The sequence below is a fragment of the Ornithinibacillus caprae genome (genome assembly GCF_009728145.1).
GTDB classification, from domain to species: Bacteria; Bacillota; Bacilli; order Bacillales; family Amphibacillaceae; genus Ornithinibacillus; species Ornithinibacillus caprae.
This window is the reverse complement of record NZ_WOCA01000011.1, coordinates 1-57,671: the sequence shown is the minus strand read 5'-3', so window position 1 is coordinate 57,671 and position 57,671 is coordinate 1. Positions and strand designations below refer to the sequence as shown.

General features: G+C 35.6%; 64 protein-coding genes, 1 pseudogene and 1 riboswitch (1 of these 66 running past the window's edge). Of the genes and pseudogenes, 23 read left to right on the top strand and 42 right to left on the bottom strand.

The genetic code is table 11. The features are described from left to right. Together GMD78_RS13700 and GMD78_RS13695 are read right to left on the bottom strand one after the other, a co-directional pair. Nucleotides 1-1,509, bottom strand: the 5' portion of a protein-coding gene (locus tag GMD78_RS13700; protein ID WP_343042319.1) for a BCCT family transporter. The gene continues 48 nt to the left of window position 1, outside the view; the window shows 1,509 of its 1,557 coding nt (coding positions 1-1,509); the start codon lies at nt 1,507-1,509; the stop codon falls past the left edge of the window. A 505-nt stretch (nt 1,510-2,014) separates the two neighbouring features. Next, nucleotides 2,015-2,836: a squalene/phytoene synthase family protein gene (locus GMD78_RS13695; RefSeq protein ID WP_155669372.1), complete on the bottom strand. Its 822-nt coding sequence runs from the start codon at nt 2,834-2,836 to the stop codon at nt 2,015-2,017. A gap of 263 nt (nt 2,837-3,099) precedes the next feature. Here GMD78_RS13695 and GMD78_RS13690 point away from each other — a divergent pair, with 263 nt between their 5' ends. Next, a complete protein-coding gene (locus GMD78_RS13690) occupies nt 3,100-4,266 on the top strand; it encodes an AI-2E family transporter (RefSeq protein ID WP_155669371.1) in 1,167 nt (388 codons plus the stop codon). 83 nt (nt 4,267-4,349) lie between these two features. Continuing rightward, nucleotides 4,350-4,727 (top strand): carboxymuconolactone decarboxylase family protein, encoded by a 378-nt coding sequence (locus tag GMD78_RS13685; protein ID WP_155669370.1) that lies wholly within the window; start codon nt 4,350-4,352, stop codon nt 4,725-4,727. Between the two features lie 142 nt (nt 4,728-4,869). On the opposite strand, the gene GMD78_RS21390 is transcribed toward GMD78_RS13685, so the two are convergent. From GMD78_RS21390 to GMD78_RS13645, 10 genes are all read right to left on the bottom strand, one after another. Next, nucleotides 4,870-5,031 carry a hypothetical protein gene (locus tag GMD78_RS21390; RefSeq protein ID WP_196493826.1) on the bottom strand — a complete coding sequence of 54 codons (162 nt, stop codon included), beginning with the start codon at nt 5,029-5,031 and terminating at the stop codon, nt 4,870-4,872. Nucleotides 5,032-5,401: 370 nt separating this feature from the next. Further along, a complete protein-coding gene (locus GMD78_RS13680) occupies nt 5,402-6,097 on the bottom strand; it encodes a hypothetical protein (protein ID WP_155669369.1) in 696 nt (231 codons plus the stop codon). After that, nucleotides 6,094-6,840, bottom strand: coding sequence for a hypothetical protein (locus GMD78_RS13675; protein ID WP_155669368.1), 747 nt, complete (start codon nt 6,838-6,840; stop codon nt 6,094-6,096). The genes GMD78_RS13680 and GMD78_RS13675 overlap by 4 nt, the downstream gene beginning before the upstream one ends. Then, the gene (locus GMD78_RS13670) at nt 6,809-7,711 is read right to left on the bottom strand and encodes an ATP-binding cassette domain-containing protein (RefSeq protein ID WP_155669367.1); all 903 of its coding nucleotides are present in this window, start codon (nt 7,709-7,711) and stop codon (nt 6,809-6,811) included. Before GMD78_RS13670 ends, GMD78_RS13675 begins: the two co-directional genes overlap by 32 nt. Then, nucleotides 7,708-8,091 carry a GntR family transcriptional regulator gene (locus GMD78_RS13665; RefSeq protein ID WP_155669366.1) on the bottom strand — a complete coding sequence of 128 codons (384 nt, stop codon included), beginning with the start codon at nt 8,089-8,091 and terminating at the stop codon, nt 7,708-7,710. The genes GMD78_RS13670 and GMD78_RS13665 overlap by 4 nt, the downstream gene beginning before the upstream one ends. A 231-nt stretch (nt 8,092-8,322) precedes the next feature. Continuing rightward, nucleotides 8,323-8,463: a hypothetical protein gene (locus tag GMD78_RS13660; RefSeq protein WP_196493830.1), complete on the bottom strand. Its 141-nt coding sequence runs from the start codon at nt 8,461-8,463 to the stop codon at nt 8,323-8,325. Nucleotides 8,464-8,581: 118 nt separating this feature from the next. After that, complete coding sequence (locus tag GMD78_RS21385) at nt 8,582-8,746, bottom strand: hypothetical protein (protein WP_196493825.1); 165 nt, start codon at nt 8,744-8,746, stop codon at nt 8,582-8,584. 69 nt (nt 8,747-8,815) lie between these two features. Next, the gene (locus tag GMD78_RS13655; protein WP_155669435.1) at nt 8,816-10,012 is read right to left on the bottom strand and encodes a class I SAM-dependent rRNA methyltransferase; all 1,197 of its coding nucleotides are present in this window, start codon (nt 10,010-10,012) and stop codon (nt 8,816-8,818) included. Nucleotides 10,013-10,045: 33 nt separating this feature from the next. Further along, nucleotides 10,046-10,849: a GNAT family N-acetyltransferase gene (locus tag GMD78_RS13650; RefSeq protein WP_155669364.1), complete on the bottom strand. Its 804-nt coding sequence runs from the start codon at nt 10,847-10,849 to the stop codon at nt 10,046-10,048. 11 nt (nt 10,850-10,860) lie between these two features. Next, a complete protein-coding gene (locus GMD78_RS13645) occupies nt 10,861-11,364 on the bottom strand; it encodes a GNAT family N-acetyltransferase (protein ID WP_155669363.1) in 504 nt (167 codons plus the stop codon). 362 nt (nt 11,365-11,726) lie between these two features. Between GMD78_RS13645 and GMD78_RS13640 the strand changes: the two genes are divergently transcribed. The 4 genes from GMD78_RS13640 (at nt 11,727) to GMD78_RS13625 (ending at nt 15,598) form a co-directional block, all read left to right on the top strand. Then, nucleotides 11,727-12,248 carry a hypothetical protein gene (locus GMD78_RS13640; RefSeq protein ID WP_155669362.1) on the top strand — a complete coding sequence of 174 codons (522 nt, stop codon included), beginning with the start codon at nt 11,727-11,729 and terminating at the stop codon, nt 12,246-12,248. 286 nt (nt 12,249-12,534) lie between these two features. Then, nucleotides 12,535-12,972 (top strand): YaiI/YqxD family protein, encoded by a 438-nt coding sequence (locus tag GMD78_RS13635; RefSeq protein ID WP_155669361.1) that lies wholly within the window; start codon nt 12,535-12,537, stop codon nt 12,970-12,972. Nucleotides 12,973-13,248: 276 nt separating this feature from the next. Beyond that, nucleotides 13,249-14,112: a MurR/RpiR family transcriptional regulator gene (locus GMD78_RS13630; RefSeq protein ID WP_155669360.1), complete on the top strand. Its 864-nt coding sequence runs from the start codon at nt 13,249-13,251 to the stop codon at nt 14,110-14,112. Nucleotides 14,113-14,227: 115 nt separating this feature from the next. After that, entirely contained in the window at nt 14,228-15,598 is a 1,371-nt protein-coding gene (locus GMD78_RS13625) for an aspartate aminotransferase family protein (RefSeq protein WP_155669359.1), read from the top strand. Between the two features lie 39 nt (nt 15,599-15,637). Here GMD78_RS13625 and GMD78_RS13620 read toward each other — a convergent pair whose 3' ends face one another. The 6 genes from GMD78_RS13620 to GMD78_RS13595 form a co-directional block, all read right to left on the bottom strand. After that, nucleotides 15,638-16,216 carry a hypothetical protein gene (locus GMD78_RS13620; RefSeq protein ID WP_155669358.1) on the bottom strand — a complete coding sequence of 193 codons (579 nt, stop codon included), beginning with the start codon at nt 16,214-16,216 and terminating at the stop codon, nt 15,638-15,640. After that, nucleotides 16,213-17,148, bottom strand: coding sequence for a hypothetical protein (locus GMD78_RS13615; RefSeq protein ID WP_155669357.1), 936 nt, complete (start codon nt 17,146-17,148; stop codon nt 16,213-16,215). Before GMD78_RS13615 ends, GMD78_RS13620 begins: the two co-directional genes overlap by 4 nt. Before the next feature lie 139 nt (nt 17,149-17,287). Continuing rightward, entirely contained in the window at nt 17,288-18,700 is a 1,413-nt protein-coding gene (locus GMD78_RS13610) for a glycoside hydrolase family 18 protein (protein WP_155669356.1), read from the bottom strand. A 185-nt stretch (nt 18,701-18,885) separates the two neighbouring features. Beyond that, on the bottom strand, nt 18,886-20,178 hold the full coding sequence (cypC, locus tag GMD78_RS13605) for a CYP152 family fatty-acid peroxygenase CypC (RefSeq protein ID WP_246187664.1): 1,293 nt from the start codon (nt 20,176-20,178) through the stop codon (nt 18,886-18,888). A gap of 107 nt (nt 20,179-20,285) precedes the next feature. Continuing rightward, nucleotides 20,286-21,185 (bottom strand): macrolide 2'-phosphotransferase, encoded by a 900-nt coding sequence (locus GMD78_RS13600; RefSeq protein ID WP_155669355.1) that lies wholly within the window; start codon nt 21,183-21,185, stop codon nt 20,286-20,288. 318 nt (nt 21,186-21,503) lie between these two features. Then, complete coding sequence (locus tag GMD78_RS13595; RefSeq protein ID WP_155669354.1) at nt 21,504-22,199, bottom strand: hypothetical protein; 696 nt, start codon at nt 22,197-22,199, stop codon at nt 21,504-21,506. A gap of 188 nt (nt 22,200-22,387) precedes the next feature. Here GMD78_RS13595 and GMD78_RS13590 point away from each other — a divergent pair, with 188 nt between their 5' ends. Together GMD78_RS13590 and GMD78_RS13585 are read left to right on the top strand one after the other, a co-directional pair. Next, nucleotides 22,388-23,515, top strand: coding sequence for a conserved virulence factor C family protein (locus tag GMD78_RS13590; protein ID WP_196493824.1), 1,128 nt, complete (start codon nt 22,388-22,390; stop codon nt 23,513-23,515). 188 nt (nt 23,516-23,703) lie between these two features. Continuing rightward, nucleotides 23,704-24,312, top strand: a complete 609-nt coding sequence (locus GMD78_RS13585; protein ID WP_155669353.1) for a hypothetical protein — start codon at nt 23,704-23,706, stop codon at nt 24,310-24,312. A gap of 36 nt (nt 24,313-24,348) precedes the next feature. Here GMD78_RS13585 and uppS read toward each other — a convergent pair whose 3' ends face one another. The 10 genes from uppS to GMD78_RS13535 all read right to left on the bottom strand — a co-directional run bounded on the left by uppS (nt 24,349) and on the right by GMD78_RS13535 (nt 31,659). After that, nucleotides 24,349-25,044, bottom strand: a complete 696-nt coding sequence (gene uppS, locus GMD78_RS13580; RefSeq protein ID WP_155669352.1) for an undecaprenyl pyrophosphate synthase — start codon at nt 25,042-25,044, stop codon at nt 24,349-24,351. Nucleotides 25,045-25,083: 39 nt separating this feature from the next. Continuing rightward, nucleotides 25,084-26,556 (bottom strand): DUF4153 domain-containing protein, encoded by a 1,473-nt coding sequence (locus GMD78_RS13575; protein ID WP_343042317.1) that lies wholly within the window; start codon nt 26,554-26,556, stop codon nt 25,084-25,086. A 104-nt stretch (nt 26,557-26,660) separates the two neighbouring features. Next, nucleotides 26,661-27,293 carry an HAAS signaling domain-containing protein gene (locus GMD78_RS13570; RefSeq protein ID WP_155669351.1) on the bottom strand — a complete coding sequence of 211 codons (633 nt, stop codon included), beginning with the start codon at nt 27,291-27,293 and terminating at the stop codon, nt 26,661-26,663. After that, nucleotides 27,290-27,622, bottom strand: coding sequence for a PadR family transcriptional regulator (locus tag GMD78_RS13565; RefSeq protein WP_155669350.1), 333 nt, complete (start codon nt 27,620-27,622; stop codon nt 27,290-27,292). The genes GMD78_RS13570 and GMD78_RS13565 overlap by 4 nt, the downstream gene beginning before the upstream one ends. Before the next feature lie 77 nt (nt 27,623-27,699). Further along, nucleotides 27,700-28,146: an NUDIX domain-containing protein gene (locus GMD78_RS13560; protein WP_155669349.1), complete on the bottom strand. Its 447-nt coding sequence runs from the start codon at nt 28,144-28,146 to the stop codon at nt 27,700-27,702. A gap of 15 nt (nt 28,147-28,161) precedes the next feature. Next, a complete protein-coding gene (locus GMD78_RS13555) occupies nt 28,162-28,725 on the bottom strand; it encodes a GNAT family N-acetyltransferase (protein ID WP_155669348.1) in 564 nt (187 codons plus the stop codon). 71 nt (nt 28,726-28,796) lie between these two features. Further along, nucleotides 28,797-29,585, bottom strand: a complete 789-nt coding sequence (locus GMD78_RS13550; protein ID WP_155669347.1) for a DUF2785 domain-containing protein — start codon at nt 29,583-29,585, stop codon at nt 28,797-28,799. A gap of 231 nt (nt 29,586-29,816) precedes the next feature. Beyond that, nucleotides 29,817-30,212: a VOC family protein gene (locus tag GMD78_RS13545; protein ID WP_155669346.1), complete on the bottom strand. Its 396-nt coding sequence runs from the start codon at nt 30,210-30,212 to the stop codon at nt 29,817-29,819. Between the two features lie 121 nt (nt 30,213-30,333). Then, on the bottom strand, nt 30,334-30,699 hold the full coding sequence (locus tag GMD78_RS13540) for a VOC family protein (protein WP_155669345.1): 366 nt from the start codon (nt 30,697-30,699) through the stop codon (nt 30,334-30,336). Between the two features lie 12 nt (nt 30,700-30,711). Beyond that, nucleotides 30,712-31,659 (bottom strand): RNA polymerase sigma factor, encoded by a 948-nt coding sequence (locus GMD78_RS13535; protein ID WP_155669344.1) that lies wholly within the window; start codon nt 31,657-31,659, stop codon nt 30,712-30,714. A gap of 217 nt (nt 31,660-31,876) precedes the next feature. Between GMD78_RS13535 and GMD78_RS13530 the strand changes: the two genes are divergently transcribed. After that, nucleotides 31,877-32,293, top strand: a complete 417-nt coding sequence (locus GMD78_RS13530) for a universal stress protein (RefSeq protein WP_155669343.1) — start codon at nt 31,877-31,879, stop codon at nt 32,291-32,293. Between the two features lie 181 nt (nt 32,294-32,474). After that, complete coding sequence (locus GMD78_RS13525) at nt 32,475-33,407, top strand: ATP-grasp domain-containing protein (RefSeq protein WP_155669342.1); 933 nt, start codon at nt 32,475-32,477, stop codon at nt 33,405-33,407. Nucleotides 33,408-33,551: 144 nt separating this feature from the next. On the opposite strand, the gene GMD78_RS13520 is transcribed toward GMD78_RS13525, so the two are convergent. Then, nucleotides 33,552-34,829 carry a S41 family peptidase gene (locus tag GMD78_RS13520; RefSeq protein WP_155669341.1) on the bottom strand — a complete coding sequence of 426 codons (1,278 nt, stop codon included), beginning with the start codon at nt 34,827-34,829 and terminating at the stop codon, nt 33,552-33,554. Between the two features lie 190 nt (nt 34,830-35,019). Between GMD78_RS13520 and GMD78_RS13515 the strand changes: the two genes are divergently transcribed. Further along, on the top strand, nt 35,020-35,538 hold the full coding sequence (locus tag GMD78_RS13515; RefSeq protein WP_155669340.1) for a hypothetical protein: 519 nt from the start codon (nt 35,020-35,022) through the stop codon (nt 35,536-35,538). A 50-nt stretch (nt 35,539-35,588) separates the two neighbouring features. On the opposite strand, the gene GMD78_RS13510 is transcribed toward GMD78_RS13515, so the two are convergent. The 3 genes from GMD78_RS13510 to GMD78_RS13500 are packed head-to-tail and all read right to left on the bottom strand — an operon-like array spanning nt 35,589 to nt 38,879. Next, a complete protein-coding gene (locus GMD78_RS13510; protein WP_155669339.1) occupies nt 35,589-36,707 on the bottom strand; it encodes an ABC transporter permease in 1,119 nt (372 codons plus the stop codon). Next, entirely contained in the window at nt 36,704-37,588 is an 885-nt protein-coding gene (locus tag GMD78_RS13505; protein ID WP_155669338.1) for an ABC transporter ATP-binding protein, read from the bottom strand. Before GMD78_RS13505 ends, GMD78_RS13510 begins: the two co-directional genes overlap by 4 nt. Before the next feature lie 34 nt (nt 37,589-37,622). After that, nucleotides 37,623-38,879: an ABC transporter permease gene (locus tag GMD78_RS13500; protein ID WP_196493822.1), complete on the bottom strand. Its 1,257-nt coding sequence runs from the start codon at nt 38,877-38,879 to the stop codon at nt 37,623-37,625. Nucleotides 38,880-39,058: 179 nt separating this feature from the next. Here GMD78_RS13500 and GMD78_RS13495 point away from each other — a divergent pair, with 179 nt between their 5' ends. From GMD78_RS13495 to GMD78_RS13475, 5 genes are all read left to right on the top strand, one after another. Continuing rightward, on the top strand, nt 39,059-39,790 hold the full coding sequence (locus GMD78_RS13495; protein WP_155669336.1) for an ABC transporter ATP-binding protein: 732 nt from the start codon (nt 39,059-39,061) through the stop codon (nt 39,788-39,790). After that, nucleotides 39,787-40,551: an ABC transporter permease gene (locus GMD78_RS13490; protein ID WP_155669335.1), complete on the top strand. Its 765-nt coding sequence runs from the start codon at nt 39,787-39,789 to the stop codon at nt 40,549-40,551. The genes GMD78_RS13495 and GMD78_RS13490 overlap by 4 nt, the downstream gene beginning before the upstream one ends. 167 nt (nt 40,552-40,718) lie before the next feature. Next, nucleotides 40,719-41,654, top strand: a complete 936-nt coding sequence (locus GMD78_RS13485) for an aldo/keto reductase (protein WP_155669334.1) — start codon at nt 40,719-40,721, stop codon at nt 41,652-41,654. A 250-nt stretch (nt 41,655-41,904) separates the two neighbouring features. Further along, nucleotides 41,905-42,342 carry a MarR family winged helix-turn-helix transcriptional regulator gene (locus GMD78_RS13480; protein WP_155669333.1) on the top strand — a complete coding sequence of 146 codons (438 nt, stop codon included), beginning with the start codon at nt 41,905-41,907 and terminating at the stop codon, nt 42,340-42,342. 1 nt (nt 42,343) lies between these two features. Next, a complete protein-coding gene (locus tag GMD78_RS13475) occupies nt 42,344-42,946 on the top strand; it encodes an alpha/beta hydrolase (RefSeq protein WP_155669332.1) in 603 nt (200 codons plus the stop codon). A 43-nt stretch (nt 42,947-42,989) separates the two neighbouring features. Here the strand turns inward: GMD78_RS13475 and GMD78_RS13470 are convergent, their stop codons facing one another. Both GMD78_RS13470 and GMD78_RS13465 read right to left on the bottom strand, forming a co-directional pair. Further along, on the bottom strand, nt 42,990-43,943 hold the full coding sequence (locus GMD78_RS13470) for a calcium/sodium antiporter (protein ID WP_155669331.1): 954 nt from the start codon (nt 43,941-43,943) through the stop codon (nt 42,990-42,992). 203 nt (nt 43,944-44,146) lie between these two features. Further along, nucleotides 44,147-44,986 (bottom strand): VOC family protein, encoded by an 840-nt coding sequence (locus GMD78_RS13465; protein ID WP_155669330.1) that lies wholly within the window; start codon nt 44,984-44,986, stop codon nt 44,147-44,149. 256 nt (nt 44,987-45,242) lie between these two features. Next, nucleotides 45,243-45,287, top strand: a riboswitch (PreQ1 riboswitch). A gap of 6 nt (nt 45,288-45,293) precedes the next feature. Between GMD78_RS13465 and GMD78_RS13460 the strand changes: the two genes are divergently transcribed. Together GMD78_RS13460 and GMD78_RS13455 are read left to right on the top strand one after the other, a co-directional pair. Continuing rightward, nucleotides 45,294-45,779, top strand: a complete 486-nt coding sequence (locus GMD78_RS13460) for a QueT transporter family protein (protein WP_155669329.1) — start codon at nt 45,294-45,296, stop codon at nt 45,777-45,779. Between the two features lie 89 nt (nt 45,780-45,868). Beyond that, nucleotides 45,869-46,633: a DUF3891 family protein gene (locus GMD78_RS13455; protein WP_155669328.1), complete on the top strand. Its 765-nt coding sequence runs from the start codon at nt 45,869-45,871 to the stop codon at nt 46,631-46,633. A gap of 91 nt (nt 46,634-46,724) precedes the next feature. Here GMD78_RS13455 and GMD78_RS13450 read toward each other — a convergent pair whose 3' ends face one another. The 7 genes from GMD78_RS13450 to GMD78_RS13420 all read right to left on the bottom strand — a co-directional run bounded on the left by GMD78_RS13450 (nt 46,725) and on the right by GMD78_RS13420 (nt 51,007). Continuing rightward, a complete protein-coding gene (locus GMD78_RS13450) occupies nt 46,725-47,318 on the bottom strand; it encodes a lysophospholipid acyltransferase family protein (RefSeq protein ID WP_155669327.1) in 594 nt (197 codons plus the stop codon). Between the two features lie 116 nt (nt 47,319-47,434). Further along, the gene (locus tag GMD78_RS13445; RefSeq protein WP_155669326.1) at nt 47,435-48,529 is read right to left on the bottom strand and encodes a mechanosensitive ion channel family protein; all 1,095 of its coding nucleotides are present in this window, start codon (nt 48,527-48,529) and stop codon (nt 47,435-47,437) included. 59 nt (nt 48,530-48,588) lie between these two features. After that, complete coding sequence (gene aac(6'), locus GMD78_RS13440; protein ID WP_155669325.1) at nt 48,589-49,032, bottom strand: aminoglycoside 6'-N-acetyltransferase; 444 nt, start codon at nt 49,030-49,032, stop codon at nt 48,589-48,591. Between the two features lie 56 nt (nt 49,033-49,088). Next, the gene (locus GMD78_RS13435; protein ID WP_155669324.1) at nt 49,089-49,271 is read right to left on the bottom strand and encodes a hypothetical protein; all 183 of its coding nucleotides are present in this window, start codon (nt 49,269-49,271) and stop codon (nt 49,089-49,091) included. A 67-nt stretch (nt 49,272-49,338) separates the two neighbouring features. Continuing rightward, the gene (locus tag GMD78_RS13430; protein ID WP_155669323.1) at nt 49,339-49,512 is read right to left on the bottom strand and encodes a hypothetical protein; all 174 of its coding nucleotides are present in this window, start codon (nt 49,510-49,512) and stop codon (nt 49,339-49,341) included. 146 nt (nt 49,513-49,658) lie between these two features. Beyond that, complete coding sequence (locus tag GMD78_RS13425; protein ID WP_155669322.1) at nt 49,659-50,147, bottom strand: NUDIX hydrolase; 489 nt, start codon at nt 50,145-50,147, stop codon at nt 49,659-49,661. Beyond that, entirely contained in the window at nt 50,147-51,007 is an 861-nt protein-coding gene (locus GMD78_RS13420) for a DUF2268 domain-containing putative Zn-dependent protease (RefSeq protein ID WP_155669321.1), read from the bottom strand. Before GMD78_RS13420 ends, GMD78_RS13425 begins: the two co-directional genes overlap by 1 nt. Before the next feature lie 152 nt (nt 51,008-51,159). On the opposite strand from GMD78_RS13420, the gene GMD78_RS13415 reads away from it, so the two are divergent. Beyond that, a complete protein-coding gene (locus GMD78_RS13415) occupies nt 51,160-52,782 on the top strand; it encodes a catalase (protein ID WP_343042316.1) in 1,623 nt (540 codons plus the stop codon). Nucleotides 52,783-52,941: 159 nt separating this feature from the next. After that, a complete protein-coding gene (locus tag GMD78_RS13410; protein WP_155669320.1) occupies nt 52,942-53,604 on the top strand; it encodes a GntR family transcriptional regulator in 663 nt (220 codons plus the stop codon). Nucleotides 53,605-53,643: 39 nt separating this feature from the next. On the opposite strand, the gene brnQ is transcribed toward GMD78_RS13410, so the two are convergent. Beyond that, complete coding sequence (brnQ, locus tag GMD78_RS13405) at nt 53,644-55,002, bottom strand: branched-chain amino acid transport system II carrier protein (protein WP_155669319.1); 1,359 nt, start codon at nt 55,000-55,002, stop codon at nt 53,644-53,646. 298 nt (nt 55,003-55,300) lie between these two features. Between brnQ and GMD78_RS21620 the strand changes: the two genes are divergently transcribed. From GMD78_RS21620 to GMD78_RS13395, 3 genes and pseudogenes are all read left to right on the top strand, one after another. Next, nucleotides 55,301-55,597: a hypothetical protein gene (locus tag GMD78_RS21620; RefSeq protein WP_246187663.1), complete on the top strand. Its 297-nt coding sequence runs from the start codon at nt 55,301-55,303 to the stop codon at nt 55,595-55,597. A 33-nt stretch (nt 55,598-55,630) separates the two neighbouring features. Continuing rightward, nucleotides 55,631-56,368 (top strand): annotated as a pseudogene (locus tag GMD78_RS13400) (tyrosine-type recombinase/integrase); the annotation flags it as partial. Between the two features lie 4 nt (nt 56,369-56,372). After that, entirely contained in the window at nt 56,373-56,816 is a 444-nt protein-coding gene (locus GMD78_RS13395; RefSeq protein ID WP_155669318.1) for a DUF6262 family protein, read from the top strand. The last annotated feature ends 855 nt before the right edge of the window (nt 56,817-57,671 follow it).

Sequence of the window (57,671 nt, the reverse complement as noted above, 5' to 3'; positions counted from 1 at the left end):
TAAACCTTGTTGAAGCGCCATTTTTCGGGCTATTTTTGGCGCATTCCAAAGTGGAGGCAACAGCAAGAACGAAACTGGAACTGCTGTTATAACAATGGAATTCTGAATGGAACTAATACTATCTTCTCCAATAGTTAAAATTACAACCGTTGTTAGACCGAATATAATTGCCCAGAATACGCGTAACCACCTTTTAGGGTTATCTCTCCCAGTTAACGTAGCTGCGACTGTGTAAGACATCGTATCCACTGTTGTTGCAACGAAAATAATCGAAACTAATAAGAAGGCTAAACCAAATACTACGCCCCAAGGTAATTGGTCAGTGATGGCCATTACAGCTGCAGGCATTCCACCTTCATTTAATGCATTCGAGATAGAACCAGGATTTTCATTTTCAAAGAAGACACCTGTTCCGCCTACAATAGAGAACCAAAAATTATTTACTAATGGTGCAACAATCGATACTGCTATAATCAATTCACGAATCGTTCTTCCTCGAGAAATTCGGCTAATAAATACAATTAGCATTGGTGCATATCCAATAAACCATCCCCAGAAAAAGATCGTCCACCATGCATTCCAACCACTATCTCCTCGGAACATACTCATTGAAAAGAAGTTTTGCAAGTGAACCCCAGTGCCACCAACAAATGCATCAATAATAAATAACGTAGGGCCGATTATAAGGATTACAATAGCTAAGAAAATAGTGAAACCTACATTATAACGACTTAGTGTAAGAATTCCACGATCCACTCCTGTTGCAGCAGAAATAGCTGCTATACCGGCAAGTGCTAGTACAACGATAATACTAAGCGTTACTGTATTTGGAACACCAAATAAGTGGTTCAAGCCATATGATATCTGTAACCCAAGAAAACCGAGTGGCCCTAATGTACCTGCCACTGTTGCGATAATTGAAAAGATATCTGCTGCTGAACCAAGAACACTATTTTTATATATTTTTTCTCCAAAAATAGGATATAATAATCCTCTTGGTCGTAGCGGTAATCCTTTGCCATAGTGCACATACATCATGACAATAACTGCTAGGGTTCCTAAAATAGCCCAAGCCAAGAATCCCCAGTGCAAGAATGATTGAGCGAACGCTCCGTATATATTGTTAAATTCTCCCCCACCAAACAATGGCGGAGTATCCATATAATGATACATCGGTTCTGAAGCAGCCCAGAAAACACCGCCGCTTGCGAGTAAAGTTACTAAGATCATCGCTACCCAGCGGAAATAACTATACTTAGGTTTTGTTTGACTTCCTAATCGAACTTTTCCGTATTTTGAAACCGCTAACCCAATACCTACAAAGAAGTTTCCTAGCAATAACAATTGCCAGTAAGCTCCAAATAGATTCGCTGAATAATCAAATAAGGATGAAATTGCCCCTCCTACCATATCATTATTTACGAATGATAGAATAATAAATAAAATTAAAAATCCTCCACTTACGATAAAAACTGGCCAATCTAATGTAACTTTCTTTTTTGAATTCACGCTTTTCCTCCTAATTTTGTTAGGAGCAAGTGTCTAAAATATAATCTTCCATTTGTCATTTAAGACCGTTGGATGGAGTTGATTATAAACACAAATTTAAAATAACCATTGACAAAACCCATCAGCTTGCTCAAATTATTAACACAGTTTTTAATTATAGGAATAAAATATCAATCGGTCAAATATGCAGGTTAGCTTAACCAATACTAACTACAAAAACACTTGCTCCAAAATTTATATGTGTTACAGAGAAATTTATACGTTAAGACCACTCCTTGATACATTATATTTTATGTTTATTTTCTCACTACATACATGTACCTGATTTTTATTCTGCTGAAACGTAAAAAATGTTAAAATGCTTTTCCCATACGCTAAAAGTAAACAACGGTTAGAAAACTTGAACCAAGCTTACGGCGAATACCTCAGTTGCACTTACGCAGGATAGGAAAGTTTATACTTTTCTGATCCGACAAAAAAACAGCTAGGAGCACCTAGCTGATCATTAGTCATTTATAATTTCTTCCACTGTTTCTTCTACTTCCCTACGTGAGATCTTTTCTTTTCCACTCTTTAATGCTTTTAATGTTCGATGTGCAAGGGCGAGCGGAATTTTACAGAACGTAAGAATAGTTTTCGTTTGAATATCCTTTAAATATTCATCTGCTTTTTGTAAATTACCTTCTGCGTAAAGAAACATTTCCTCTCTACTCCAATTAGCAGGGAAAAACTGAACACCTCGTTCAGCATCTTCATCTTGATTTCGTAGTACATTCACTGCCTGTAGACCTCTACCATATCCAATAGCTAATTCTCGGTCTGTTTTCGTACCATCATACCATTCCCAAATATCTGATAGCATCACACCAACAAGTCCAGCAACATAATACGTGTAATCATCTAAATCTTCTTTTGTTTTAACTTGCCAGTTTTTTTCTGCCCAATCTGCCATTCCATCTGCCATAACACTAGTAGATTCTTTCACTTTATCTACAACTCCATTCGGACAGAATCGGATCCAATCACCTAATCTTTTGGTAACATCAGGTAAAATAGATGCATAAGGCTCTAATAGTTTTTGATATGCTTCATCATTAAACGAACTTTCTTTTAATAAATCACTTGTTTTTCGTAGCAAATCACTTTTCGTCTTATTCGAAAGCTGTTCATCATCCTCAATTTCATCAATTGCCCGCATACATAAATACGCTGAGCCTACTGTTTTCTTTAAGGTTGGTTTTAGAAGTTTTATCGGAATATAAAATGTTCTACTTGTAAGCTTTAATGTATGCATTGCTTCCTTTTGTAACTTAGCTTCATCACTCAATGAGGATATGCCTCCTTTGTATAAACGTGAGTAATTTCAATTATAACAAACATCTGCCTATATTTCTCGATTGACGTTTAAATTAAAAGTTAGGATTATTTTATACATGTAGATTGCTACCTAGTTGGAATTATTATCCTATATAATCTATAATTAATGATAGAAAACTTGGTTTTTGCCTGCCTTTATAGCAAAACCGTCGTTGCACTTATGCAGGATAAGAAAGCTTATCTTCCTTATCTGCTAATAAAGGAGATGAAGTTATGAAGCTATCGAGTCGTTTTATGAGGTTTGTTGGGGGAAGCGATCTTATATTTGGACTACTTTTATTAATCCTAATTGGAATAACCATACTTATTTATAGTAAAATATCATTCGTTTTCAACCCGTTAATGATTATTTTATCTACCATTACACCACCAATCATTTTAGCTTTTATCGCACATTACTTATTGAACCCCATTGTTAACCTACTGGAAAAAATAAAGATTAAACGGATATGGGGGATAATAATCATCATCCTTGGAATCAGTGGATTATTAACCGGACTCGTACTCCTGTCTGCCCCAGCTATTGAGGCCCAAGTAAAAGATCTAGTTAAAAATTTCCCAGCTTATTTAAGTGAAATGGGGGATTGGATTACTGCATGGATTCAAAACTCTATTTTTGGAGCTTACTATGATGAAGGATATAACTGGTTAATTTCTAATTTCAGCGACCTTCCTGGTATGATCGGAGCTTATATCGGTAATGCATTTGAAGGAGTGCGGAATGTTGCTACAACTGTTACTAATGTAGTTGTTGCAATCATTACATTTCCTATTATTCTCTTCTTCTTACTTAAGGATGCAAGTCGATTCAAAAGCTACTTCATCCGTTTATTACCACCAAGATTTAGAAGTGATGTAAAAAAAATTCTACATAATATGGACGTGCAAGTTGGCTCTTATATCCAAGGACAAATTATTGTAGCCTCTTGTATTGGAATTCTACTTTTCATAGGATATTTAATTATTGGCTTAGACTATGCTATTACCCTTGCCATTATTGCTGCGGTAACCAGTGTTGTTCCGTATTTGGGTCCAACGATCGCAATCATTCCAGCAATAATTATTGCATTAGTAGATTCTCCATTTATGCTTCTAAAACTAGCAATCGTATGGATTGCCGTTCAATTTTTAGAAGGAAATTTTGTCTCCCCAAATGTTATGGGGAGAACGATGAAAATCCATCCTTTAACGATCATCATTGTACTACTTGTGGCAGGTAACCTCTTTGGAATAATAGGTGTTATTTTAGGTATTCCTGGTTATGCCCTTTTAAAGGTACTAGTCACTTATTTATATGAAAAATTTAAAACTCGTTACGACAATTATTACGGAGAAAAGCATGGTTATTACGAAGAGCCTCTAAACAAGCAAAACCATTAATTCCATTTTATGACATACATATTTTCCATTTTTTATTAGAGCATAATCTATGTAGTACAATACTTACGGATGGAGTGTGCGAAATGGAAATGAATCATGAAGAAGTGGCCAATTACTTTGATCAATCTATCTTGGATTACAAACATGGAAGTAGCCGTTTAGAAAAACATATGCCAGAAGTAACCAAGAGCTATTTTAAATTTACCGATGCTTGTTTTGAGGCAGGGGCATTAGACCAAAAACAAAAGCAATTGATGGCACTTGGGATAAGTATTCACGCACAAGACGAATACTGTATTATTTATCATACGAAGGGTGCTGTAGAACACGGTGCAACAGAAGAGGAGATTATGGAAACTGTAGCAATTTGTTCGGCATTAGGTGGAGGTGCTGCATTTTCCCAAGGAGTAACATTAGCGATGGATTCCTTTGATTTTTATTCAGCAAAAAGGCAGCATTAATTTATCTCTATAATAATGAAATAAGCTTGTTTCGCATGTAACGATAACAAGCCTTTTCCATTATGTGTTTTATTATTACGAAAAAATATCAAACGTTTGACCAAATGTATTAATCTTCAATAAGTCAAACGTTTGATTATAATTAATGATTGTCGGGTCTTTTTGTCCGATATAACAAAACAATGATTAATCCAATACCTAGGCCGATTAACCCGCCAAACTCAAAGCTTCCAAATAACGTTCCTAAACCCGCCCCCAACAATAAGCAACTAATAAATACTACGCCGACACCCTCATTACTCATGTGTAGTACCTCCAATATTCCTTACTACTATAGCTTATTAAGGGAGAGGGCATTTGGTTAATTTTGATCTAAGGAAAAGTATTTTTTCTAGGCAGATAAGAAAGTATAAGCTTTCTTATGCTGCATAAGTGCAACTAAGGCTTTTGCCATAAAGGCTTGGCAAAAGCCAAGTTTTCTAAAAAAAGTGTACGTTAGATAAAGTGAAACTTCATTCAGTGGGGGTTTTTTTCATCCCCCACTGAATGTTAGTTGAACCAATCGGACATTTTCGGGCAGTTGATCCCCCACTTATCCTTCTTCACTTCATAGTCTTGAAGTGGGGTTCTTACTGCCCGTTACATGCGGGATAAACTGAAAAATATATCCGTTTTTAATCTTCATTTTCCTTCCCGACGAATTGTATACCCTCTAGTGAATCCGTATTAACCTCTATATGTTGTGGCACACGTATATAGAGGATTTGGTCTCCAAAGGATATGAATGTCCCAGTTATACGTAAGCTATTACTTACTCCCTGTTTAAATTGAGTCAACGTGAATTCCGGTACATAACCACTATATTCAATCTCTATCGGATTTGGATTATAAAGTTGTAGTTTATTACTCCCCGTCAACTGAACACTTGCATTTGGAATACGATCTGTAATATCAATTCCACCATTAATAATGGTAGGAGTTTTATAGAGTATCACTTCTAACGAATCAATATCTGCTTCTTCTACAAATACAGGAGGACCATCGCTAATAATATAATCTAGTTCTACGTTTAACTCTGGTTCTTCCATTGGAAACTCCCAAGTCCTCTCAACATATTTACTATCTATATTGGAAACATTACCTTCCATAGCATTTAAATATAGATCTGGACCTTTATACTGTTCCTCCGAACTAGGGGGTGCCCCTTTGGGAATAAACAAATAGATGCCAAATGAAACAACGAGGATAATGAAATATCCAAAGAGTAACCATTGCGCTTTTTGTCCAGATAGTATCTTCACTCGATAGTTGAGGAAGATTGAAAATAGCAAAATTAATACGATTATTACTATTGGCAAGATCGCTATCATAATCTAACCTCCTGTCGATTTGAGATCGTTAATGAAACTATTAAGAGTATTCCGGACGTAGTAATTACCTTCACCGTAAATAGAAGAAATGAAGTTTCCTTAAAATAGAATTCTCCAACACCTTCTACAAGCATAATGTCTCGACTTGCGAGAGCAAAAAGAATTCCAAAGAATGCCACTGGTAAAATGATTGCGAGCTTTTTATATAACTGTACGAGAGAGCCAACAAGGTAACCAAGAGAACCAAATAAAAATACATACAATATAGTAGCCAAAACACCATAAATAATTTCAATTGTACTAATAGAGAATGTTGTAATAATAGGTTCTGCATTAAAGAAAAAGTACCGAATTACTTTTAGTAAAATGCCCGAGGCAATAGCGGTTACTCCCCCAACTAAACTAGCAGTTAATAAAAATAATATATTTGACAGATTATTTGTTAATCTGTTGGTAACAAATGAAAAATCATCCTCGCGATATGCCTTTGTCGTAATTAGTATTCCGTTAATAAATACCCATAATATCGTAAAAATAATGACGACATCACCGGAGTAATAGTTGATCATGACATGAAAGTTACCGCTACCCCCTCCTCCTCCACCAGTACCGCCTAATGAAAAAAGGAGTGCTATAAGCTGTAAAACTACTAGTGATGTAAATACTCCTACATAAGACCTTAATTTAAACAAATATTGCTTCTTAACTACATTACCTAAATTCACGTTTACTAAAGACATCATCAATTCCCCCCTGCTTTTGATTCGTTAAATAGACACTTAGATCACTTGGGGATACTGGAGAAACCTCTATTCCTAGACGGGTGGCTCGGTCATGGTCGAAATCATTTTTAACAACCACATACGAACGATCCGTACCAATGCTTTGGCTATGGATCACTTCCTTATCATTTAACCATTGCCTTACAATTGCTGACTTTCCACGTAAACCAATCGCATATTCCTTCAAATCATCAATGGACAGATGTAAATATCTCTTACCTTCATTAATTAATAGAACATCCTCCAACAGGTCTTCTACTTCATCTAAATGATGACTTGATATGATGATCGTTCTTGGGTGGGCAAGGTAATCCTTTAATAACGCACGGTAAAAATCCTTCCTAACTGCAGCATCCATTCCAGTTGTTGGTTCATCAAAAATCGTTAACGCACACTTAGCTGCTAAACCAATAATGATATTGAATGTGCTTTTTTTCCCTTTTGATAAATTTTCGTGAATCTGTTTAGAGTCAAAATTGAAATATGAAAATAAACGTTGCGCTAACTCCATATCCCAATTCATATAAAAATTACTCGCTTCCTGAAGTAATTCCTGTAAAGTAAGTGAATTGGAAAAAGACATCTGATCATCAATTAGAATCGTATTAGCCGATACGGTTAAGCTATTAAAGGGATGTTCGTCAAAAACGCGTACTTCACCAGATGATTCATACCAATATCCAGCCAATATTTTTAGAAGTGTCGTTTTCCCTGCCCCATTTCTACCAATTAAGCCCGTAATCGTATCTTCTTTAATTGTAAAGCTCAAGTCATCTAAAGCTTTCACACTACCTTGATGTTTCGCTAACCCCTTACATTCAACAACATTCATTTCAGCTCCCCCTTACGTTCCTCCATTAATGTTTTAATCATCTCAATTAATTCATCGTCAGATACATTTAAACGCTCAGATTCTAGGACTACTTCTTGAATCAGCCCTTTTAATTTTTGATTTTTTCGCTTATCCGTAATAATTTCTTTTGCATTGCTAGAAACAAACTTACCAAGCCCTCTCTTGTTATAGAGAATATTTTCTTCATAAAGTAAATTTAAACCCTTCGCAGCTGTTGCGGGATTGATCGTAAACATTTCTGCAAGTTTATATTGTGAATATACTTTGTCATCTTCCTTAAAATTGCCATTCAGTATTTCTGTTTCAATCCATTCTGATATCTGAATGTAAATTGGCTTCGATCCTTCTGTATTAAGCATTGGGGCTAACACCCTCCCTTTAACCAACATAGTGCATTAGTGTTGTAATGTAGTATATAATAAATGTATGTAATAATCAAGAAAATTATGTTAGAAAACTTGGCATTCGCCAAGCCTTTATGATGAATGCCTTAGTTGCACTTATGCAGGATAGGAAAGTTTATACTATCCTATCTGCCCAAAAAAAGCCTCCCTAATGGAAGACACGATTTCTTAGTTACTATATTCTTTTCATCTAGCTCTCCTACCCCGTAACGCTGTTCCAAGAAAGCCGATTCCCATTCCAATCATGGTTCCAGCAGCTACATTATCAAATAACATACCAATACCAATTCCAAGGAACATACATCCTACAAACACTAATCCAGACATATTTAATACTCCTCTCATACTTAGAAAACTTGGCATTCGCCAAACATTTATTGAAATTCTCTTAACCACAAAAATATCAAAAAAGCCGCATCTAAAAAGATACGACTAGAAATATATTTTAATCCGAATTTCCCCTTCCAAGCACTCCGAAAAATGCCATTGCTAAAAAACCTACTCCTACACCAATGACGGACCCAGCAGCCACATGGTCTAACGCCATACCAATACCTACCCCTAGAATGATACAACCAACAAATGCTACACCACCACTTTCATAATTCAAGACCTTCACCCTCCCACCTTAGTCGCTTAGATTACAATACGACTATAGATCGTGTGAAGTTTCAAAAAGTTAATTTCCCTTCTTGATAAATAATACTTTTAGATAATTACCCTCTGGATATTCATTAGTTGTTCGGAAATCGTGTGGAAGACTATATTCATCTACAATACGATATTTTTCATTCATTTCTCTAAACGCTTGCTCTACAAAACCTTTAAACTTTTTCATACCAAATGTTGCACTATTTGTTGAGGCTACAATTACTCCATTTTCCTCCGTAACAGATATAGCATCCTTGATTAATCCTGGGTAGTCCTTCGCTGTGCTAAAGGTACGTTTTTTAGATCGCGCAAAACTAGGAGGATCTAAAATAACAAGGTCAAACGTTAAATTTTTTCGATTAGCATACCTAAAGTAGTCAAACACATCCATCACAACGATATCCTGCTGTTCAAAATCTATGCCATTTGCACTAAACTGTTCTATTGTTTTACTTTTACTTCGTTTAGCTAAATCTACACTAGTCGTCTTTGCCGCTCCGCCAAGTGCAGCTGCTACTGAAAAAGCTCCCGTATAAGAGAATGTATTCAGCACATTTTTATCTAAGGCATATTTATCCCTAATTACCTTTCTTACATCTCGTTGATCTAAAAATATCCCAACCATTGCACCATCATTTAAATACACTGCGTAATTCATACCGTTTTCCTTCACAATAATCGGAAATTGTCCGCGTTCCCCTTTTACAAAATCATCATCATCAATATATTTTCCTTTTGTATCAAAACGTTTCTTTTCATATATCCCTTTATAATCCCCAAGGTCCTCTAACGCACGAATAATCTGTTCCTTAAAAGAATAAATTCCTTCACTGTACCAATTTATTAAATAATAGCCATCAAAGAAATCAATGGTTATGCCACCAATTCCATCGCCTTCTCCATTAAAAATGCGAAATGCATTTGTTTGGGACTCTTCAAAAAAGGATACTCGTTTTTTCATTGCATGTTCCATTTTTGACTTAAAGAAAGGAAAATCAATTTTCTCTCCTTTATTATGAGAAAGTATCCAGCCAATCCCTTTATTTTGAATCCCATAATATCCCTTAGCAATGAAGTTTCTTTTTGGATCTACTAGATTAAAAATTGCTCCCTCTTCTTGTAGTAACTCAGCGTTTTGAATTGTATCTTTATTCACGAGTGGATATCCTTTTTGATACTTAGTAATATATTTTTGTTTGACTTGTAAATCTACTGCTGATTTCATCATTTCAATCCAATCTATTTGTCGTTATCTATATTATTTCACCCATAAGGCTTTTGTATAAGCAATTTTCATTCCTGCTTTTTGCATATTAAGCTGGCTTGTACTCCCAAAGGCTGCCTGTCCAACTATAACATCGCATGATACTTGTTTTACTTGTTCTATTCGATAATTTACTAATGCATTATGTACTCCACGATTTCTAAATTCTGGAACTGTTGCAGAAGCAGCAAGTGTTCCGATATGATCCTTCATGTGCAGCACACCAATACCTACTGGTTCACCTTCCACCTGTGCTACATAAAAATGCCAGGATGGATTTTCATATAGTACCTCATTGTTTTGGGCAACAAATTCCTTTAAAAAATCCGGCATAGAAAAGCCTCGTACATATATATCTGCAAAAATAGGAAATTCATCTTTTTTCAGCTTTCGAATGGATACAGATGCATGTAATCCGGTATGTAGTTCATTAATTGAACCATATAACGTTGTATGGAAATTATGTTGATAGAACCCTTGCCTCTGTAATTGTTGAAACAATTCAGGAGTACTTGTCGCAGGGGTAATTTCAAATCTAGCAGGTATATCTCGTTTTTTATAAAACGCTAAAATCTGTTCGATGTAACCTACATCATCCCCAGTTATTCCTTTTACTGTATTATAAGATGGGCCAGGGATACCCTTCACAGAAAAGGCCCTTGCTTTTCCAAAATCCTGAATTTCAACTCCCATTGGATTATCAGGAAGATTTTCAATCGCTTCAAGTCTGGATGTTAGTAAGGATAATTCGGATTGTTCCAGTTGATTAGCAAATGCTTTTGTGACCACCTGTTCCATTTCAACACCCCTTAGTCCATTCCAACAATTTTACTTCTTCTTTCCATCAGTACCACATCTCGCCAAACACCATTTAATTTTCCTATTCGCTTTCGGGTACCAACAATCTCAAAACCATGTTTTTCATGCAAATGAATACTCACCGCATTCTCAGGAAAAATATTAGCTTGTAATGTCCAAAAACCATTTTCTTCACTATCATCTATAATTCTCTTCAGTAATCGACTACCAATTCCTTTGCCAACACTGTTCATACTAAAATAAATACTTACCTCTGCAACGCCATTATAAGCTGCTCTTCTAGAAATAGGAGATAAAGCTCCCCAGCCAATTACTTCGCCATTTTCACGTACGACCAACCGGCACTCATTCAAATGACCTTGGTCCCATTCCTCCCATTTTGGAGCAACCGTTTCAAATGTAGCATTTCCAGTTTGAATTCCTTCGATGTATATATCACGTACCCGTTCCCAGTCAGTATCTCGCATTTTATCAATCACAATTGAACTTTCCATGCAATCTCTCTCTTTCTACCATTCGTTTTCTATCCAAAAGAGCCGTATAACGTATCTTCTGGAATCAATTAAGGTCTATTCTTCTATATTTTAGCTACGTACATCTCATGTTTATGTTTCCATTCTAGTGAAGATTGAACTAAACGTATTTACTCCCCTATATAAAAACACACGAGATCAATTAAATTAATCATAATCAATTACGACTGTATTTAAAAGACATTTATTATATTTTTTCTTTCAAAGTGCCTGTCACTTGTCGAAATTCGACAAGTGACAGGCACCAGAACAATTTAGACTTGAATGTATTTTCTGAATACTTTATAATATATAATTAAAAACAAAAGAGGAAGGAGGAAACTATGCATAAAGGCTTATATCGATTGGGGATTATTGTTGTTTTACTAGCAGGTATAATTATTTACTTGGATATAAATAATCGGATATCTTCCTATCAAACCCCTATAGAAGCAATGAATAATTTAAATGAACCCATATTGGAAATACAGGAGCCTCTTGATCCGATATACACAGATGACGATTATGCCTACATACCTTTCTATTCAGAGATAGTTAATACGAAAGACTATTTGGGAGTAGCCCTATTTAAAAAAGGCAACTATGGGTGGAAATATGTTGATATGTTCGGAGCAGGTACAATAACAAAAGATAATACAAATGGAGGTCTTTCGACTGGAAAGGATAGGTATTATATAGGATTGGCCACAGCGGACGTCTCATCTGTTATTCTCCAAGATGAAAAAGCACATCTCATTCCACTAACTGGTACGGATTTTCAATTATGGTTATTCCACCAAATTGATCCAAATGTGATAGGAAACGAACCACAATTTCTAGACAAAACTGGAAATGTGATGAAGTGAATCCCATCAGACGTTTTTTTATCCCCTCTGATTGTTTAGAAGTATGACCTATAGACCACTGAACGTATCGGATATTTATGGGCAGTGCCTTCACTTAATCTCCTTGGTTTCACCTCGTAGTTTTAAAGTGGGGGATACTCCCCGTTAAATGCGGGAAAATAACCATGCTTGGTCGATTAACAGGCTTTCTCATTCTTCCTCTTTCATTCCTTCTCCATCCTCTTATGGTTGACAAATACCTCCGCATTCGATTAGATGAAAGAAAAGCGCCAAATAGGAGAAAGCTATGAAAATATATATTGATGCAGATGCAAGTCCAGTCAAAGATATAGTAATTAAAATAGCCAAAAAAGCTCAGATACCTGTCATTCTAGTAAAAAGCTTCAGTCACTTTTCACATGATGAGGAGATCGATGGAGTCGAGACAGTATATGTAGATACAGGAGCCGATGCAGCAGATTATCGGATTATGAAACTAGCTCAAAAAAACGATATTATTATAACACAAGATTACGGTCTGGCTTCCCTTGGTTTAGGAAAGGGATGCATTGTTTTACATCATAAAGGCTTTGCTTATACAAATGAAAACATAGACCAACTTTTACAGACTAGACATGCGAGTGCAAAGGCAAGAAGAAGTGGTCAGAAAACAAAGGGACCTAAGCCCTTTACAGATCAAGAAAAGAAGAAATTCACCGAACTTCTGGAGAGGACTATAAAGTAAAACTTCATATCAGTGGGAGTTTTCTTCATCCCCACTGAATGTTAGTTGAACCAATCGGACATTTACGGGCCGTTGATCCCCCACTTATCCTTCTTCACTTCAACGTCTTGATGTGGGGGTCTTACTGCCCGTTACATGCGGGATAAAGTAAATCTTCAATCAGTTAGTTTCATTTACCTTCACCGATTGTAAGTACCTCAGGATATGACCTAAAAGCCTAGGTAAACTGTCCGTTTTATATGAAAAAGAAATATAGTAAAGAAGGGGGAACCTAAATTGTCACAAAATAACGTATTGAAAACAATTGCTGAAAAAGTTCCGAGCATGAGTAAATCACAAAAGAAAATTGCTTCTTATATTCTTGAAAATCCCCATTCTGCTGCTTTTTTAACAGTAGGAAAGCTAGCTAAAATAACTGGAGTAAGTGAAGCCACGGTTGTAAGATTTGCAAATTTTATAGGGTATGCCGGATACAACGAACTACAGCAATATATGTATGATTCCGTGGAAAAACAATTAAATACCGTTGAACGATTACAAATGTCAAGGTCCGTGTATAGTGAACAAGAACAAGGAATCTATGAAATCTTAGAGGACGATATCACAAACATACGTGCCACCATGGAAAATATAAATATTGAAGAATTTCAAAAAGCAGCTGACTACATATTGAATGCTAAAAAAATATATATTGTTGCAAATCGCAGCGCTGTTTCACTAGGTGTGTTTTTACAATATTATTTAGATATCATTTTTGGAAATAGCGAGCTTGTTTCTTCGAGTGAATCAGCATTCGAACGTATATACCAATTAAATGAAAATGATGTTGTAATAGGTATTAGTTTTACACGGTATACAAAAAGTACTATAGATATTGTTTCTCACGCTAATAAGAAACAAGCAAAAATTATTGCAATTACGGATAGTCTCTTATCTCCAATTACACAATATGCCAACGTTTCGCTACAGGCTACTAGTAAGATGCCCTCATTCTTAGATTCCTTTGTTGCTCCCCTTAGTTTGATTAACTCACTAATTGCTTTTATTGGCAAACAGAGACCTGATGAAATCAACCAACGGCTGGAAAACCTAGAGGATCTATGGGATCAATACGATGTCTTTTACCATAAAAAGAACTAGTTTATGAAATAAAAATTTCATAAATAAATATAAAAGAAATATTTATTGCATATTTTCCTTTCATTGCATATACTCTTAGTAAAGATGATTACTTTTTTACGAGGAGTCAATATCAATGCGAATAGACACTTCTTTTGAAAGTGGAGTAAAGGTTCAATCGGAAGCAATGTTTCAGCGTGCTAAGCAAGTAATTCCTGGTGGGATTTCGGCAAATATTAAATACTTTCCACCACATCCTATTGTAATGAAACAAGCAAATGGAAGTCATTTAATTGATGTCGATGATCAACGTTATATTGATTATTTACTTTGCTACGGTGCCTTGATTACTGGACACGGACATGATCGAATAGTAAAAGCAACTACAGAGCATATGCAACAGATCGGAACAACTATTTTTGGCACACCTCATGAATTAGAGGTCAAAATGGCTGAAAAGCTAATTAACCTCTATCCAGGAATTGATATGGTACGATTTACAAACTCGGGATTAGAAGCTACCCTACTAGCGATTAGAATGGCAATTGCGTATACCGGCAAAGAAAAAATCGGTAAATTTGAAGGTCATTATCACGGTGGGTTCAACCAGGTTTTGCTAAGTGTCAATCCTAGTGAAAAGGAAGCTGGTAATCCAAGGCAACCACATGCAATACCAGAATCAAAAGGGATTCCAACCCACGAATTAAAACAAACGATCATTCTGCCATTTAATGATTTAGAAGCAACAGAAAACATTTTACGGGAAAATGCTCATCAACTCGCAGCCATCATAATCGAACCTATTCAAGGTGGGTTTATCCCTGCAGAGCCAGAATTCATCAATGGTCTACGAAAACTTACAGAAGATCTAGATATTCTATTAATCTTTGACGAGGTAAAGACCGGTTTTAGAGTACATTTAGGTGGAGCACAGAGTGTTTATCAAATAAAACCTGACTTAACAGCACTTGGAAAAGTACTTGGAGGTGGCTTCCCAGTAGGAGCTGTTGGAGGTAAAAAAGACATCATGATGATTAGTGCACCAACACAGGAAAGTGACATATTCTCTGTTGGGGGCGAAAGTCGAAGAAAAAATGACGTCGTTTTTCATAGTGGTACGTATAACGGCCATCCGATCGTCTTAGCAGCGGGACTAGAGACCATTCGACTATTAGAAGAAGACCATACTATGGAAAAATTATTTAATAAAACGAGTCGTTTACGTAGTAGTTTAGAGAAGTTATATCGTCAATATGACATACCGATGAAAACAATCGGCATGGGAAGTATTTTTAATATTATTTTAACCAATCAACCGATCCGAAACTATCGGGATATGTGGAAGGCGAATAGCAGTCTTCGCCAAACGATTGACTTGGAGTTATTAAATCTCGGAATATACGTCAAACCATTAAATAGATACTCACTATCTATTGTTCATACAGAGGAAGACATAAACCAGACAGTAGAAGCACATGAACAAGCAATAGTTAAGGCTATAATGTAAATTAGAAAGGAGAAGTTCCCGAGATTTCTCCTTTCTTTGTTAAGCTAAAGTAGAGTTATTAGAATCAGAAAAATCTTCATCTAGCTTCTTAAAACGGCGTAGTAACACCAAAAACATTATTTCCACAATTAATGCTCCGATTAAGCATACAACAGATATCCCCATGACAAAATCAGTGTTTACATTCATATGAAATGATTGCAACATTAAAAAGATAAACATGAATACCAAGTATATTTTAGAAAATTTAAACGTCCAATCTAGTAAATTTTCTGCTCTCCACTCTCTTGCAATCCTAACCATAAGCTGAAACATGTAGAAAACTAGAATTATCTTTAATAAAGCTAATACTGATATGTATATATGCCAAAACGATAAAGGATTAATTGTTTGATTAATTGAATGTTGTGACACGAAAACACTCGGGATTGATAGAATACACAATACAATCGCCCAATTCAGTGCTTTTTTACCAATCGTAAATTCCTCTATCAAACTTGATAAACCTGAAATTATTAAGAAATAACCAACTGGATCAGGAAGAATATCGATTAAGATATTGATTTCAACTAATACTAAGAAAAAGCCCCAAAATATTTTTCTAAATGAATTACTCATTTCGTTCCTCCTCCCTTTTTATTGATAAGCTCCTGAACATCTTCAGATTCTAGGTATGGATGATCTAGTATATGGCTTTGGCCAATAATTTCCTCACCTGATTCTGTTTCTCCGATAACACTCATAGAAAAATCAAAGAAGCTTATTCGGTTATCACTTAGTTTTGTAGAGATTTTTATCCAACCGTCTTTTTCCAAAGTAATTGGAAACACATCTTGGGTTAATTCTATTCCGGGTACATCCTTCCAGGCAATTTGAAGATCGTCTCCAGCACTATCCGAACGAGTTTGGTGGTAGTCAAATTCCTCTTTTATTTGTTCATTATCCGAATCTACCTTCATAGCAATATCATTCGAGATTTCTTCGGCAAAAGGCAGCTGAATATCTACTATATTTAATTTTTCTCTAGCCGTAATAACATTCACACCCCTATGACTGCTACCACTCATACGAAAATCAAATCCCTCATTAGCCCGATTCAACTTCGTGATTTTTACCTTACCGATATCAGCTACTTGTTGACCATTCGAAAAATAAACATTGATATTTTCAAATGACCATGAATCACCGGCTTCCAAACTTAACATATCTACAGGAACACGAAATGTAGCAGCCATTAAATAATAGTGACTATATTCTTGTTCATAGTGTACTCGAGGTTGTTGATGATTATCAAACCACATCCATGCATTATTTTCAGGATGTAACATAACCTCATTAACCTCTGCATAGCTAACTGTATCAGGATCTTTCTTGTTAGTTAGATAATAAAAAGTAAGTTGAACCTCATGCTGTTCGTCGTAAATTTCTTTTGTAATATAATGATCTAAAAATATCGGCTCTTCTAATTGTTTAGATTGAAAAAATATATAATTACCAATGTTACTTATTAAAACTAGTAATATTCCTACCCATAAAACCTTTTCCTTCAACTGATTTCCTCCTAAATAACCGCTTCTATCAAAATCCTATACTAACCCATTCAACAAATTTCTGCAAAATCCTCTATAATCATAAAAAACACCCTCAACGACTATCTTCGTTAATGGTGTTTTTTTGATCGTTAATCCGTTACAATTTCCGAATCGTAAAGTTGTCTTGCAACACTGCCCAGTTTTGTGGGAAACGATTTCCTAAAACCCAATAGCTCCCCCCTCTTAATCCGTACTCCTTTATTAGGTCATATTTCGCTTGCATACTACGAGCATCTTCAAACCACACCTCATGTTCTTGTTGATTTTCATCCATATACCTATAGTACGGAGCTTGGTATGTCTCATGATACTGGATATCAACTCCATAATCAGCCGCTCGATTCACCGCTTGTACTGGGCTAACTGTCTGCGCTATTGTCCCTTGGACCCACGGAATACGCCAATCTCGACCATATAACGGAATTCCCATCAAAATCTTATTTGTAGGAATGGCAGTTACAGCATAATCTAGGACATCACGTATTTTATTAATCGGTGCAATTGCCCAAGGTTCCCCCCCAGCCCATCCCCATTCATAGGTCATTAAAACAACAAAATCCACGATTTCTCCGTGGGCTGAATAATCATGAGCTTCGTATAATAAGCCCTGCTGGTCGGCTCTTTCCTTTGGTGCTAAAGCGGTTGACACAGAATAACCTTCTGGACGTAACCTTGCGACAACCCTTCGTAAAAAAGCATTATAATTTTCACGATCTTCCGGATATAAATATTCAAAGTCAATATTTAATCCGGAATACCCCTTTTCTCGCATTATACTTAGAATGTTCGTTATTAATGTTTCCTGTGCTGTTGTATTTCGCAGTAAAGCAGCACCTAAATCTGAATCAAATGTTTGATTGGAGTAATTGGTTAACACAAGAAGTGGTAAGACATTATTAGCTCTCGACGCCTCTATTACTTGTACATCCTGCATCTCTGTAAGCGAACCATCTTCTCGATAGCTATACATGAAAGGCGATAAATAGGTGAAATTTCTACCTAAAGCCAAAACTTCCTGCCTACCTGATTCATTCATTTGGGTAGTATACGCATTAACTTCAATAATAGGTTTAGCTTCCGTTGGGATTCTCAATGTTTGACCTGGATAAATTAATGAGGGACTTTCAATATTATTTACTTGTAATATTTGATTAATGGTAACTCCGTAGCGTTGTGCGATGGACCAGAGATATTCACCTGGCTGTACATTGTGAGGAAAAAAGGGTAGTTTAAGCATCTCACCAACATAAATTAAATTAGGATCTGTTATGCCATTTACTTGAACAAGATCTTCAACCGTAATTCCTATACGATTTGCCACCTGCCAAAGACTCTCTCCCGATTGTACAACATATTCTTGATCAAGCTCAGGAATAACAAGTGCCTGCCCTCCTACAAGCACATTAGGATTTTCCAACTGATTTACTAACGATATTTGGTTCACATCCGCATTATACATCTGCGCGATCCTCCATAGGGATTCACCACGTTTCACGACATGAATTTCCATTTAAATTCCCCCAGTTACAGTATCTACTTATCAAGTTATTCATCAATGACTTGTCCTAGTATAAAAATGAAGGGAAATTCATTATTATTAATACATTTAGATTTAGAAACGTTAATTCAGTTAACGTATGAATTATAAGAAAGCTTTCTTATCTGCCAATAGAAAAAACCCTGATGCAAAAAACATCAGAGCTTCCGTTTTATATTTGTAAGGATAACCCTACTTTTCGGTAAACTAGGCATTCTCATCATACTATAATTTAAATCCTGCTTAGGCATATCATAATACATTTTCCGCACAAAGGTATCTACACTAACTTTCATAACCTCAATTGTTAACCATTCTCCGGGACAACGATGTCCTTTATGATAATCCCCACCACCTTGAGGTATAAAATCAAATGGATCATCCTTGCGATCTGCAAATCTCTTTGGATTAAACTCCCAAGGGCGTTCCCAAATGTCCCGGTGGTGGTTTGTTCCATAAATATCTAACAACACTAAATTCCCCTTTTTAAAATCATGCCCTTTCCATAAAAAGTCTTTTTTTACCCTGGCAGCCGCAAATGGAAAAAATGGATAATATCTTCGAACCTCTTGGACAAACATTTCATCATAGGAATCATCTTTACTAGTTAACTTGCCAGCTTGCTCTGGGAAATCATGTATTGCCAATGCACAAAATGCAATATATACCGCAATAGCTACAATAGGACGTAATATATTGATAACTTCAACAGCAGTCACCTGACTATTTAACAATTTCCCATTGGAATCACGATACCAAGCCAATTCATGGAGTGCTGTTCCTTCTTGTGTTTCCATATTCCCAGCACGAATCTGCTCGATCATACCCTTAATCCAACTCTCTGAACTATTACGAGCCTGTCTACCACGCCAATGTCTTGGTCCGACTGCAGCAGCCGAATCGAATAATGCTGCAAGTTGATTTGTTCTAATTTTAACCTCTTCTTCCTGTAAAGGAACCCCTGCCCAGCGACAAGCAACTCGTGTTAGTAATTCCTTGGATTCCTCAAAAAGGACAACTCGATCCATTCCTTCCCAGCGTGAGATAAATTGGTCATATTCATCCCTCGTAATATGCACAACTTCTTCTAAGCTCTCACGACTCATTAGTGACATAAATACTGCTTTACGGTGTTCGTGGGAGGCACCATCCATTGTTTGAATTGCTTTCTCACCAAAAATAGTTTGTCTCACTCTTTTTGGGGCAGCTCCTTGTCGGATAAACTTTTCCTCATCATAAAAAACTTCAGCTGCATCCTTTCCTGCTATACAAATCGCTTTCTGACCACCTAGAAGTCGTGTTTCAAAGATATCCCTTCCAAACTTCTCTCGTCTATTCGAAATATATCGGTAGCCTTCCATCATTAAAGACAAGCTATTATCTAATCCTTTATCAATCGGTATTTGCTCTCTGTACGGCATTTTCTCACCCCAATCGTATGTACGTTTCATTTGATAGGTTTCGTTTATGTTTGGTGCTTTATACTACAAATTATTTAAATGTTGTATTCGTAGCAATAAGAAAAGAGCACCCCTTTTAAAGAGATGCTCTAATTTGACTACTTTACCCCAAGTGTTTGCTTGGCCATTTCCTTATATTCATCCAGATCCGATTTGATTGCAAACTCTGCTATTCCTACTGGATATGCAGCCGTTAGTTCCATAATATGCTCAAACATTTTCGGCCACACATAGCCCCCTGCTTCTTCATACGCTTTCATCAATTCTTTAAGGGCCTTCTCCCCAAATATCATATTATGAGAGACAAAGTCATGTGCCGGATCATCAACCCTAGCCTCTGTCCAATCAATAAATCCCGTAACCTGAGTGCCTCGATCAATTAATATATGACCAGCATGTAAATCACCGTGAATAAACGCTGTTTGTTTTGGCCAAAAATCATCATTTTGAAGCCAATTTTGCCACCGTTTCCAAAGTTCTTCCCCAACCCCAAATTCCGATTTCACATTATCCATTCTCTCTTTCATAGATACCCTAATGTCCTTTGGCCCCTTCGTTGGAATTCCTATTTCTAGCACACCTTTATGATCCACATTATGCAAAGCTACCATGGCTTTACCCAATGTCTGATTAAAATGTGTAGGTACATTTTTTTCATCAATCTCCCATACATATGCTTTTGCTTCCGGATCGATGGTTCCTGCAGGGACACCTTTTAACTGTTTATAAGCTATTAAATCATCGGAGAAAACTTCCCAAACAGGTGACTGTATTGGCAGTTTTCCTTTAACAAGTTCTAAGATCTTTTTTTCTTTTTTCGCAGTTGGAACAACATCATTACGTCTAGGTAAACGTAAAACCCACTTTTCCCCTGCATCATCACTCGCAAAAACAACTTGAAAATCTAGCCCAGATTCATTACGCACTAAAGAATTCTGCTGTAGTTTTAATCCATGCTTTAATGCAATTTCTATTACTTGTTCATTTGTTAAAGTCATGCGAACACTTCCTTATTATTTTATTTTGATAGTTAAAAACTTTGCTATATGCTAATAACAAAAAGCACAGACGTCTGCCTGTGCTTTTGTAAACAGTGGATATTAGTATTTAGAAAAAAGAGGGTTCACTAGACCCCCCCTCCATACTTTTTATATTATAAAGTTTCCTAAAAAAGGGCAGACCATTCCCGTTTACTCTGCAGCACAAGCAGAGTCTTTGAACATATTCAGTTAGTTGTTCAAAGTTTGGAATCGCAATCTTACAAATGCCACTAAGAAAACCTCCGTTCTTATTAGATACCCCAAGAATATCACATATTAAAAAAGATTACTAAACCAGTTACTAATTGAAGTAACTATTTTTAGAAACCAGTTTTTATCTTCTTCCGATTCCTCCACAATTTCTACATCGTTAACTTCAGTTTCCGCACGATTGTCTCCATTTAGTATAGTAGCCTGTTTACCTTCTACAACCGTGATCATCTCATCGCCGTATTTTTCGTAAATCACTGCCGCTTCCTCATCATTATATGGGTCGATTCCTACCTCTACTTTATTAGCAATGACGTCAACACCAGTATGAACAACGGAAATACCTTCATTTTCTAATTCAAGTAAGTCAATTTCCTGCTGCTTTTTTATTAATTCTTCCTCAGTATAATCAACTGTTCGAAACTCAATTTCTGCATGTTCATCTAACAATCCTTCGATATGACTCTTATGCTCCGCTGAGATTTCTTCGGTAAACGAAAGCACAATTACGCCCAGATCTCTTTGCTCCCGATCAATGTGAAGACTTGCAAATACATTTGAATCGATATTATTTTCAATGTAATCATTGATAGTTAACACTACTTCGGTATGGTTCGGATCAATTCCTTGTTCTTCCCATTCCTCTAGCTTTTCTAGAAAGTCATCCTCCATATCAACACTTGCAAAAACAGGTATGAATCCCATAAAGCAAACAGAAAAAAACAACACAATTCCTATCATCACTTTCATGTACAGTCTCATTTAAAAACTCCTTCCAAACAGGTCTCTATACATAAGACGACCACTTCTACATAAATGTTTCATTCATTCTAGATTCGAAATTCGAAGTTCGAGGAGTGCCTGTCACTTGTCGAATTTCGACAAGTGACAGGCACTCCTCGTTTATGATACGATCAATTTTAATGATAGCTTTGTGAGGGGGAGTAGTATTGAAGATTTTAGCGATTGAACCAACACCAAGCCCATATTCTATGAAGATTATTGTAGATGAACGATTAGCTGATGGTAATACAGAAAACTATAAACGTGATGATGACCTTTCAGGTGCCCCTAATTATGTTAAAGAACTGTTTGATATCAACGGGGTAAAGGGGTTATATCGAGTTATCGACTTTATCGCCCTGGAAAGAGACCCACGAGTTGCCTGGGAACAAATATTACCGGAAGTACAAGAGCTATTTGGCGCGTCAAAAGATGAATCGCTAGACGATCCAGCTAATTCCGTAGACGAGCACTTTGGAGAAGTTAAGGTATTTATTCAAATGTTTCGGAATATCCCCATGCAAGTCAAACTTGAAGAAGGGGATAAAGAGCATCGATTTGGACTTCCTGATCAGTTCATGAATGCAGTAATAGAAGCCTCGACTGTTTCAGATAATATGCTTGAAGAACGTAAATGGGTAGAACAAAGCCCACGATATGGTGCACCAGAAGAAATCGGTCCAGAGGTTGTTGAAGAGATTACTGCAAGTTATCATGAAGAACGATTATCCAATCTAATAAGGCTAGCTTCCGAGTCGAAGCAGTTTGAAGAAAACCGCCCATGGAAAAAGGTAACGTTAGAAATGCTAGATAACCCGAACTGGAAGGAACGGTATGCAGCACTAGATCGTATGGATCCAACACTTGAAGACCTACCTGTTTTAGATAAAGCATTAGATGATGAAAAGGCATCAATCCGCAGACTTGCTACTGCATATTTAGGAATGATTGAAGATCAAGCAGTACTTCCATATCTTTATAAAGCATTAAATGATAAGGCTGTAAACGTACGTCGTACAGCAGGAGATTGTCTTTCCGACCTTGGATTTACAGAAGCCATTCCCAAAATGATTCAAACATTAGAAGATCCCAGTAGACTGGTTCGATGGCGGGCAGCTATGTTTTTATATGAAATAGGAGATGAAACAGCAATTTCTGCTTTAAAAAATGCTCTTAATGATCCAGAATTTGAAGTCCGTATGCAAGCAAAAATGGCTTTAACACGAATACAAGGCGGAGAAGAAGCAAAAGGATCCATTTGGCATCAAATGACAGAAGCAACTAAAAAGAAATAACCACTTCTCTTACTATCATCGACAATTCGATGGTAGTTTTTATTTTTTTACTACACACAAATACGCCCCTAGACCTACTCACATTTATTTCTTAAGTATGTTCCACCTAATCATTAATCCCTGTACTATAGAAAATAATTGTTGTCGTTTTACTTTTGCATACATTGAAATGATTGAAGGTGATATTCATGAACGATGAAAGAAAAATATATTTACTTCTTACAGATACAGGTACACTTTTCACAAAGATAATAAAATTATTTACAAACGCACCATATAATCATGCCTCCATTTCATTCGATCATGATTTATTTGATGTGTACAGCTTTGGAAGAAAGAGGAAGAGAAATCCATTTATTGGTGGATTTGTGAGGGAGGATGTTCGATCTAGTTTATTTAAACATGCAGATTGTGTCGTTTATTCACATTCCATTACAGAAATTCAGTATCAAAAAATGAAACGCTATATTCAAGAAATAGATGAGCAGCAAGATTTGTACCGCTATAATTTTTTAGGTTTATTTGGATTCCTGTTTCGTAAGCCTATAAATAGAACCAATGCACTCTTCTGTTCACAATTTGTAGCTTCTGTATTGGCGGAAGGTGGTATATTAGACATAGAAAAACCTTTACCACTAGTGGCTCCTTACGACTTAAAGGAAAATGGTAATTTTCAATTAATCTATCAAGGAAAACTCGCCCATCTTATCAATCATCAAGAAACAAAATCCAAACCAAATTTATTTCTTCAAATAAAGAAATTTGCACTTATTTTTCAATACTTTTCGCAGTACTAAAATACAAAAACAGCTTGATTCAAGCTGTTTTTAATTTCATCCAACTATTCTCTTATCTCGACATCCTTTTATCGCTTCCCTCAAGTGATGATCGTCAAAATCTGGAAAGAACACATCACTGAAATATAACCGTGACATAGATGACTGCCACAACAAGAAATTACTTACTCTTTTTTCTCCTCCAGTACGAATGATTAAATCTGGATCTGGCAAGTCTCGAGTATACAAATATCGGTTAAACATTTCTTCATCCATATTTTCGATATCTAGATTATTTTGCTTTGCTTCTTTAAGTATGGCACACACTGCCTGTAAAATATCATCCCTACCACCATAATTAAAGGCAAAGTTAACAATTAACCCATCATTATACTTCGTTTTTTCTACCGCTCTTTCAAGTGCTTGTTTCGTATTTTTGGGTAATGATTCCATATTACCTGAAATTCGAATTTGACAATTTCTTCGAATAAATTCAGGAAGCTTTTGATTAAAAAATTTCACTGGTAACCGCATCAAATAATTTACCTCGTCCTTTGGTCGTGACCAATTCTCTGAAGAAAACGCATATAATGTTAATATTTCAATCCCCAATTCTATACTTCCGTCAATGACTTTCTCCATTGCCTGCGCACCAGCATAATGACCTTCACTACGAGTAAGTCCTCTGCTTTTTCCCCATCTACCATTCCCATCCATAATAATGGCTACATGCTTCGGTATATTTGAATTCATTAGAATTCCTCCATTTCTAAGTTGATGGTAAAGCAATGATTAATTACGTAAATCTAATTCTTCCATCCTTTTCGTAACCCTTTGTTTCATAAAGTTAAAGGATTGCCAAGAATCTTCACCTTCATTTTTCAAAACGCTTTTTTGCTCTACAAGTAACTCTTTTAGCTCTGGAATATCTGGATCAGCTTCATAAAGGTCCACTAGTCCATCTAGTCCTGTATACGATAAATGACTTAAATAATAAATATCAATTTTCCCCGTAGCTTCATAACGTTCTATGTTATTATCCACTACGATCTTTTCTAAACTAATTGCATTTAAACCAGTATAAAATACCAAACCGATAATTAGATAAAAATGCAGAATTGATAAACGTTCAAGTAGCACACGAACAAATGTATAAGCAAATATTACCATTAAGAAAATCATAAATGCATGTGCTAATACACGATCTAAAGTAAATCCATAAGCAGCTTCATAAAGACTTAAACGTTGGTATGCAGAGGTAAGCATCACACCACTAACAATAATTAGTAGTGAATACATAATCTTTAAAGCAACTTTTAACGGACGTCTATCTTCTTTTACTAGCTTTAAAAAACTAATTAATATACTCCAGTTAATTAGTGTCACAAAAATTAATTCAAAAAAACCTCTTCTTGCATATTCTGCGTACGTATACCCTGATTGTAATCCATCATTAAAGAAATATTTAAATTGGATAACGGTAAATAATACATACACTGCATTCAGTAAAGCCAAGATCGTAATGGCAATAATACTATCCCATTTAACCGTTGTTTTTTCATTAACTAATCCAACATTCTCTTTTGTTTTTGGACGAACATGTAATACTTGAAAAACACCAAAAAATAACAAAGCGAACAATATAGCGAGTATAAATCTAAACGTACCTTCTAAAAAATTCAGTTCTAATACAAATTCAGGTAATCGTAAAACTATATCTTGAAATACAGCATCAGCAGACATTAGTAATCCAGTAATTATAAACAATAACGGGACTCCAATTACTAAACCAATTACAATTCGCTTGATGGTTTGTGCTGCTTGATCATCCATATTTTTAAATACTTTTTTTAAACTTAGCTTACAAAATTTTGAGCTATATTGAATTGCTTGCTCGAGCTTCTTTATCAACAAAACTACAAAAGCAGGCTTACTCCAATTAATATTATTTGGACTTGTAATTAAGACAATATGGAAAAATACAAGTACTGGAATCAAAAGAAAATTTAAGCTGCGAAATAGTACATTATCATAAAAAGCATAAGACCCTGCTAATAGCCATATAGCTACCATTAATAGCAAGCCAATTCTCCGATTATTAAAAGATAGCTTATACCGTCCAAAAAGCACAGCATAGAATCCTGTTATAAAAGCTAAATATGAAACACCGATTCGCCCATGAAAAAAGCTAAGTTCTGCTAATACCCCTAATCCAACACATATAAGTAAAAAAATGATATCTTGACGCCTCATGCTAAGCTCCACTATTATCCCCCTTACTAGGTAATTCTATATACATCGAAATTCTATGTATATAGGCAAAAAATAAAATCGAACTGGGACTGAACCTATTATTGAACAGTCCTAATTTATACAGAAGCCTTCCTTCCCCACCTATATCCAATCCAGCTTACTGGGTACAGGAATGCTGTAAGAACAATACAAGCAACCATGAAAGGTACATTTAATAACGGTTGAAACCATTCATGTGGAATTAATTTAAAAATAATTAAGTACATAAACACAAAATTTGGAATCACAGAAATAAAGAATGTCTTTCGTAACAATTCACGTCCACGATGCCCAAATTCCCTTCCAATCTCATACCCTAATAGACCCCAAAACAGGATGTATATGAGCATGATGATAATCGAAATATCGGTTAAACTCGCCCACAACCATTCAATCCAATTCCAGTCTAGAACATTGTAGCTTAGAGTCAATATACCTCCACCTATAAATAACAAGGAGTTCAGTATGACAAATAGCCACTGTGTTTTTCTAGGTGTTATACGTGATTCTTGCTTCCACATACTAGCAATTTCTTTAGGTGTACCTAATCTTATTAGTAACTGTTCGTACACTTGATCTGTTGGAATAGACTCTTCTTGAATTAGGTCAGAAATATGTACCTCATACTCTTCAAGAATGGAAAGCTTTTCAGGATGGTTGCCAATTTCTTTTGCTAATTCCTGTAGAAATTGTTGACCACCATCCGTCATGATTCACTTCTCCCGATTAAATTGTTCATCACTTGAACATATCGGTGCCATTCACTCGTTTTTTCTTCTAGAATTTCTTGCCCCTGTGCTGTAATACGATAATACTTACGGGCAGGTCCTTTTTCTTGATTTTTCCAATAGCACTCAATGTACTCCTGTTTTTCAAGCTTGTGTAAAGCAGGATATAAAGTCCCTTCCTTCATTTGAAGATGGTGTTCACTTCGTTTATCCATTTCCTTTACAAGTTCATAGCCGTACATATCACGCTCATTTAATAGCTGTAAAACAAGAAGTGATGTACTACCTTTTATGAGTTCTCGGTTAAACATTTTTTCACCTACCTAGAATTATTAGGTATCTATACTATAGAAAATAAATTCTCATTTGTAAAGTCTTATGAAAAATTTTATTTTAAAAAGTTCAATAGTTGGAGATCTACAGGATCATAGGCAGGTAGCTCTTCCTGTTGATCCCATAGCTTTATTTGATTTGTTTCATTATTTTTTCGAAATGGCTGTAAATTCACTACTCGTTTAACGTATACCGGATTGTATTTTATTATTTCACTCTTTACATCTTTCACTTTAAGTAATCCTTTAAAATTCATATCCTTCACTACTTGACCAGTTTCCTCATACAATTCCCGAATTGCACATTCCTTCGATGTTTCACATTTTTCCTTTCGACCAGCAGGAAGCTCCCACTGCTCTCGCCATTTGTTATAACACAAAAGGTATTTATTTTCACAAATTAGAGCCGCAAATGATCCAGCTATAGGTTTGTAGGCTTCCATTTCATGTTCTTCCATATATATAAAATCTAAGAACACACGACCATGATCATTTTTTTTCATGGAATCTCCCCTTCACTAGTTAGTGACTTTTGCATATACACAAGTATCTCGAAGTTCCTTCCCATCAACCGAAAGATCTTCATTCCTCAAAATACCTTCTAATTCAAAGCCTAACCGCTCAGGAACAGCACGACTTTTTACATTTTTCGCGTCACATCTTATTTCAATTCTATTAGCTTTAAGTTCTTCAAAGGCAAAGTTTGTAATCCCCTCCACTGCTTCCGTTACATACCCTTTACCTTTATGGCGTGAATCAACCCAGTAACCAATCTCAAACTTACGAACATCCCAATCCATTCGATGCAATCCAGAGGATGCAATATGTTCTCCAGTTTCCTTATGGAAAACTAGTAATCTCATGTCTTCTCTTTTAAGAAATTTAATATGCGCCTCTCGAATATTCACCTCTACCTCTTCTTCACTTTGCTCATGCTGCGCAAAAGGCAACCAGGGACGTAATTCATTGATAGATGCATGAATAGATTCATAAACCACTTTTCCATCCCCTGGTTGAGGCATTCTAATAACTAGGCGCTCTGTTTCAAATTTATGCGGGAAATCTAATAATATCGGATTCATAGTAGTAACTCCTTCTCTAACAATTGTAATATGGCTGATTTATAACTGTAATAGACTCCTTAATCTTCCATCTAAGCTCTTGGTTTTGCTCTACATGATCTAATAGAAAATACAAAGCCTGTAAATATTGCTTCACAATAACGACAAATTAATTGTGATCGTTCATCACTAGAAAAGTTAGTATATAAGTCCTTAGAAACCTCCTCGATTCGATTTATCAATACTTTATCATCTGACCCCCGACTTAAAATTGTCATTGTAGGAATTGCCATTCGCTCATTCTCTTCAAATAGAAAATAGTCTTCATTGAAACTCATTTTATCCATGATCGCTACAAGTAATGTCTCAAGTTCTTTGGATGTTAGGTCTTGTTGCTTTGCTAATTCATCTATTGCGTCAGCCACATGAGCGATACTGTGCGCCCATCCACTCCCTTCTATTAACCCTCGTACGTCTACTTCTCTCTCTAAATATACGAGAAGCAGATTAGATAATCTTCTCAATTCATTTATAGATAAAAACTTTCTTTTAAGGTTTACATGTAATATTAAAGCTATGAGGAGCGTAGAAAAAGAGCGGGTAAATACGCTATTGTCACCCTTTTCCCCTAGTCCGTAAAAGAGATAATCCTTCGTTAAAACATTCTCCAATAAGCCTTTTAAATCATCATCTGAATAATAATCATGAACAATTAAATACGTAAAAGAGTTATAAATCAATGTATCTCTTAATTTGGAATCTGGATCTCCAATATGCTTAAGCATCGCATTCGTTAATGTTGAAAGCTCTATCTCATCTAGATCTTGATAGTTATGTTTTCTCAGTTCTATTAGTCGTTTCTTTAATTTACTACGATTCATATCTTCACCTAATTTTCTTCTCTACTATTAACATAATCTCACTTAGATCATCTATTATATAATCGGAATCGGCACATTCAGTTCTATCTACTCTCTTCCAGATACCTTCCATCCCTACTTGCTTTGCTGCTATAATATCGTTTTCTAAATGGTCACGACAGATCGATCACGATCCAATAATGTTCGATCTAAGTCAAATAACATGGCATGTATCAAACACTCACCCCATTTTTATGGTGCTACAATCTCCACTTTTATACGGTCTGGATCTTCAAAATAAACCGCATAATGTTCTCGGCCACCGGCAAATGGGTGCTTATCTTCGTATAAGATTGTAACTCCTTGTTCTTTTAGACTAGCTGTAATTAGATCTACATGCTCTCTTGAGTCTGCATAAAAAGCCAAATGATTTAATCCAACCCGAGAACGGTGATACGGAACATCAAGGAATCGCTCCTCCGTTTGAACAAAAACAATGTACGTATCATCTAATATCCAACTTTGACCTTTTTCCCATGTTTGAAATCGCTCATATCCTAATTCTTCTAATAACCAACTCCAAAAATTAATGCTAGACTTAAGGTTAGAAACATTTATTTCAAGATGATGCAATAATCCTTTTTTCAACTTAATTCCTCCAGAAAATCCATTTAGACTGCTACAATTTTTTTACGAAACCTTATAATTCCTAAGTGAACATTCCTACAAAGTACTAGTATTGATTACCTAGCACTTTGTAGCAAAGAAACTATTGATCTTGCATCACCATCAACATATTCCCATCTAAATCCTTAAATACAAAAAAATGACCATGCTGAATGTCTGTCACAAGCTCCACACCATTTGCTTCCATAAACCGATAGGAAGCTTCAATATCATCTGTAACGAATTGCACTGCCGGTGCTTGAAATGGAGTAATATCTTCTCCCTTCTTTCTCCATGCTGGCATTTCATCTAAAACCAGCCCTGTACCTTTCATACTAGCAACAAACAAATGATCATGCATGACCTCACCACTTACACCTAATATGGTTGAATACCAATCACTTGCTTTTTTAATATCTCTAACAGGTACAAATACGGTATTAATTTTGTTCTTTATTGGACTGCTCAATTTCATTCCTCCTCATTTTTTATCCCAATCTACCGGGAATTTATGAAGCTGCGGTTTCATTCCTAACTCATTTGCTGCAGCTACAATAAATTCTTTTCTAAAATAATAGCTTCGGTGAAATACAATCTTTCCATTTTCAACTTCCTGGTACTGTATGTCATGAATTAGTGGACCATTTTCACTTTCTGCAATAATAATAATAACCTTTCTACCCCACAGCCAATGCTCTTGGGCTCGGTATCCAGGTAATCCATGGAGCATAGATCCTTTTTGTACATCGCCTTTTGAAAACTCTTGAAAACCAAGAGATGCTTCATTATGGAGGTGATCACTTACTATATCAAATAAAGCATCTAAATCTCCTTCATTTATCGCTTTAATATAAGACTGAATAACTTCTTTTTGAGTTTCATCGATTTCGGGGTTATTCGTTTCTACAATTAAACCTTCCTTCTCCCATAACTTCTTTTCCATTCTTCTTATCGTTGCATAGATTGCTCCACGGGTAGTTTTAACAATACTTGCAACCTCCTCAGCTTTAAACTTGAATACTTGAACCATTAAAAATACAGCAACTTGTCGTGGTGTAAAAAGATAGACTAGATGCTCCAAAGCGTATTCAAGTTCTAGGCTATCAGAAAATTCTTCTGATGGTTCATTTGATTCTTCAAGTGTACCCACTATCTTTTTTTCTCTCCGACAGTGATCAATCCATGTATTTGTTGCAACACGGTATAAGTACGACTTTGGATTAACCGGCTGCCACACTTGATAAAACCCTCCAAAAGCTTTTAGCATTGTCTCTTGAAAAACATCCTCTCCATCCCATGGTGAACCGGTTAAATACCGGCAATAGTCCCACAAATCTTCCCGAAAATCAATAATGAGTTGACTGAACTCTTCTCTTAATTCTCGAGATTTTTCATTAAACATTTGAGCTTTTTTCTCAATTGAAGTCATATTTAACCTCCTTTATCATCGCTACCTTTACAACGGATTAGGAGCCAAAAATTATACGATTAATATACTACCTTTTTATTTTCTATTTTTACTAAATTCTACATTATTCACCAAAACCCTTTATTCTATCTTTTTTTCTATTTAGAATCTTCATGTTATAATAGATTAACAGATACATGTAAGTGCTTACTTTTCTGATTAAAAAGGTGGGATATTCATGTTTAAGAAGATTCTCTTTGCAGCGGATGGCTCTGAACACTCGATCCGTGCTGGTGAAAAGGCATTTGAATTAGCTAGTTATAATACTGAATCAAGAGTAGATATTTTATATGTTGTTGATCCTAAGCACTCTAAAGATGAAGTGATCAATAGCTGGGGGAAAGATGCCGCCGATTTACGTAAAGAAAAACTAGAACTTATTGTCCAAAAAGCAAAACAATCAAACGTAGATTTTGAAGTTGTTTTTTTACATGGAGATCCTGGTCCCACCATTGTTGACTACGCAAACAAACATGCATTTGATGCTGTTGTCATCGGCAGTCGAGGGTTAAATGCATTTCAAGAAATGGTTCTTGGAAGTGTTAGTCACAAAGTAGCAAAACGAGCAAATTGTCCAGTGATGATAGTGAAATAAAGCGAATCTTCAATTAGCAGGCACCTCACGTGTGGGGCTTACTACCCGTTACATGCAGATAAAACGTTCGAATCCAAACTCCCATAAACTGGGAGTTTTTTATTTTTAAGTTGCATATACATATCATAAATCCGAGTTATTTGGTATGATTAATATATATTGAAATGTGAGGGATCTAACTATGACTAAAAAAATTTATATCATTCATGAGAATAGTGAATGGACCGACCATTTAACCAAACGCTTAGACGAACTACGTCTACCATACGAAGAGTGGTTTTTAGATCAAGGTACTGTTAATTTAACAACTACTCCACCTGAAGGTGTTTTTTATAACCGCATTAGTGCATCTTCTCATACAAGAGACCATCGTTATGCACCCGAATTAACGGAAGCAGTACTCGCATGGTTAGAGCAAAATGGTAGGAAGGTCAATAATGGTAGTCGCGCATTACGACTTGAAGTTAGTAAAGTTAATCAATATATGGCACTAAACAATGCAAATATACGTACACCAAAAACGATTGCAGCTGTTGGAAAAGAGGAAATAATTAAAGCTGCTAAAGAGCTGAATCTACCTTCCTTTATCACCAAACACAATCGTGCAGGTAAAGGTCTAGGTGTTCAATTATTTCATTCCATTGAGGCATTACAAGCATATGTAGAAGGGCCAACCTTTGAGCCTTCTATCGACGGAATCACATTAATCCAAGAATATATTCAGGCACCTGAGCCATATATTATTCGTTGTGAATTTGTTGGTGGAAAATTCATCTACGCTGTTCGTGTGGATACTTCAGAAGGATTTGAACTATGCCCAGCTGATGCATGTACCATTGACGATTTATTCTGCCCAGTCGGTGAGGAAGTAGAAGAAAAGCCAAAGTTTGAAATTATGGAAGACTTCGATGATCCAATTATCTACAAGTACGAAAAATTTCTTAAAGAAAATCATATTGATGTTGCTGGAATTGAGTTTATTCGTAATCAAAATGGGGATATTTATACCTATGATGTCAACACAAATACAAACTATAATTCAGACGCAGAAGCTAAGGCAGGAAAATATGGTATGTTGGAGTTAGCAAAATTTCTTGGTAGTCAACTAGATTAAGATAAAGTGAATCTTCAATCAGCGGGGGTTATCTCCACCCCCACTTAACCTCCTTGGTTTCGAATTGAGGGTTTTACTGCCCGTTATATGTGGGATAACAAGCACCTAACTCCCGATTACGAGATTTAGGTGCCTCCTATTATTCTATGTAACTTTCTCCCTACTCCGTAACATTCGCATTGCCTCTTCCATATCCACATCCTTTTCAAAATGCTTAGGCGTCCATGGGATGTATATATCTGGTTTTATACCTGGATCTGTTAAAACTTCACGATGATCTAGCTGATCTAATCGAGAAGTTGGATAAGCGAATTCAAATTGATTATCCCATTTTTTCACGATCAAATTTGAATAATCATTTAATCCCCATGTTGGCCTTCCGATAACTGTTACTTTCGGAGATTTTTTACATAGGTAGACAAAAATATCTCCTGCACTACCACAATAGTTGTCACATAACACGATAATATTTTTCGGTTTGTCACTACCGGTTATCTCAACTTTCTCATCATGTGAATCAAATGAAGTAAATCCTTTTCCTCTGTTATCTATCCAAGCTTGTTCAAACCGTTCTAGACCTTTCCGTGTCTCCTCATCAGCTATAAGATGAATTTCTTGGTTGATCGATTCTACTAGAATATCCGTATTCCTTTTCGTACAATTAAATTTCATTGCATAGTCGTTAAAATTTATTGTCATCGATTTGCTTGGAAAAAGATATTTCTCAAGGCAAGAATAGGCTAGCGTGCTTCCACCATAATTCACTCTAACATCGATGATTACATTTTTTATTTCACTTAACTCATCGCGATATTCTTTCTCTAGTTTTTGTATCGTATCCGGATCAAAAAAGTCAGTTAATGTCATACACAATGTATCTGAATCTACCCTAGTTACCGTATGTTTAGGTACATACTCCGCTTTTTCATATTTTTTTAGATCTATGGAGCGAGTCTCTCCCTCGTTATTAATTACTGTAGCCACACTATATTTCTTAATGATTGCTCTCCAATCTTCTCTCTCCGCTTTCGTTTCCATTAACTCTCGTTGATGTTTTTTAACCAATTCGGGTACAGTAGTGTTATCTAGGTGAGTAATCACATTCCCTGGTTTTAATCGTTCTTCCCTCCCAACAGAAATTATATATAAATGGTCTTCATAACGTCTCACACGAAAGCCATTATCATATTCTTTTTGTTGATCAGATTTGACTAAGGTAAAATTCATGTGATGATCTTTAAAATCTAACAAGTAATCCTGTACGATTTCGACAAATGTCTCTGCAGTTAATTCACCTTTTTTCTCCAAATACCTTATATTTTCTTCATATTTTTCAGGACGATCCCATCCCTTTTTATCTATCCAACCTGCATAATCATGATGCATGATATCAACTACTTCTTGAAAAATGGATATATACAATCCTCACACCTCTATTCGAATTTTCTTACGATTATTTTAATGTAAATATATCAACACATTAATGCGCTTAAGAAGGAATGATCCTGTCTTCAGTCGGAGAGCTCTTACTAATTTGCAAGTGGATAATTGAAAGATGTTACGATTATTGTTAAAATAGTAAAAATAGTAAAAACAGTCAGGAGATGTAATGATGAAACGTATAGGAATACTTATGTTTCTACTTGCAATATTATTAGTTGGTTGTTTTAGTGAGGATTCTGCTAAAGAGGAATCACCTTCTAAACCACCCGAAACTCAAAATAAAAACCTTACCCCTCCTCATTTCCAGCCCCATACAGGAGTAGATTCAGCCGCGGGAATTCTTGACAAATACTGCTGGGAAAACGATGAAAAAAACTGTTCCATTGAACCGAATCCACCAGATGAAGTACTACTTGATCGTCAGTTGAGTCCTATGAAGGTAGTACCAGAGGAAGAAATATCTCTAAGCGTATCAACATCCGACATACCTCAAAACAATGATATTTTTAATCCAACTCAAATAGAATTAATTGAACACAAAACACAAGAAAAAACGGAAGTAAGTTTAACCGACATGACAATGACAGCTCCATCTGAAAAAGGAAGATATTATTATACAGCCATTCTCCGGTGGGATAATTCTTTACAAGGAGAAGCTGCTTATGCATTTGAGATTTTAGTGCAATAATATTAAGCAAATAACGTCACTACCAATAATAGTGGGAGTGACGTTATTATTTAATCGACTTTACTAGATTTTATTTTCTGTCTTGCAATCACGTAACAAATTATAGTCATCAATAAAATCACTGGTATCCCCTGATACCAAACACGATCATTCTGATACATTATCATGTCTTGTGGTCGTAAGTACTGAAAGGGATTGAACCAAGCAAAGGTCTCCCAGGATATAAATGTGGTTAATGCATAACCCGCTAGCAATGTCGCAAGTAATACAAATAGAGTCGAAAGTGTATGCTTGAAAAAAAGACTATACAATAAAGCGAGAGAAATAATCAAGAAAACCGTCACAGAAGCAACAACTAATGCTAGGATCATATATTCCCAAACCGTCATAAATGTAATGACATTATTTTTTTCCATCACCATTGGATAATCAAATGTACCTTTTTCACCAAATATCAACCCAACAATCATTACTGTCCCTAAAATAAGCCCTACTGTTACAAGATAAGAAACGATAGAAGTCCAAAATTTACTCGTTAAAATATGCGTTCGTTGCAATGGTTGCATAAATAATAGCTGTATTGAACGATTCTCAAACTCTGATGACATGATATCCCCTACTAGAAGAAGTATGATGATAATTGTCCCAAAGTTGACCAGTAAATTAATAACCATCTTCATAAAATTAGGCAACGTTTTGCTGTATGTATCATGCTCTGGTCGAACATCCTCTTCCAACAGCTTCTCATGTAAAGCAAACTGATGGTCAATTTCTTTGTAGGTTAATGGGAAATCTCCTCCTTCTTCTTTATACTCTTTAATATATTCGAGTGCATCATTTTCCACCGTTAATTTATATTGCCAATCCTCTGTCGTTACAAGCATCCTTAATTCATATAGTCTATCAAGCAACGGGGCATTGATTTGCTGTAACTTCTGAACCTCTTCATTCTCAGGATCTTGAGCCAATGTCTGTTGATGCATTCTAAAATTCGATTGACTCGCTTGTACTAGGCTTTCAATACGTTGACGTTCTTCTTTTTCCACATAGGATTCGAAAATCACATTTCGTAAAAACAACAATACAACCCCTGCTACAAGAAGAAGCATTAAATAAAAGAGCTTTTTACTAAAAAGCATCTTTTTCAACTCAAACGGTAGTAGCTTCATGAGGATAACTCCTCTTCAAATAACTCCCGATAGCGCTTTTCTGCACCTATTTTTTGGTCTTCAACCGCTTTTATCATAATATCATTTTCATTCATTAGATTGATAAATGTCTGTAGGTCCACTTCTGTTTCGTCAAACCCAATTTGTCCTTCATCGTTTTCTGTAAAAAGAATGTTTTGTTCCTTCAAAATTCCGATTGCCTTATCCCTGTCACTAACTTGAATATAATATCGTTTGGTCGCAAAATCTTGAAGTGACTCTTTTAGTAACGCACCATCCTTCATGAAATAAATCGTGTTGGTCAGCCTATCGATTTCATCTAGATTATGAGAAGAAATAATAATCGTTGTCCCCTCTTCATATAATTCTAGTAAAATCTTCCGCATATTAATCGCACTTGTTGGATCCAATCCATTTAACGGCTCATCCATTAATAGAAGCCTCGGCTCATTCATAATCACCATTGCTAGTAATAAATGCTGCTTCATACCAAGCGAATAGTTCCGTACTCTTTTCTTTACATAGCTCTCCATACCAACTCGCTTTGTAACTTCTTTAATCTTTGAAATCGGTATTTTTTGTACGTTACAGATGAACTTCAAATGATCATACCCTGTCAAACTCCCATATAATAACCGGTTATCCTGCAAATAAGACAGATCGTAAAAAAGTGATGTATCCGTATGTTTTTTCCCCAACAAACTTACCTCCCCTTCCTGAAAGAAAAGTAAGTTTGTCATACAGTTAAGTAACGTTGTCTTCCCAGATCCATTAGGTCCCACCAATGCAATGATTTGTGGGGTTTCTACTTGAATATCAATACCTTTTAGAACTTCTTGTTTTTTATATCTCTTTTTTAGACCTTTTACCTCAACAATCATGTCCCACTCCTCCTCTAAGTTATTACTTCATATATCAGTTGCTATATTTAGACTGCACAACGAAAATAACAAACGTCATAAATAAAACACCTAAGCTAACTACCCCAAATGAAATCATCCCATTAGCAAATGAAAACGTAAAATCCTCCAAGGTGACCGCCAATTCATTCGTAATTACCTCTCCCACAGAAAAATAATGAAATGGGATGTACGGTGCAAAACTAGACAGTACAGACTCCTTACTCCAAGTGATTCCAATAATTATCGTAGCAAGTGTTAACCCAAGCGCAATCAACGTCTTCTTGGTAATAACCGAAAACAGAAATAATATAGAATAACAGAATAATAGAATCATGAAGAACAACCCAAATGATTGAAGTAAGTATGTACCTAAATTCATATAGGTAAAGGTACGTTCTTCTCCATAAATTAGTACTGGGTAATCCCAATCCCCTAAACGGTCAAAAATAACACCAAGCATGATAGAAAGAATTGCAGTAATTAATAATGTCATGAAAGATACAATAATAACCGTCATAAATTTGCTAACTAAAATCTTCTGTCGATGTATAGGCTGTGTTTTTAAGAGGTGAATCGGCCCATTTCTCCCTAGCCCTTCTTTTGTAACAACATCTGCAAACAAGAAAAGAAATAATATAGCCCCGATTAAGCTAAAAAGCATCTGGAACACGGATTTAAGAAAATGAACTCCTGCAGAAGAGTACTTAATGCTATTTTCTTTTACTATTTCCTCTCCGATAGGGTCATCAAACACTTCATCATAAGCCGTCTTCCAAGCAAACTCTTCGATACGTAGTACTGGAGTTATTTCCCTATCCCTGATCCACTTATATTGTGCTAAAAGAGTTTCTTTACTAAAAAAAGTCGGCCAAGTGTAGACATTTTGATACGGGTCATTTCTTAGCATTTCTACTCCCGGCTCGTATTGTTCAATTTCTAGTTCCATAATTGTCGTCCAATCTTCTTCTTCGTATGCTTGCAACAATTTGCTATCTCTTTCTTGAAACCTTTCCCATGTTTCAATAGATTGTTCCGTCTCACGGTCACTTTCACCCTCATTAGATTCAAGTACGTCATATAACTCCTGAAGATGCTGTTCCTGCGTAAACATCATACTCTCTAGATTTATAATCAGATCATCTGCTCGAACTGTATTAATGTAAACATAAGTGAAATACGTTAATATAAAAAGTAAAAATCCAATCATCATGATTCGAAAAAAAGTAGATTTACATATCTTTATAATTTCAAATTGTATTAGCCTTAACATGTTATCACCCCCATTAAAATGGACTATATGTATAATATTGTAAATCATTAGTTTAAAAATTAAAACTATTTTTGCAATAAGAGGGATAATAATAATTAAAATAGCTATGTTAAAATGATGAAGAATTTAAAATCATTTAAATGGAACAGTAATGATAGAGAGTTAAGGATGTGACATTCATGGATACGACCACCAAACCTGCAGTTGAATTTAGGAATGTGAATTATTCCGCTGATGAACTACATATTTTAAAAAACATTACAGGTACATTTCCAGAAGGTAAAATCACTACTCTTGTTGGTCCTTCTGGTGCGGGAAAATCAACATTGTTCAAGCTTTGTAATGGATTGAGATCACCACAATCTGGTGACATCTTGATAAAAAATAAATCAATAAATGATTACGACCCTGTGGAACTACGCAGAAATGTAGGAATCGCCCTCCAAAGTGCTACCATGATTAAAGGTAGTGTTTTAGAAAACCTGGAGCTCCCACTAGCATTACAAAGCAAAAGCATTGATCATGATTTCGCCGAAGAGCTACTACACGATGTTGGATTACAAGGAGATTTTTTACATCGCAATGCAAAAGATTTATCGGGTGGTCAGCGACAAAAACTATCCATTGCCCGAACACTAGTCAATCGACCGAAGATTTTACTACTAGATGAAATTACCTCTTCACTTGACCGAGTTTCACAGCATGATATTGAGGAATTAATTGAAAAAATTAATGAAAAATACGGGACAACAATGATTTGGATAACACATAATTTAAAACAAGCGTTAGATATTGGCCACTATACATGGGTAATGATGAATGGAGAAGTGATAGAAACTGGGGAAAGTTCCATATTACATTCACCTAAAAATGAACGGGTACAACAATTTGTAAAGGGGGAATTGGAATGAGCTATCTAACTTTATCCATTACTCTCGTATTTGTTTTAATCCCCCTCGTTTTATCTAAAACCCTCAACTTGGGGTTGGAGAAAGATACAATTATCGCTACGGTAAGATCGATTATCCAATTGCTTGCAGTCGGATATGTATTGCAATATGTATTTGATGCGGAGCATTTTATTTTTATCACCTTGATGATTCTGCTAATGATTGGAGCTGCTACACAAAATGCCCGTAGAAAAGGGGCTTCCATAAAAGGGATTACATGGAAATTAATCGTAACATTCATCTTTATTGAAGTATTAACTCAAGGAATATTGCTAGGACTAAATATTACTCCACCAACTGCTCAATACATTATTCCCATTAGTGGAATGGTAATTGGTAATTCCATGGTTCTTGGAATATTGTTTTTAAATCGATTTACATCAGAAATAGAAACTCATCAAGATGAGACAGAGCTAATTCTTTCGCTAGGTGGGACACCAAAGCAAGCAATTCATAATCAGTTGATTGCGTCCATCAAGGCGAGTACCATCCCAACAATTGAAAGTCAAAAAACCATTGGATTAGTACAGCTTCCTGGAATGATGAGTGGACAAATCATTGCTGGAGCTGACCCAGTTCAGGCTGTACAATTTCAATTGCTCATTTTATTTTTACTTTTGACTACAGCTGTAGTCACTAGTATTATGCTTGGATTTTTGTCGTACCCAACATTATTCAATGAACGGATGCAGTTTTTGAAGTTAAAAGATGGAGAAAGCTAAGAACACATGAAGTTAATGTGTGCTTTTTAACATAAGTTGGTTTGTTGAATTGTTTCTTATCAACGATTTTTACCGTCGCATCCTCATTACGTCAAACCAGTTATTTGTTTTGCTCCCTCCGATCAATTAATATTTTATATAACAGATTAGTTTTAAGGAGGATTAACATGACCCAAAAAGTACAAATTGGTAATACAGATCTTTATGTTAACCCAATTGGTCTCGGCGCCAACGCTGTCGGAGGACATAATCTTTACCCTAATACAGATGATCTTGCCGGTAAAGAACTAGTTAAAGCATCCATTAATGCCGGGCTGGACTATATCGATACTGCATTCAGCTATGGGATTGGAAGATCAGAAGAGTTAGTTGGTAAAGCAATAAAAGAAATTGGAAAACGCCATGATGTTGTAATCGCTACTAAAGGAGCACAGAAATTTATTAATGATGAAAAAATCATTGATAATTCTCCAAAGTTTTTACAGCAAACGGTTGAAGAAAGTCTTAGCCGTCTACAAACTGATTATATTGATTTATTTTATATCCATTATCCAGACGAAAAGACTCCAAAATATGAGGCAATTGGTACCCTAAAGGAATTAAAAGATGCTGGTAAAATTAGAGCGATCGGTGTTTCTAATTTCTCACTTGATCAATTAAAAGAAGCCAACCGGGATGGGTATGTCGATGTTATTCAAGGGCATTATAACTTACTACATCGTGATGCGGAAAAAGACTATTTCCCATATACACTAGCTCACAATATTTCATTTGTTCCGTATTTCCCATTTGCTTCTGGCTTGCTCGCTGGAACGTACACAAAACACACAACATTTAACGATTTCCGCGCCAACATGCCTCATCTAAAAGGAGAAGCATTTGAACGAAACCTTGCTAAAGTGGAGAAACTACGAGAAATTGCATATGCTAAACAAGCAGAAGTTGCCCATGTTGTATTAGCGTGGTACTTAACACAAGCGGCAATAGATACTGTTATACCAGGAGCGAAAAAACCCGAACAAGTTTTCAACAATCTAAAAGCGTTAGATATTCAGCTGACAGAAAAAGAAATACAGGAGATTGGTAAAATTTTCACCTATTAATTAGATAGCCTGCGATTGTTGGCAGGCTATCATTAAAAAGCAATAAGGAGAGCAAAGAAACATAAGCAAAATGCTGAAATTCGACAAAATTTCGCTGAAAAACGATTACAATCCACTGATTTACCCAACTGATAAGAGAAAAATCTACATAACCCCCTCCCATTTGACATATCAACCAAACAACGTTAAAATTATACTTAATTAATAATACTTTAATTCAAAATAAATCATGTTAACTGAGGTGCGTATTATGAGCGAAAACTTATCATTAAAGGCCTTCGTCGTGTTAATGAAAGCATCTAAATCAATACAAGAAAAAGTGAAAAAAGACATTAGCGACCACGGCATGAAGACATCAGACTTCGCTGTACTGGAAGCTTTGTATCATAAAGGAAGACAAACCGTTAGAGAAATATCCCAGGCCGTCCTTATCAATACCGGTTCCATCACCTATGTTATTGATAAATTAGAAACAAAAGGCTATCTCGAGCGAAGCAACTGTCAAGAAGATCGTCGAGTAGTTTATATACAAATTACCGATCAAGGGAAACAACTAATGGATGAAATTTTTCCGAAGCATCAAAAGGTTATTGATCAACTATTTGCAGATGTTACAGATGAAGAAAAAGTGAACTTAATTGATATCCTGAAACGAGCAGGAAAACAGTCAGACACAGGAGGACAATAACATGAAGCATATCTTTCAAAAAGGAAATGACCAAGATAAACCAACATTATTATTACTACACGGAACCGGTGGTACGGAACAAGACCTGCTTCCACTTGCTGAAAAAATTGACTCCGATGCAAATGTACTAAGCGTACGTGGGAATATTCTTGAGAATGGCATGCCTCGCTTTTTCAAACGCCTAGCAGAAGGTGTCTTTGATGAAGAGGATTTAATTTTTCGAACAAAAGAATTAAATGAATTCCTGAATGAAGCAGCAGAGAAATATGAATTTGACCGCAATAATATCATTGCCATTGGCTATTCGAATGGAGCGAATATTGCTTCTAGCTTAATGTTCCATTATAAAGATGCTTTAAGAGCAGCTATTCTTCATCATCCAATGGTACCAAGAAGAGGTATAGACCTACCAGACCTTACTGGTAAACATGTATTTATTGCAGCTGGTACAAACGATCCGATCTGTCCTGCACAAGAATCAGAGGATCTAAAATCACTACTAGAAAATGCAGGAGCAAGAGTTGTTCTTCATTGGGAAAGCATGGGGCATCAATTAACATATAATGAGGTAGAAACTGCTGGAAAATGGTATAAGAGCTTGTAGTAAAGGACCCCCGTTCATTGAACCAATTGAACGGGGGTCTTTTTTAATTCCTGATAATAACATAGATTAGGTAACCAATATACGAAAGCACAAGGATAAGTCCTTCTGATTTTCCAACCTTATATTTTGTCCTCGAGAAAATTAGCAATAATACAGTCAAGATAATCATTGCTTTTATATCAAAGAATACCTTTGTATTAACAGGTAATGGAGTAATGACGGATGTAATTCCTAATACAAAAAGGATATTAAAAATATTACTTCCAACAATATTTCCAAGGGCAATTTCACTTTCTTTTTTGAGAGCTGCCATTACAGAAGTCACTAACTCTGGAAGCGATGTACCCACTGCAATAATCGTTAACCCAACTAATGTTTCACTCATTCCCCACGAGTAAGCGATTTTGGTTCCGTTATCTACAACTAATTCTCCACCTATTACAATTCCCGCCAGTCCAAGTAATGAAAAAAATATACTTTTCCCCCACTTTATGTTTTCAGGAATTGTTTCAACTGTAGAACTCTTTCTGCTTTTCATGGCTACCTCAAAAACATAATACATAAAAATAACTAAGAACAATAATAGTATGAACCCATCAGCACGTGTAATTAAATTGGTATTGAAGCCTTGTAACGCAAGATCACTTATTACAACTAATAACGCCACACTAGCTAATAATGTAAAAGGGATTTCCTTACGAATGGTTTCATTTTCTACCTTTAATGGGTAGATCATTGCCGCTATACCGACTACAAGGGTTAAATTAAATATATTACTCCCAATTATGTTACCTAACGAAACCTCTGCTGTACCTTCTACAGCAGCAATAATACTCACTGTTGCCTCCGGGGAACTAGTACCCAACGACACAATCGTTAAACCAATGAGTATAGTCGGTATACGGAGTAATCGGGCAATATTCGATGAGCCATCAACAAATAGATCTGCTCCTTTAATTAATAATGCAAATCCGATAATCAATAATAAATATGCCATAGATTCCTTCCTTTTTAGACAACTTTGCTTAACTACTACCCTACATGAACACGTAGATAACTACTTTCTTTAATGTGTTACCAATTCCAATTCATCATGCACGTCACACAATAGTATTACGTAACCAAGCCAAAAAAGTTGCGTATAAAATTTTTATATACTAAAAAGAGGTGTCAAATTCCAGTTTCGACAACCCCTTCCATCTAAATCACGAGTCTAATTACATTTCCTGATGGATCTTTCACCTCAAAGTTTTTGGTTACCTTAGAACCAATTTCACCTAATCGATCCACTGCTTTGTTTCTCGATTCCTCATCTGGGAAAACGAGAGCAAACCAATTAAGACCTACACTATTTTTAGCAGGGGCTTTGGCACCAACTCCATTCCACACATTCAACCCAATGTGATGGTGATAACCACCAGTAGAAGCAAATAATGCACCAGAATATCTTGTAACGATATCAAAGCCCAAACCATTCACAAAAAATTTCTCTGTTTCTTCTAAATCAGAAACATGTAAATGAATATGCCCCATTATCGTTTCTTTTGGCATACTACCCCATTCTTTATTACTCTCAGCCACTAGGCTATCTCCATCTAATGGTTCAGTTGCCATAGCCACCTGGCCATCTGTCCAACTCCATTCAGCTGAAGGACGATCTCGGTATACTTCAATACCATTTCCATCCGGATCATTAAAATATAGAGCTTCACTTACATAATGATCAGAAGCACCTAATTGAACACCAGCCCGTATGATATGTTTTACAAAAGAAGAAAGATCTGCACGTGATGGTAAGAGAATAGCAAAATGATAGAGACCTGTTGTTCTTGGTTGCTTAGGTGTAACATCAATTGGCTGCTCTAATGATAATAATGGTGTTTTACCATCTGCTGTAAGAACAGCACTAGAATCAGATTGTTCTAATACCGTAAACCCTAAAATGTTTTGATAAAAATGAAGGGCTTTTTTTAAGTTAGTGACATTTATATTTACTTCTCCAACATAAACAGTTGGTTTCTGAAAAAACTTCTTCTCCATGAAATGATCTCCCTTTAATAATTTTATATAAATTACTTTTTAAAAGAAAGTTACTTTATGTAACTATTGTAATTTCTTTCATTATATCTGTCAACTTAACTTCATGAGTAACAAACACATCCTATGGAAACCTTAAGATAAAATAGCACAATGAGACATAGTTAACGTGAGAAAACAATATATTATTTCGAACACTATTTCTTATGCTTACCAGCTCAAGTCATTTTTACGTTATACTAGACATGGCTTCAGTAGAAAGCACGTGGTTCGAAACCATCCCACGTTAAAAAACTAAGGAGAGATTTAAATGAAAAATAGAACATTAGTAGTCAATGCTTTAATCGCAGCGTTATATATTGCGGTATCTGCACTTATTGTGCCTTTTGGATTCACAAATATCCAATTTCGTATTTCTGAAGTATTTAATCATTTAATTGTTTTTAATAAGAAGTACTTCTTTGGAATCGTGCTAGGTGTATTTTTGTATAACGTCATGTTTTCCCCACTTGGGTGGTATGATATGGTATTTGGAGTTGCGCACTCTGCCATTTCATTAGGAATCATTATTTTACTAGCAAGATATATAAAAAATGTGTTAATACTGTTAATTGCAAACACAGTTGTATTTACATTTAATATGTTTATTATTGCGTTTGAACTTAATCTTGCACTTGGTTTACCATTCTTTCTTACATGGCTAACTACAGCTGCTGGTGAACTAGCAGTTTTAGCTGTTGGAATTCCAATTATGTATGCTTTAAATAAACGTGTACAGTTTGGTAAACTAATATAATATGATACTTATTGAAGCCAAAACTTCACGATCTGCACCATTAAACAAGCAAATCGTGAAGTTTTTATCTTTATAAAGGGGTGCTTTTCATGATTGTAAGAGAACGAAAAGATGATTTCATAATGATCGAACAGCATAATCACGCACAAATCTCTGGGGACATCATGTCCAATTGGCAGGACTCCTTATACATTGGGGAATCACTTCGGAAATCAGTTGATTATGCTATTTACATGCATGACTATGGATGGAAGGAATTTGATAAACAACCTTTTTGGAATGATCAAACACAAACACCATACACATTTTCCGACTTCCCAACTTACCCTAAGATTGTATTATATAAGCACGGAATTAATGAGGTCGAAAAAGAAGACCCCTATGCTGCACTATTATGTAGTGAACATTACACTAGATTTTTGCTTAATCATACCTCAGTAGAAGCACAAACCTTTATAAGAGAAGAAAAAACTCGCCAAAAAGCAATTTGGGACCATATAAAAAACATAGATAATCGTCTATTCAACTTTCATTATGGATTACTTCAATTAGGAGACAATTTATCATTATACCTATGCCTTAATGAACCATGTACAATAAAAGAAAATGAACATCCCTTTTTTAGTAAAGGTATTCCTCTCGCTTCAGCTTTAATAGGATTTCAACAGCCAACACTAGATATAAAATGGAAAGATCAAGATACCATACAAATTCATGAATTTCCCTTTAAGCATCCATTTCTAGTTACTATTAAACAAAAAACTGTAAGCAAAGAAGCAATTCATCAAAAAGGTCTAATTGAAGCATATGAATACACACCATTTGAAGAGGTGTCCATTAAAATTCAATCATAGTAGCTTGGCTTTTACTCATCCATTAAAAGGCTAAGCTACACTTGCAGATAATTATATTCTGGAATGTAAAAAATCACCGTTACGGTGATTTTTAATTTCCTTTTATCTTCTCTTGTAAATCAATAAACTCTTTGTTCAGTTTATTCATCATTGTTTCCATTCCCTCTCTTTTAGACTCGTCTTCTGGAAGAAGGATCGGCTCTCCATAGATTAATTTTGGTTTAACACGTTTAAACAAATCACTAAAATTATTCGGACCCACATATGCTGCAGGGATGATCGGCACATTAGAGTTGGCAGCAATCGTAACTGCCCCTTTTTTTAATGGCACCTCTTCACTCGTACGAGTTCCACTCGGGAAAATTCCAACAACTTTCCCTTCCTTTAATAATTTTCGTGGAATTTTAATCGTACTCGGCCCTGGATTTTCACGATCAACTGGAAAGGCATGTAAGCTATTCATCAACCATTTCAAGAAACCCGATTGAAATAACTCTTTCTTTGCCATATAATGTATTTTCGTAGGTAGAGTGGCAACCCCTAACCATAATATATCTACCCAACCAGTATGCGTACAGGCTATAACATACCCCCCTGATTTAGGAAGGTTTTCTTTTTGGTACACTTTTATTCGTCCAAATAAACTTAATAATATCTTCAATACATTGGCTGCAAATATATACATCATTGTATCTCCTTTATTTAAAACTCTTTATTTATATTTTACCACAAACTATTAATACCTAGTACTAAACTTTGAGGAAAAAGAAGAAAAGCCAACAGCCTTTCTTCCAAAGATCATTATGATTCTTGGTTCATCATTTTTCCGCCATGTTCATCAGTATTTGAATCTACAAAAAGACGTCTACTTGGAATTGCGATTGAGACACCTTCTCTTTCAATAATATCTAATATTTTCAGATTGATATCTTCACGAATATTTAAAAATTCTCCCCATACCGTAGTATTTGTAAAAAAGTATAAGAATACATCCAACCCATTTTCCTTATATTGGTCTAGATTAACAAAAATCGTTTCCTGGTGAACACCTGGATGACTATGAAGTAGCTCCTTAATTTGATGCACTACATTTTCAATTTTATGTCGAGGCGTATCATATGTTATACGAATATTGAAGGTTATTTGGCGCTTCCCCATCTTACTCCAGTTGGTAATCGATTCATTTGCTAATGTAGAATTAGGTACCGTTACTAAGGCATCAGCAAACGTCCTAACTCTAGTACTCCGAAAGGTAATGTCCTCAACCGTTCCTTCGACACTAGGGGTCATGATCCAATCACCAATAGTAAATGGTTTTTCCGTAATAATGATAACTCCACCAAACATATTAGCTAGAGCATCTTTTGCGGCTAGTGAGAAAGCCAATCCACCTAGACCTAATCCAGCAACAAGTCCATCGATTTGATAACCGAACTGCTGTAAAATCACACTAAGACTAATAGCCAAAACGATAAATTGCACTGTTCTTGAAAGTAACGGAATAAGTATTTCATCTATTTGGATATTTGTTTTTTCATTTATCTTTTCAAAAATTTGCGAAGAAGATGATGCTAATTGGAATAATCCCCATGTTACTAGAATGATCATGATAACCTTAAAAGCATTTAAAAAAGCAGCATTATCAATATCAAAATAAGGATAATACGTTATCGCAAAAAACACACCAAGGATAATAAAGATCCATTGCATTGGTTTTTCAAAGGCTTGTAATATATAGGATAAAATCGTAATTCTTGTTTTCTTGAAAAAACGCATTAAAATTGCAAAAATATACTTTGTAAATAGCTTCCTAAACACTAAAAAAAGCAGAAAGATACCTACTGCAATTCCAAGATCCACTAAGTGGACATATGAAAAAATAAATTCCCAATTCATATGTTCTACCTCCTGACTAGGATATATCATACCATATCTACGCACAATATGAACAATCTCTAATCTAGATCTTGAATAAAGGTAATCAGTCTCCCTGCTTCTTTAAAACCAATCGATTTATGTAATTTATAGCTTACTTTATTATCAAATTCTATATCCGAACCAACCTGTTTACATTCCTTCTCAATAAACCACTTCTTGGCTACATCGAATAACTTTTTGGAAATCCCCTTCCTCCTAAACGCTGGTTTTACATATATTCCTTCAATATATCCAGTTGGTGAGCTGGTTGATCCTTCCACATAATCTGTACGAATGGACACGTACATAAAAGCAACCGCCTTATCCTTTTCATAATAAAGGAGGACATGATTTTTATCAGATTCCATACACTCCATAAATTCTTTCCTTAGTTCGTTATAATCATGTCCTGACCATAAATCCATTGCTAAGTTAGTTACTTCATCAACTTGATTCCTGGTTGCTGCCATAATTTCCGCCATTATTTCTCCTCTTCCTATGTATAGAGCCTTAAAATACGATGGAAGGCCCTATAAGATTAACCTACTTTACGAATTCGAAATGACTGTATAGATTGATTATTTTTATTTTGCTTAAGCTTACGATCTTCTTTTTTCATACGTTTGGTTTTTGAATATGTTTCCTTTTCATACGTCATTTTCTTCAATTGTTCCAATTTCGCTTTTACAAGACTTTTTCGGATCTCATAATCATAATACATAATAATTCCTCCTTTTTAAACTCAACAAATCCATTTTATTCACAACCGTAAAATTTGTTCATCACAATTAACCAATTTTTCTAGCGTTAAAGAAAGGGATTCGATTGCCTTTTTTTCTTTTTATCTTGTTTTGCTTTTTCTGTTTTTCTTTTGCAATAAACTCATTCTCCCGTATCACTTGTTTAACTTCTTCTCTCTTCCTATCCACCATACTTTTATATACTTCTAATTCATAACTCATGTTATTTCCTCCTTCATTTTGTAACTTACAATACTTATCATACTGTCCAGTTCCCTTTTTGGCTTCGGCTTATCGGCTGAACTTTGCACACAAAAAAACCCTACTTCCACTGTAGGGTTTCTAAGTCCAAGGTCCGATAACCAAGCCTAGATGGTAGATTCTTTTAATTGATAAAAGTGATGTAATGTGGGTACGATCATCTTTTCTTTTAACATAGAATTATATGTATCTTCATTAACCCATTTGGCATCAATCACTTCATCTTCTTGAAATGTTAGATCTTCGATAGTAGCATTAGAACGAAATAGCCAAACATCCAAATGATGCGTTTGCCGCAATTGACTATATAGCAATTTCCCAATTTTAGCATCTAGGGTTAAGCCTATTTCTTCCTGGGTCTCCCTCAAAGCTCCTTGTAAACTTGTTTCACCTGTTAGAACAGAACCACCAGTGCATTCCCAAAGTCCACCGTATGATTTATGAGGATGGCGTTTCGATAATAGAACATCACCATTATCATTTTCAACCCAAACATGAACAACTAAATGATATAATTCTTCTGGTAGGGGTACACCTCTAACATGTGTTTTACCCGTCTTGTTTCGTTTGCTATCGTATAAGTCCCAAACTTCCATTAGTGTACAGCTCCATTCCTATACTGTTTAAACCAATTATCAACTAGGTTAAAATACTGTTCATCTTTCCATAACAGTACCGTATTTATTTCCCCAAATTTATGAATAAAATCTTGGAACATACAATCAGCTATAAAATAGGCTAATCGAGTATAACCAAATCGCATACCTCCATTGATCGAAAACCATTCTTTAAAGATATCTCCAGATGTCTTTTTAACATTGTCTATATCATCGAAAAAGGAACGAATAATTTCCACTTTATGATTGTTCGCATAGTCAAACCATTCCTCTCCTTTTAGATCATAGGAAAAATAGATTGATGGATGTAAATCTGGAACGATTTCTTTTGAAAAATGTGTTGCTGCTCCCTCCTGTAACAACCAAATATAAGGATGTTCCCAGTGCATGTTTTTCCAATTTAAATGGTGTTGATCCGTTATGATGTTATGTGTTGCATGTCCAAATTCATGAGCAATAATCACCTTCAACGGATCCTTTTCAAACGTTAATCGCTCCATAGCAAATGTAATATTGGGGATGATTTGTCGATGTGTATATGCATTTGAACCATACGCACCAACAATCAGATTCACGTCAATAGGAAATGTTACTCCGTACTTTTTACCGTATACATGCACCACTTTCTCGATCAATTCACTTATTTGATAATGAACCCTCTGTATCGAGTCAACATCTTCTTCATAACGAGTCAAAGCTTTTAACAGCTTCTCATCTTTATTTTTGCAGTGATATGTAAAATAAACATCAAATATATCAGGATATTTAGCATAATATTCCTGCAATCGTTCTTTTGAAGGTTGTATTGGAAAATCTGGATACGTATCAATTATTTGCAAGCTAGGTCCCCCTTCCCGCCTCATAATAAAATTCGCCATTTCTCATATAAACTCCTACCAAAAATCAGATTATTTTTGGTATTAATGGGAAACTTATGGATAGTAATTTAGAAATTACTTCATTAATTTTCTTTAAGAAAGGAATGTAAAGAGTGACAGATAATCAATCAAATAACCCCGAAACAAATATTGAAAATGATGATACGTTAACGACTAGACAAGGACATCCGGTCACGAACAACCAAAATATAAGAACAGTTGGAAATCGCGGACCTGCAACACTAGAGAACTATGATTTTATTGAGAAAATCAGTCATTTTGATCGGGAAAAAGTTCCAGAACGAATTGTTCATGCACGTGGTGCTGGTGCACATGGTTATTTTGAAACATATGGAACGGTCGGAGATGAACCTGTTTCTAAATATACAAGAGCAAAAGTATTTCAGGAAAAAGGAAAGCAAACTCCTGTATTCGTTCGCTTCTCTACCGTAGTACATGGGAATCACTCTCCAGAAACTGTACGAGACCCACGCGGATTCGCTGTTAAATTTTACACAGAAGATGGAAATTGGGACTTAGTAGGGAATAACTTAAAAATCTTTTTTATCAGAGATGCAATGAAATTCCCTGATATGATTCACGCATTTCGACCAGATCCGGTAACAAACGTCCAGAACCCTGAACGATTCTTTGACTTTTGTGCAAATTCTCCGGAATCCTTCCACATGGTAACATTTGTTTATTCACCTTGGGGAATTCCTGCTAACTATCGTATGATGCAAGGATCTGGTGTTAATACGTACAAATGGGTTAATAGTGAAGGAAAAGCTGTATTAGTTAAGTATCACTGGGAACCTAAACAAGGAATTAAAAACTTAACCGTTAAAGAAGCTGAAGAAATCCAAGGGAAAAACTTTAACCACGCTACACAAGATTTATATGAGGCAATTGAACGTGGTGAATATCCAGAGTGGGAGCTTTTTGTTCAAATTATGGAGGATGAACCACATCCCGAATTAGATTTTGATCCATTAGACGATACAAAGCTCTGGCCTGAGGATCAATTCCCATGGTTACCGGTTGGGAAAATGGTATTAAATAAAAACCCAGAAAACTATCATACGGAAGTAGAGCAAGCTGCCTTTGGAACAGGTGTATTAGTTGATGGTTTGGATTTTTCAGATGATAAAATGTTACAAGGTAGAACTTTCTCCTATTCTGACACTCAGCGTTACCGTGTAGGTGCAAATTACTTACAAGTTCCGATAAATGCTGCCAAAAAGCGTGTTGCAACGAATCAGGAAGGTGGCCAGTTACGATATGAAAATGATAAAGCACCTGGTCAAAATCCACATATAAATTATGAACCGTCTATCCTTGGTGGGTTAAAGGAAGCTGAACAAGTTGGGAAAGAACATACTCCTCATGTTGAAGGTAATCTCGTTCGTGAATCCATTGATCGTCAAAGTAATACAAAGCAGGCTGGTGAAACATACCGCAGATTTGAACAATGGGAAAAAGACGAACTTATTAATAACCTCGTAAACGACCTTGCAATATGTGATAAACGACTACAGGATAAAATGATTGCACTTGCTGAAGAAGCAGATGAAGAATATGGTCGTCGTTTACGCGAAGGTTTAGAACAGAAGAGCAAAGAAATGGGTAATATGAAAATGGAAGCCGGAGAAGAAATGCACCCTCTTGGAGCGAAAGATGCACATAAAGCTGTTAAAGATGCGATTGAAAAGGGACATAATGCAGACCCATATTAATTTTACTCTTATACGGTGTTGCCAAGCTTTGGCACACCGTATTTATATGAAGTAAAGTTCCTAAGTATTAATGAGTTCGTACCCATTTTTATCGTTTTATTGTATACTGTTACTTATAGTAAAGTTTATAATTTGAGGCATTGAGAAAGGGTGAATCTAATGCCTATTCCTACGGATCATTCGAAACCTATTCGAAAAACAGCTAAAGAGAACGCATACAATCAACTATTACATTGGATTATCGATGGAACGTTACATCCTTTAGAAAAACTGAATGACACAGAGCTTGCACAGGCATTAGGTGTCAGCAGAACTCCAATACGAGAATCTCTGCAGTTACTTGAATCTCAAGGCTTTGTAAAAATGTACCCTGGTAAGGCTACCCAAGTTACTGAAGTAGAGAAGGAATCGATGAAAGATCTACTTCCACCATTAGCAGTACTTCAAGCCTTATCTACAGAACTCGCAATTAACCATTTAACACCTGATATACTCACTAAGCTGTCAACTACTAATGAGGATTTTCGTGAAGCACTCTTAGCTCAAGATTATCGTACTGCGTTAACTATTGACGAGCAGTTTCACCAATTTATCGTAGACACTTCTAACAATAAATACATCCATGATGTCATAGAAAAACTACAAGCACACGTTAGAAGATTATTTTTTCATCATTCTCTCATTCTTACAATCGAATCCTATGATGAACATAACCAGATCATTGAATTAATGGAAGCTAAAGATATTGAACAGGCTTCCGTTTTGATGAAACAAAACTGGCTTCGTATTATGCATGAATTTGATTTTTACGCTGCACATTAAAAAAGTCGGTATTCTACTAAAAAAGAATACCGACTTTTATTATGCTTCAACGGGTTCTGAAGCTCTAATTATTCTAGTATAAATACCTGTAACGATTATCACGATGATTACTGGCACAAGCCATCCTAGGCCATCACTATAGAAAGGAAGTGTTTCTTCATAGAACGTAACAATTGGTTGTAGCCATCCGTAACCCTCTATTCCAAGTGAGTTATATAACGTTTTAGCCCCATCAACAATACTAATTAAAAACGTCACTGCGATCGTTGATACATATACAATGCGTGCATGATGGAATAATGGTGATAAAAATGTTAATAACATTAATACAATAGCTAGTGGATATAGAAACATTAATACTGGTATGGAATACGTAATAATATTAGAAAGTCCAAAGTTAGCAAACACAAATGTAATAGTTGTGAAGAACGTAACCAGCGTTTTATAGCTAAATTTAGGAAATAATTTGTTAAAGTATTCACCACAGGCTGTCATTAATCCAATATTAGTTGTTAAACATGCCAAGATGAAAACAATGGATAATAAAATCGATCCAAAGGTACCGAAATAGTATTCTGCGGCACCACTTAGAACTGCACCACCGGTATCAAGTATTCCAAAAGCTTCCGTGCTAACTGCTCCTAAATATGCTATTGCTGCATATAGTGCCCCAAGAAGTATTGTCGCAATTAATCCAGTCTTAACTGTTGCAGCCATAATACCTTTCTTAGTCGTCACACCCATGGAGCGAATAGCGTTAATGACAATGATACCAAACACAAGTGACGCTAACGCATCCATTGTATTATATCCCTCTAAAAACCCCGCTGTAAAAGCTCCACTTTGATACGTTTCTACTGGGGATTGGATCATTCCGATTGGGTTCAAAATAGCCGTAAATAATAATATAACTAATAATACTACAATTCCTGGTGCTAATACTTTACCGACATTCTCTACAATCTTCGCTGGGTTCAATGATAGCCACAGGGATACCGCGAAAAAAATGACCGTAAACATAAACAAGGCAATTTGCGATGATCCTTCACCAAGGTATGGTGCAATCCCAACATCAAATGCTACCGCTCCAGTTCTAGGAGCTGCAAAAAATGGACCTATTGTTAGATATAACAATGATGTGAAAAGTATTGCATAAACAGAATTCACCCTACTTGCAAGCTCCTGTAGATTTTTGCTACCCGAATATCCCATTGCCAGGATTCCAAGAAGTGGTAAGCCAACTCCTGTAATTAAAAACCCTATCACCGCTGGGCAAAGATGTGTACCCGAAGCTTGTCCAAGCTGTGCAGGAAAAATTAAGTTACCAGCTCCAAAAAATAATGCAAATAACATAAAACCAATAACTACGTATGTTGAAAATGATAGTTTCTCCTTCATGGAATCCTCCTCTTAGCTGTTCATTCTAAAAAAATTATTTTCAATATGCAATATGCAATATATCGGAGAAATTCATCATACTACCTTAAATAGAAAAATGCAATATATTACGACAAAATTTTTAGATTTTTTAGACTGTACCATATGAAGAATTACCAACGTAATGTGTTTTGACTTCCTATACATTGCTTTTCCATTAAAAAAAGGCAAGGAAAAAATAATGCATTTCCTTTGCCTCTTTATTTAATGATGATGTCCCATTTTAGAGACCGTCCACTGATTATACGTAGTGTGTGAAATGGATAAACCCCAAGATAATAAATATTTTGTACATAAGGTTAATAAAGGTAGTTTAAATGTAAACTTTTTTAGGCAAAAGGAGGAGAAATCAAGAAATACAAAAAGATTAGCAACTGTGATTACACTACAACTTGGATTGAGAATAAGCGAAATAATAACGATTGAAACCGGATGCTTAGATGAAATTGGTGGAGAAACAATGATTGATTGTAGTACAGGGAAACTACATTCTGAACGCATTGAGGTCCTAAAGCCAGCGAATGAACTTGTTATTGAGGCTATTAACAAACTTTAGGAGTATTCAAAACCATTAAGGGAAGAGTCTGGATTATCCTATTTGTTTTTAAATAGGAAAAAAAATGAAAAAGGTTATCCAGTTGCACTTGTCAACCATCCTAATTGGAATAAGAATTTTTTAAGACCTTGGCTTAGAGAACATAAATTATTTGATTCAAATGATAAATTAATAGATTTTACATCTCATACGCTTAGACATGCATTTGCCACCTATGCTTTAAAAGGTGGAGCCTCAATAGAAGTAATTTCCGGAATTATGAATCATAAAACAATACGTGGAACACAGCATTATACTCATCCAATTCAAGAAGAGGTAAAGAGACGCTTTAATGAAGTTCTAAATGAAGATGCTATATTATCTGGTAAAAAGGCACTCCAAATTAAAGATAAATTAAAGGAGAATAACCCGTTTAAGGGCAAAACGGTTGATCAGGTGGATAAACTTCGTAGAGCTATGAAAATCCAAGTTTTATCACATGGTTTGTGCCTACACCATCCAATGCGTAATGAACCCTGTGCTGGTGATGGAGTTTGTTTGGGGTGTCGAAACTTTTTAACAACACCTGAATTTCTTAATGTGCATAAAGGACGGTTGGAAAGAGTGCGAAATGAATTGTCAAAAACTCCAAATGAAGGCCCGTATGAAAGCAAATTAAGAAAGATAGAGAATTACTTAGTGGATATTATAGCAGATCTCGAAAAGCAAATGAGTTATTCTGGGGAAAAGGATAATGCAGAATATAAAGACCCTGCTATAATTGGGGGTTAATATAATGACAATTGATAAACAACAGGAGATGCTTAATAGAATAGATCAAGCTATTTCCAATCTTAGACGTGGAAAAAAGAAACTATCAATCTCTAAAATTGCAGAAAAGGCTGGAATAGCAAGAAAGACTATATACAACCGTCCAGAAATTAAACAACGTTGTGACCAAGCCATACTCATTCAAGATGAGCAAAGTAAAGCAGAACAAGAGGTTGCAGCCAGTTCGGTTCCCCAAGTTGAAAATAGGCCACTAACTGGTAGGAAACTTTTAGAAGAACGATATAGAAAGTCAAGGGAAGACCTAAAATTAGAACGTGAAAAAAATGCAAAGTTGTTAGAGAATAATAGGGAGCTTGTGTTAGAAAAAGCCGAATTAAAGAACAGAATTCAGATGTTACAACAGCAAATGGAAAGGCTTAAAGCTCAAAAGGTAAAACCTTTAAAATAAATAGATTCACATAAATCAAGGGAAGTTAGCATATTTGTAGACCATTGAATAGTCTACTAAAATTAGGACCAGATGAAGAAGATAAAATGAGGATACTGTCGATTAAGTAATGGTCGGGACATTCAGATCCATACCAACAACAAAGGAAAAAGAAAATGGTGGAATCTTCTAATAAAGCGACATGGAGGAACTGCCATTTTCTTTTCAAAATTAAGGAGTCTGAAATATACTATGATGTGTTAAACTAAATATAAATCGAGAGTAGGGATAACCCTAAGTCGCCAAACTTGTTCTGTTCTGTTATCCTTATCTGTCGTTCTTAGCATCTTTTAAGAGAATTGCTAAGACAACCAATCCCCAGATGCTTAGAGCAACTTCCATCTTTTCACCTCCTGTTATATGGCTTGTCTTAATTATACATCAATAAAGATGTTCAAGTGAACGTTCCAATGAGTTTAATAATGTATCTATAGCCTGTTTCTCATAATTTCTAAAAGTACTGCGGACGGATGAGCCAGTGTTGAGTTTGAGCCACTATATTCGGGCAATTGATCTGTGAGTGCTGCGTGGGCCACCAGTAAAGTGTTTCTTTACAATTAGACAATTAAAATATGCTTATTTTATATTGCCAATAAAAAATCAAGCAAAATATTGCTTGATTCAGGCTGTCGAAAAACCCTCGCCAGCCTGTTTTTTATTTAGAATACTTTAACAATTCACCGCGTAATTTTGTTATAATATAAGTAACAATATAAGGCGGTGGTAACTGTGTTTCATACTAGAAATAATACTCAAAATGAAGTGGAATTTGTAAGTATAGAAGACTTAGTACCCCAAGATCATTTACTTCGTAAG

Bases quoted from the DNA above. Each gene is read 5' to 3' on its own strand.
- GMD78_RS13670 (WP_155669367.1), bottom strand. From the start codon at position 7,711: ATGAATGTTGTTGAATGTAAGGGGTTAGCGAAACATCAAGGTAGTGTG.
- GMD78_RS13530 (WP_155669343.1), top strand. From the start codon at position 31,877: ATGTTTAAGAAGATTCTCTTTGCAGCGGATGGCTCTGAACACTCGATC.
- cypC (WP_246187664.1), bottom strand. From the start codon at position 20,178: ATGAAACGTACATACGATTGGGGTGAGAAAATGCCGTACAGAGAGCAA.
- brnQ (WP_155669319.1), bottom strand. From the start codon at position 55,002: ATGAAGGAGAAACTATCATTTTCAACATACGTAGTTATTGGTTTTATG.
- GMD78_RS13600 (WP_155669355.1), bottom strand. From the start codon at position 21,185: ATGACTTTAACAAATGAACAAGTAATAGAAATTGCATTAAAGCATGGA.
- GMD78_RS13645 (WP_155669363.1), bottom strand. From the start codon at position 11,364: ATGGAAAGTTCAATTGTGATTGATAAAATGCGAGATACTGACTGGGAA.
- GMD78_RS13655 (WP_155669435.1), bottom strand. From the start codon at position 10,012: ATGAAATCAGCAGTAGATTTACAAGTCAAACAAAAATATATTACTAAG.
- GMD78_RS13610 (WP_155669356.1), bottom strand. From the start codon at position 18,700: ATGGAAATTCATGTCGTGAAACGTGGTGAATCCCTATGGAGGATCGCG.
- GMD78_RS13635 (WP_155669361.1), top strand. From the start codon at position 12,535: ATGAAAATATATATTGATGCAGATGCAAGTCCAGTCAAAGATATAGTA.
- GMD78_RS13535 (WP_155669344.1), bottom strand. From the start codon at position 31,659: ATGACTTCAATTGAGAAAAAAGCTCAAATGTTTAATGAAAAATCTCGA.
- GMD78_RS13455 (WP_155669328.1), top strand. From the start codon at position 45,869: ATGATTGTAAGAGAACGAAAAGATGATTTCATAATGATCGAACAGCAT.
- GMD78_RS13625 (WP_155669359.1), top strand. From the start codon at position 14,228: ATGCGAATAGACACTTCTTTTGAAAGTGGAGTAAAGGTTCAATCGGAA.
- GMD78_RS13550 (WP_155669347.1), bottom strand. From the start codon at position 29,585: ATGAATCGTAGTAAATTAAAGAAACGACTAATAGAACTGAGAAAACAT.
- GMD78_RS13425 (WP_155669322.1), bottom strand. From the start codon at position 50,147: ATGGAAGTTTGGGACTTATACGATAGCAAACGAAACAAGACGGGTAAA.
- GMD78_RS13665 (WP_155669366.1), bottom strand. From the start codon at position 8,091: ATGCTTAATACAGAAGGATCGAAGCCAATTTACATTCAGATATCAGAA.
- uppS (WP_155669352.1), bottom strand. From the start codon at position 25,044: ATGAATTCAAATATACCGAAGCATGTAGCCATTATTATGGATGGGAAT.
- GMD78_RS13675 (WP_155669368.1), bottom strand. From the start codon at position 6,840: ATGATGTCTTTAGTAAACGTGAATTTAGGTAATGTAGTTAAGAAGCAA.
- GMD78_RS13505 (WP_155669338.1), bottom strand. From the start codon at position 37,588: ATGATTGTTGAGGTAAAAGGTCTAAAAAAGAGATATAAAAAACAAGAA.
- GMD78_RS13395 (WP_155669318.1), top strand. From the start codon at position 56,373: ATGACAATTGATAAACAACAGGAGATGCTTAATAGAATAGATCAAGCT.
- GMD78_RS13490 (WP_155669335.1), top strand. From the start codon at position 39,787: ATGAGCTATCTAACTTTATCCATTACTCTCGTATTTGTTTTAATCCCC.
- GMD78_RS13500 (WP_196493822.1), bottom strand. From the start codon at position 38,879: ATGTTAAGGCTAATACAATTTGAAATTATAAAGATATGTAAATCTACT.
- GMD78_RS13475 (WP_155669332.1), top strand. From the start codon at position 42,344: ATGAAGCATATCTTTCAAAAAGGAAATGACCAAGATAAACCAACATTA.
- GMD78_RS13570 (WP_155669351.1), bottom strand. From the start codon at position 27,293: ATGACGGATGGTGGTCAACAATTTCTACAGGAATTAGCAAAAGAAATT.
- GMD78_RS13565 (WP_155669350.1), bottom strand. From the start codon at position 27,622: ATGTTTAACCGAGAACTCATAAAAGGTAGTACATCACTTCTTGTTTTA.
- GMD78_RS13450 (WP_155669327.1), bottom strand. From the start codon at position 47,318: ATGTATATATTTGCAGCCAATGTATTGAAGATATTATTAAGTTTATTT.
- GMD78_RS13690 (WP_155669371.1), top strand. From the start codon at position 3,100: ATGAAGCTATCGAGTCGTTTTATGAGGTTTGTTGGGGGAAGCGATCTT.
- GMD78_RS13510 (WP_155669339.1), bottom strand. From the start codon at position 36,707: ATGAAGCTACTACCGTTTGAGTTGAAAAAGATGCTTTTTAGTAAAAAG.
- GMD78_RS13465 (WP_155669330.1), bottom strand. From the start codon at position 44,986: ATGGAGAAGAAGTTTTTTCAGAAACCAACTGTTTATGTTGGAGAAGTA.
- GMD78_RS13685 (WP_155669370.1), top strand. From the start codon at position 4,350: ATGGAAATGAATCATGAAGAAGTGGCCAATTACTTTGATCAATCTATC.
- GMD78_RS13555 (WP_155669348.1), bottom strand. From the start codon at position 28,725: ATGAATCCGATATTATTAGATTTCCCGCATAAATTTGAAACAGAGCGC.
- GMD78_RS13435 (WP_155669324.1), bottom strand. From the start codon at position 49,271: ATGTATTATGATTATGAGATCCGAAAAAGTCTTGTAAAAGCGAAATTG.
- GMD78_RS13650 (WP_155669364.1), bottom strand. From the start codon at position 10,849: ATGGAACAGGTGGTCACAAAAGCATTTGCTAATCAACTGGAACAATCC.
- GMD78_RS13460 (WP_155669329.1), top strand. From the start codon at position 45,294: ATGAAAAATAGAACATTAGTAGTCAATGCTTTAATCGCAGCGTTATAT.
- GMD78_RS21390 (WP_196493826.1), bottom strand. From the start codon at position 5,031: ATGAGTAATGAGGGTGTCGGCGTAGTATTTATTAGTTGCTTATTGTTG.
- GMD78_RS13515 (WP_155669340.1), top strand. From the start codon at position 35,020: ATGAAACGTATAGGAATACTTATGTTTCTACTTGCAATATTATTAGTT.
- GMD78_RS13640 (WP_155669362.1), top strand. From the start codon at position 11,727: ATGCATAAAGGCTTATATCGATTGGGGATTATTGTTGTTTTACTAGCA.
- GMD78_RS13480 (WP_155669333.1), top strand. From the start codon at position 41,905: ATGAGCGAAAACTTATCATTAAAGGCCTTCGTCGTGTTAATGAAAGCA.
- GMD78_RS13595 (WP_155669354.1), bottom strand. From the start codon at position 22,199: ATGAGACTGTACATGAAAGTGATGATAGGAATTGTGTTGTTTTTTTCT.
- GMD78_RS13470 (WP_155669331.1), bottom strand. From the start codon at position 43,943: ATGGCATATTTATTATTGATTATCGGATTTGCATTATTAATTAAAGGA.
- GMD78_RS13445 (WP_155669326.1), bottom strand. From the start codon at position 48,529: ATGAATTGGGAATTTATTTTTTCATATGTCCACTTAGTGGATCTTGGA.
- GMD78_RS13410 (WP_155669320.1), top strand. From the start codon at position 52,942: ATGCCTATTCCTACGGATCATTCGAAACCTATTCGAAAAACAGCTAAA.
- GMD78_RS13485 (WP_155669334.1), top strand. From the start codon at position 40,719: ATGACCCAAAAAGTACAAATTGGTAATACAGATCTTTATGTTAACCCA.
- GMD78_RS13560 (WP_155669349.1), bottom strand. From the start codon at position 28,146: ATGAAAAAAAATGATCATGGTCGTGTGTTCTTAGATTTTATATATATG.
- GMD78_RS13430 (WP_155669323.1), bottom strand. From the start codon at position 49,512: ATGAGTTATGAATTAGAAGTATATAAAAGTATGGTGGATAGGAAGAGA.
- GMD78_RS13680 (WP_155669369.1), bottom strand. From the start codon at position 6,097: ATGATAGCGATCTTGCCAATAGTAATAATCGTATTAATTTTGCTATTT.
- GMD78_RS13525 (WP_155669342.1), top strand. From the start codon at position 32,475: ATGACTAAAAAAATTTATATCATTCATGAGAATAGTGAATGGACCGAC.
- GMD78_RS13585 (WP_155669353.1), top strand. From the start codon at position 23,704: ATGAACGATGAAAGAAAAATATATTTACTTCTTACAGATACAGGTACA.
- GMD78_RS13495 (WP_155669336.1), top strand. From the start codon at position 39,059: ATGGATACGACCACCAAACCTGCAGTTGAATTTAGGAATGTGAATTAT.
- GMD78_RS13660 (WP_196493830.1), bottom strand. From the start codon at position 8,463: ATGTCTGGATTAGTGTTTGTAGGATGTATGTTCCTTGGAATTGGTATT.
- GMD78_RS13620 (WP_155669358.1), bottom strand. From the start codon at position 16,216: ATGAGTAATTCATTTAGAAAAATATTTTGGGGCTTTTTCTTAGTATTA.
- GMD78_RS21620 (WP_246187663.1), top strand. From the start codon at position 55,301: ATGGATAAACCCCAAGATAATAAATATTTTGTACATAAGGTTAATAAA.